This is a genomic window from Ekhidna sp., assembly GCF_039960695.1.
Lineage (GTDB): Bacteria > Bacteroidota > Bacteroidia > Cytophagales > Cyclobacteriaceae > Ekhidna.
Map to the genome: position 1 here is coordinate 1 of NZ_JBDVKP010000012.1, position 57,671 is coordinate 57,671.

At 39.5% G+C, this 57,671-nt stretch carries 41 protein-coding genes (1 of these 41 running past the window's edge); 15 read left to right on the forward strand and 26 right to left on the reverse strand.

What is annotated here, in order from left to right:
• Nucleotides 1–414: 414 nt before the first annotated feature.
• Genes ABJG98_RS07910 through ABJG98_RS07920 form a run of 3 tightly spaced genes read right to left on the reverse strand, consistent with a single transcriptional unit; the run spans nt 415 to nt 6,332 of the window.
• Entirely contained in the window at nt 415–2,178 is a 1,764-nt protein-coding gene (locus ABJG98_RS07910) for a hypothetical protein (protein WP_348278956.1), read from the reverse strand.
• A 4-nt stretch (nt 2,179–2,182) separates the two neighbouring features.
• Entirely contained in the window at nt 2,183–5,944 is a 3,762-nt protein-coding gene (locus tag ABJG98_RS07915) for a hypothetical protein (protein WP_348278957.1), read from the reverse strand.
• Nucleotide 5,945: 1 nt separating this feature from the next.
• Nucleotides 5,946–6,332, reverse strand: coding sequence for a recombinase family protein (locus tag ABJG98_RS07920; protein WP_348278958.1), 387 nt, complete (start codon nt 6,330–6,332; stop codon nt 5,946–5,948).
• Between the two features lie 79 nt (nt 6,333–6,411).
• On the opposite strand from ABJG98_RS07920, the gene ABJG98_RS07925 reads away from it, so the two are divergent.
• The 3 genes from ABJG98_RS07925 (at nt 6,412) to ABJG98_RS07935 (ending at nt 10,705) form a co-directional block, all read left to right on the forward strand.
• Nucleotides 6,412–7,533, forward strand: a complete 1,122-nt coding sequence (locus tag ABJG98_RS07925) for a hypothetical protein (RefSeq protein ID WP_348278959.1) — start codon at nt 6,412–6,414, stop codon at nt 7,531–7,533.
• Between the two features lie 173 nt (nt 7,534–7,706).
• Nucleotides 7,707–8,036, forward strand: a complete 330-nt coding sequence (locus ABJG98_RS07930) for a helix-turn-helix transcriptional regulator (RefSeq protein WP_348278960.1) — start codon at nt 7,707–7,709, stop codon at nt 8,034–8,036.
• Nucleotides 8,033–10,705, forward strand: coding sequence for an ABC transporter permease (locus ABJG98_RS07935; RefSeq protein ID WP_348278961.1), 2,673 nt, complete (start codon nt 8,033–8,035; stop codon nt 10,703–10,705). The genes ABJG98_RS07930 and ABJG98_RS07935 overlap by 4 nt, the downstream gene beginning before the upstream one ends.
• Nucleotides 10,706–10,869: 164 nt before the next feature.
• Here ABJG98_RS07935 and ABJG98_RS07940 read toward each other — a convergent pair whose 3' ends face one another.
• From ABJG98_RS07940 to ABJG98_RS07950, 3 genes are all read right to left on the reverse strand, one after another.
• On the reverse strand, nt 10,870–11,697 hold the full coding sequence (locus ABJG98_RS07940; RefSeq protein WP_348278962.1) for a M57 family metalloprotease: 828 nt from the start codon (nt 11,695–11,697) through the stop codon (nt 10,870–10,872).
• Nucleotides 11,698–11,936: 239 nt separating this feature from the next.
• The gene (locus ABJG98_RS07945) at nt 11,937–12,764 is read right to left on the reverse strand and encodes a DUF4382 domain-containing protein (protein ID WP_348278963.1); all 828 of its coding nucleotides are present in this window, start codon (nt 12,762–12,764) and stop codon (nt 11,937–11,939) included.
• 25 nt (nt 12,765–12,789) lie between these two features.
• Nucleotides 12,790–14,115, reverse strand: coding sequence for a DUF4382 domain-containing protein (locus ABJG98_RS07950; RefSeq protein WP_348278964.1), 1,326 nt, complete (start codon nt 14,113–14,115; stop codon nt 12,790–12,792).
• A gap of 260 nt (nt 14,116–14,375) precedes the next feature.
• On the opposite strand from ABJG98_RS07950, the gene ABJG98_RS07955 reads away from it, so the two are divergent.
• From ABJG98_RS07955 to ABJG98_RS07975, 5 genes are all read left to right on the forward strand, one after another.
• Nucleotides 14,376–14,897: an RNA polymerase sigma factor gene (locus tag ABJG98_RS07955; RefSeq protein WP_348278965.1), complete on the forward strand. Its 522-nt coding sequence runs from the start codon at nt 14,376–14,378 to the stop codon at nt 14,895–14,897.
• Between the two features lie 63 nt (nt 14,898–14,960).
• The gene (locus ABJG98_RS07960; RefSeq protein WP_348278966.1) at nt 14,961–15,863 is read left to right on the forward strand and encodes a FecR family protein; all 903 of its coding nucleotides are present in this window, start codon (nt 14,961–14,963) and stop codon (nt 15,861–15,863) included.
• Complete coding sequence (locus tag ABJG98_RS07965; protein WP_348278967.1) at nt 15,847–18,372, forward strand: TonB-dependent receptor plug domain-containing protein; 2,526 nt, start codon at nt 15,847–15,849, stop codon at nt 18,370–18,372. Before ABJG98_RS07960 ends, ABJG98_RS07965 begins: the two co-directional genes overlap by 17 nt.
• 401 nt (nt 18,373–18,773) lie before the next feature.
• Nucleotides 18,774–19,076, forward strand: a complete 303-nt coding sequence (locus tag ABJG98_RS07970) for a hypothetical protein (RefSeq protein WP_348278968.1) — start codon at nt 18,774–18,776, stop codon at nt 19,074–19,076.
• A gap of 24 nt (nt 19,077–19,100) precedes the next feature.
• A complete protein-coding gene (locus tag ABJG98_RS07975) occupies nt 19,101–19,418 on the forward strand; it encodes a hypothetical protein (RefSeq protein WP_348278969.1) in 318 nt (105 codons plus the stop codon).
• Nucleotides 19,419–19,472: 54 nt separating this feature from the next.
• Here ABJG98_RS07975 and ABJG98_RS07980 read toward each other — a convergent pair whose 3' ends face one another.
• From ABJG98_RS07980 to ABJG98_RS07995, 4 genes are read right to left on the reverse strand one after another with little or no spacing between them, the layout of a single operon-like run.
• Nucleotides 19,473–20,429: a mechanosensitive ion channel family protein gene (locus tag ABJG98_RS07980; protein WP_348278970.1), complete on the reverse strand. Its 957-nt coding sequence runs from the start codon at nt 20,427–20,429 to the stop codon at nt 19,473–19,475.
• 2 nt (nt 20,430–20,431) lie between these two features.
• Nucleotides 20,432–23,338 carry a hypothetical protein gene (locus tag ABJG98_RS07985; protein WP_348278971.1) on the reverse strand — a complete coding sequence of 969 codons (2,907 nt, stop codon included), beginning with the start codon at nt 23,336–23,338 and terminating at the stop codon, nt 20,432–20,434.
• A 47-nt stretch (nt 23,339–23,385) separates the two neighbouring features.
• The gene (locus tag ABJG98_RS07990) at nt 23,386–23,691 is read right to left on the reverse strand and encodes a hypothetical protein (protein WP_348278972.1); all 306 of its coding nucleotides are present in this window, start codon (nt 23,689–23,691) and stop codon (nt 23,386–23,388) included.
• A gap of 8 nt (nt 23,692–23,699) precedes the next feature.
• The gene (locus ABJG98_RS07995; protein ID WP_348278973.1) at nt 23,700–28,757 is read right to left on the reverse strand and encodes a hypothetical protein; all 5,058 of its coding nucleotides are present in this window, start codon (nt 28,755–28,757) and stop codon (nt 23,700–23,702) included.
• A gap of 126 nt (nt 28,758–28,883) precedes the next feature.
• Between ABJG98_RS07995 and ABJG98_RS08000 the strand changes: the two genes are divergently transcribed.
• Complete coding sequence (locus ABJG98_RS08000) at nt 28,884–30,152, forward strand: cation:proton antiporter (RefSeq protein WP_348278974.1); 1,269 nt, start codon at nt 28,884–28,886, stop codon at nt 30,150–30,152.
• A 31-nt stretch (nt 30,153–30,183) separates the two neighbouring features.
• Here ABJG98_RS08000 and mgtE read toward each other — a convergent pair whose 3' ends face one another.
• From mgtE to ABJG98_RS08015, 3 genes are all read right to left on the reverse strand, one after another.
• The gene (gene mgtE, locus ABJG98_RS08005; RefSeq protein WP_348278975.1) at nt 30,184–31,533 is read right to left on the reverse strand and encodes a magnesium transporter; all 1,350 of its coding nucleotides are present in this window, start codon (nt 31,531–31,533) and stop codon (nt 30,184–30,186) included.
• Between the two features lie 191 nt (nt 31,534–31,724).
• Nucleotides 31,725–32,306 carry a hypothetical protein gene (locus ABJG98_RS08010; RefSeq protein WP_348278976.1) on the reverse strand — a complete coding sequence of 194 codons (582 nt, stop codon included), beginning with the start codon at nt 32,304–32,306 and terminating at the stop codon, nt 31,725–31,727.
• A 250-nt stretch (nt 32,307–32,556) separates the two neighbouring features.
• Nucleotides 32,557–33,699 (reverse strand): BamA/TamA family outer membrane protein, encoded by a 1,143-nt coding sequence (locus ABJG98_RS08015; RefSeq protein WP_348278977.1) that lies wholly within the window; start codon nt 33,697–33,699, stop codon nt 32,557–32,559.
• Nucleotides 33,700–33,861: 162 nt separating this feature from the next.
• Between ABJG98_RS08015 and ABJG98_RS08020 the strand changes: the two genes are divergently transcribed.
• On the forward strand, nt 33,862–36,918 hold the full coding sequence (locus ABJG98_RS08020; RefSeq protein ID WP_348278978.1) for a CHAT domain-containing tetratricopeptide repeat protein: 3,057 nt from the start codon (nt 33,862–33,864) through the stop codon (nt 36,916–36,918).
• A 93-nt stretch (nt 36,919–37,011) separates the two neighbouring features.
• Here ABJG98_RS08020 and ABJG98_RS08025 read toward each other — a convergent pair whose 3' ends face one another.
• Entirely contained in the window at nt 37,012–37,542 is a 531-nt protein-coding gene (locus ABJG98_RS08025) for a DUF1353 domain-containing protein (RefSeq protein ID WP_348278979.1), read from the reverse strand.
• 116 nt (nt 37,543–37,658) lie between these two features.
• On the opposite strand from ABJG98_RS08025, the gene ABJG98_RS08030 reads away from it, so the two are divergent.
• From ABJG98_RS08030 to ABJG98_RS08045, 4 genes are all read left to right on the forward strand, one after another.
• On the forward strand, nt 37,659–38,420 hold the full coding sequence (locus tag ABJG98_RS08030) for an EcsC family protein (RefSeq protein WP_348278980.1): 762 nt from the start codon (nt 37,659–37,661) through the stop codon (nt 38,418–38,420).
• A 312-nt stretch (nt 38,421–38,732) separates the two neighbouring features.
• On the forward strand, nt 38,733–39,722 hold the full coding sequence (gene argF / locus ABJG98_RS08035) for an ornithine carbamoyltransferase (RefSeq protein WP_348278981.1): 990 nt from the start codon (nt 38,733–38,735) through the stop codon (nt 39,720–39,722).
• Nucleotides 39,719–40,999, forward strand: a complete 1,281-nt coding sequence (locus ABJG98_RS08040; RefSeq protein ID WP_348278982.1) for an argininosuccinate synthase — start codon at nt 39,719–39,721, stop codon at nt 40,997–40,999. Before argF ends, ABJG98_RS08040 begins: the two co-directional genes overlap by 4 nt.
• Nucleotides 40,996–42,324 (forward strand): lyase family protein, encoded by a 1,329-nt coding sequence (locus ABJG98_RS08045; protein WP_348278983.1) that lies wholly within the window; start codon nt 40,996–40,998, stop codon nt 42,322–42,324. Before ABJG98_RS08040 ends, ABJG98_RS08045 begins: the two co-directional genes overlap by 4 nt.
• Before the next feature lie 2 nt (nt 42,325–42,326).
• Here ABJG98_RS08045 and ABJG98_RS08050 read toward each other — a convergent pair whose 3' ends face one another.
• Nucleotides 42,327–42,941 carry an NTP transferase domain-containing protein gene (locus tag ABJG98_RS08050; RefSeq protein WP_348278984.1) on the reverse strand — a complete coding sequence of 205 codons (615 nt, stop codon included), beginning with the start codon at nt 42,939–42,941 and terminating at the stop codon, nt 42,327–42,329.
• Nucleotides 42,942–42,996: 55 nt separating this feature from the next.
• Here ABJG98_RS08050 and ABJG98_RS08055 point away from each other — a divergent pair, with 55 nt between their 5' ends.
• Nucleotides 42,997–45,237 (forward strand): FdhF/YdeP family oxidoreductase, encoded by a 2,241-nt coding sequence (locus ABJG98_RS08055; protein WP_348278985.1) that lies wholly within the window; start codon nt 42,997–42,999, stop codon nt 45,235–45,237.
• 8 nt (nt 45,238–45,245) lie between these two features.
• Here the strand turns inward: ABJG98_RS08055 and dsrP are convergent, their stop codons facing one another.
• From dsrP to ABJG98_RS08110, 11 genes are all read right to left on the reverse strand, one after another.
• Nucleotides 45,246–46,469, reverse strand: a complete 1,224-nt coding sequence (dsrP, locus tag ABJG98_RS08060) for a sulfate reduction electron transfer complex DsrMKJOP subunit DsrP (protein WP_348278986.1) — start codon at nt 46,467–46,469, stop codon at nt 45,246–45,248.
• Nucleotides 46,470–46,475: 6 nt separating this feature from the next.
• Nucleotides 46,476–47,486, reverse strand: a complete 1,011-nt coding sequence (gene dsrO, locus ABJG98_RS08065; protein ID WP_348278987.1) for a sulfate reduction electron transfer complex DsrMKJOP subunit DsrO — start codon at nt 47,484–47,486, stop codon at nt 46,476–46,478.
• Between the two features lie 2 nt (nt 47,487–47,488).
• Complete coding sequence (locus ABJG98_RS08070; protein WP_348278988.1) at nt 47,489–48,115, reverse strand: cytochrome c3 family protein; 627 nt, start codon at nt 48,113–48,115, stop codon at nt 47,489–47,491.
• On the reverse strand, nt 48,112–48,804 hold the full coding sequence (locus tag ABJG98_RS08075; protein WP_348278989.1) for a hypothetical protein: 693 nt from the start codon (nt 48,802–48,804) through the stop codon (nt 48,112–48,114). Before ABJG98_RS08075 ends, ABJG98_RS08070 begins: the two co-directional genes overlap by 4 nt.
• Nucleotides 48,801–51,143: a molybdopterin-dependent oxidoreductase gene (locus ABJG98_RS08080; RefSeq protein WP_348278990.1), complete on the reverse strand. Its 2,343-nt coding sequence runs from the start codon at nt 51,141–51,143 to the stop codon at nt 48,801–48,803. The genes ABJG98_RS08075 and ABJG98_RS08080 overlap by 4 nt, the downstream gene beginning before the upstream one ends.
• Nucleotides 51,136–51,360, reverse strand: coding sequence for a chaperone NapD (locus tag ABJG98_RS08085; RefSeq protein WP_348278991.1), 225 nt, complete (start codon nt 51,358–51,360; stop codon nt 51,136–51,138). The genes ABJG98_RS08080 and ABJG98_RS08085 overlap by 8 nt, the downstream gene beginning before the upstream one ends.
• A gap of 65 nt (nt 51,361–51,425) precedes the next feature.
• Complete coding sequence (locus ABJG98_RS08090) at nt 51,426–52,685, reverse strand: alginate export family protein (RefSeq protein WP_348278992.1); 1,260 nt, start codon at nt 52,683–52,685, stop codon at nt 51,426–51,428.
• A 420-nt stretch (nt 52,686–53,105) separates the two neighbouring features.
• Entirely contained in the window at nt 53,106–53,879 is a 774-nt protein-coding gene (locus ABJG98_RS08095) for a hypothetical protein (RefSeq protein WP_348278993.1), read from the reverse strand.
• A 94-nt stretch (nt 53,880–53,973) separates the two neighbouring features.
• Nucleotides 53,974–54,417: a hypothetical protein gene (locus ABJG98_RS08100; protein WP_348278994.1), complete on the reverse strand. Its 444-nt coding sequence runs from the start codon at nt 54,415–54,417 to the stop codon at nt 53,974–53,976.
• 203 nt (nt 54,418–54,620) lie between these two features.
• The gene (locus tag ABJG98_RS08105) at nt 54,621–57,113 is read right to left on the reverse strand and encodes a T9SS type A sorting domain-containing protein (RefSeq protein ID WP_348278995.1); all 2,493 of its coding nucleotides are present in this window, start codon (nt 57,111–57,113) and stop codon (nt 54,621–54,623) included.
• Between the two features lie 254 nt (nt 57,114–57,367).
• Nucleotides 57,368–57,671, reverse strand: partial view of a cadherin repeat domain-containing protein gene (locus ABJG98_RS08110; RefSeq protein ID WP_348278996.1) — the final stretch only. It continues 653 nt past the right edge of the window; 304 of the gene's 957 nt are visible here — the last part of the coding sequence; its start codon lies off the right edge, out of view; its stop codon occupies nt 57,368–57,370.

The window sequence follows — 57,671 nt, forward strand, 5'->3', positions numbered from 1 at the left end:
GACCAACCTTCCTTTAGTATCCAACTTACACTCATACTCGCTTGTAAAAAACGTCATACTGAGCCTTGAAAAATATAAACCACCGAGACAAATGTAATCAACTTTTCCTATTTTCCTCCACTTTCCCCCACTTTCATACACAGAACGTCAAAAAAGATGAATAATGTAGCTAAATCAATGATTTTAAGCCATTAGGAAATGAATTGAAAATCAGGAAGATATGGATATACCGACTGAATTATAAGATTTTAAAGAAAAAATTTAGAAAATGAAAGAAAAACGAAATATGGTGGGAGGTCGTGGGGGAATTGAAAGATTAATCTGTGAAATACATTTGTAGAGCACAATTTAAAATGTAGTGTATCACCGTTTAAATTGTCTTCTATCTAAAAATTAGCACACTTAAATAGTGTATTAGCGAAGCATTTTATGTGTATGAGTCCAATCCTTCGCTAGAAAAAATTCTTCATCAACAGTAATTACCATTTGAGAATTTAGGATTTGAAGTCGAGTAAGGACATCCTCATTCTTTTTGATGAATTCGTTAAAGAGTTGAATTATTTCTTCCTCTACTTTCGGGAAACTCCTAATAAAAGAGAGTACGAAATTTTGGGTGTCAAGAAGTAATTTGATTGTTCCTAAAAATAGTACTTGATGTTCTTGAATTGTGTTTACTATATCTTTTGCGTTTTTGTGTAGCTCATCTCTTGAAATAGAATACACATCAATTTCGCTTCCCAAATATGTCCTTAAAACATAACTGAAATACAATTTCGAATCTTTAATCGCAATATCGAAATCGACCTGAAGATTTTTAAAAAAGCCTTCAAAGTCAATATTTTTTATCAATGTAGAATAGACGAATTTATCAGCTTTATCTCTGATAAGGGATAGTTTCTTGAGCTGCTTAACCTTAATAAACAGGTAAATAAAATGAGATAGATTACCAATATGCTTGAATCTATCTAATCCTTCATTTATCATATTACTGATTTGAACCACAGGTGATTCTAGCTCTTTAAAATTCTCAATTACGTCTTGAAGATCGAGCACTAGGCCATTACATTTTAATCTAATGTTATCATCATATCCAGAATGTGAAAATTGATTCCTTTGTCTAGGTAGATAATATTCATAATAATCAAATGAATATGAACTACCTTCTATTAATGGCCTAACCGCATTGACTTTATCCGACAGAGAGGATTTCTGCCCAACTTCTGGCAAGCTAAGTTCTATCATTTCAGTAAAAATTCCCTCCACCTGCGGTAATGCCAATGCATAAAACCCATGCCATAATTTTTTAGCATAAAGGGTTCTGAGTTCTTTGAAAATTTTTGCTCGATTTTGCAATGGTAGATTGCGAATTTCTTGATGAAGATATCTTAACCGATTTGCTCCATCCACTTCTTTTAAAAGCATCCGATCAAACTTTCTGGCTTTAGGATTTGAAATATCGCTCTTAAAAGAAAATACGTTTGATTTATTCCGATAAGGATTGATTTTTCGCCAGTCCAATTTCTCTAAATCAAGTCTATAGGACCATCCACCAGTTAGGTTTATAATCAAATCCCTATATGGATAGTCTGAGTGATCCTTGAAAGAACTCATCAATTCATCCATTTTAGGATCATCATATTTAGATTTTGATTCTGAATTTATGATTGCTCTTTCCTCAACACCATTAACTAAATAGTCTAGAATAGTTTCCCTCAATGCCAAGACTCTTTGATAAAAGTCATGAATAGTTCTTTCATTATGGTTTCTTGGCCTATGATCTTTCTTTTTCAATCTTTTGATGAAATCTTCTTTCTCGTAATCTTTTAATAAGTCATTGATAATTTGAAGGTCTTTTTTAATCTCTAATTCTAGCTTTGCTTTCTCAATTATTGGAAGTACTCTCAAGTTCAAAACAATATTGACATAAATTTTTAGTGGATCTCTTGAGTTTATTAGTGATTCCAATCCGGGAGACAGCAATTCATAAAGTACTTTTCGAGCATAATTTGAAACAGACTCCTTGGTATCATTTAGCTTTCTGAAGTTTGTGAGCTTTAAACAGTGATAAACAAGATGATGCTCGTTAAATTCGAAATAAAGTTTTTGATCTAGATTTTCTCTAACGTAATTCGAGTACTCTTTCAATCCAATTGATTTAATATCGGCGAACTTTATCATATTTTCACTCAAAGCTTTGATCTCTCATTTTAGAGAATTCTTCTTCCCTTCTAATTGAATCCTTTATTGACTTTTTAAGTCTATCGTGATAGTCTAAAGCCCATTCTGATACCTGTTGATTTTGATGACCAATCAGTTTTGTAGCTAATCGTATTCTTTGTTGATAATCACTCCCACCACCAGAAATAGAGTTCTGCCTTTGTGAAGAGTACTCCAAAGCCTGTAATGTTTTACCTAAATCATAAGATTGATTTAATGACGAATATGCCAAAGGTGTCCATTCTATTTCACCATTTTTTTTATAATATCCTTTTCTCAAATAGAGCACTGCTGGAAACCTACTTTCTGAATCTGTTTTCACCCATTCTAGCAAATCTGATTCTTGGATTTCTTCAATTGGGTTTCTAGAGTAAGAAAAGCTTATTTGAGTTAGCTTTTCATCCTGTAATTCACCTCCTTCGTCAAGTAGAAACCCATTTAGAAATGAAGTCGGATTACACTTTGCTAAAGCAGTTAGATAATCAGTATTATCATATCTTGGATAGTAATGTGATTCTCTTTTTCTCTCTTTCCTTACAAGAGTTTCGATGATTTCTCCAGACTTCTGGTTTAGACATTTCTTTACTATTTCAGACAACATATGATCTTCAAGATGAATATCCTTATCGCTTTCTGGTAAGTCTAGAAGTGTTTTTATTCCGAGCAGTTTGATATTTTCACTTATATCTTGGACTGAATTAAGTCGCATATAGACTATCTCAAGTGCTACCTCATAACAATTCTTTAGTAATAATATCTGCTCTATTATTTTTTCAAAATTTTCATCTGATAACCCTTCATGGTTTCTTCCCCATGCAAGAAATTTAAACGAATCAACAGGAATTGATTTGTCATTTAACGCCTTTAATAATCTATGCAAAGACGCATCTTCAATTTTGGCACTACATTCTAATGCGACATAGAAGCGCTTTAATTTAGGAGATTTTAAGACATCTTCTAACCATTCATCAACATGGCTGTCTTTACTTTTAGATGCTTCATTAATAAATCCATTAAGTAAAATTGCTGATGTATGGTTGATGGGAAATTTAACTGCTAATGACTTTAGTGTTTCCCATAAATTAGTTTTAGACCTAGAACCTCGGTAAGTTCCCATGCCAAACTGGAATAAACCTCTCCCACTATTCAATTTGAGTTCCTGCTCTATTTCAATAATAATATCACCATCAACTGCAGCTTTTTCGCCTAAATCCTCTGCTTTTTCTAATAGAAGATTATGCTTATCGATTGCGCGACCTTTTCCTTTTAGGTCAAATAAATCAGCAAAATACAAATGCTGAGAGGACAACACATAGGCTCTTATTTCATCAATCAAAGATTTTGGACCGATTTCTTGCCTCACTTTCCTTAATGACCTCTTAAGCTCATCATCAAACTGATCTGCATGCAAGTCCAACACTCGATTTATAGCAACCCATCCTTCGAACCAAAATTTTTTCCCGTTATAGTTTCTTATTATTTCAGGTAATTCTTGATAAAGTCCCGAGTTAGTAAAAATTCCAGAAAGCTGTTCCCCAAGCAATTTTCCTAGCTTTGACTTAATATCATCTGATTTAGCATAATTCAAGATGTATTTCAAAAACAACGAATACCACCCTTTAATATCACCATGAGTTCTAGGGTAGTATCCATAGCCTCTTGGTCTACCTCCAAAATCATAGTCGCCTGCTCCTGTAAACGGTGGAGAACTTAAAGAAGCTTTAAGCATTTCTAATCCAAGTACAGATCTTTTTGCATCAATAGAATTAACTAAGGAGTCGATAACAGCAAGCCTCTTTTCAGGCCTTGCCATAGTTCCTGATAAAACTGGGTTAAAAAGACGAAGTAAATTTTCACGATCTGTTCGTTCGTATCGTCTAGGCCTATCGCTCAGAACCATCTCAACTAATAGGTTAACACATCTTTCAAATAGTGTTTCTTCATATGACAGCAATCTTAGTATTCGGAAATGATCATCAAAGTTCCTATTTGATGGATCAATAATTTTGGAAATTTCAGACTCCAAAAGTTGAAGGGTTTTTTCCTGATCAACTGGTGCAATATTTTGAAATATTTCATTCTCAAATGCATCAAGACTACTTAAATCTTTAAGCCAACTATCTAGCCAACCTCTAACTATAAGCTGAGCGGGTTCAAAATCATGCAAATAGCCCAACCTCTTGCTGAATGATTTCAATAATCTTTGATTTGGTTGACTTAGGAAAATCGAATTCACAAAATCAATCGGCAAGGAATTCAATGCCCTCTTCGCAAGTTTATTTGCTAATGCATGTGGAAGTATAGCTCTCCATTTATTACGAACCTGAACTAAATCCCTAGACTTAAGCTCTTCTATTTTCCCGTAAACAGTTAAAATATCCAAAGAACTAAGTTTAGAAATTAAGCCTAATTCAGATTCATTATTGGTTGACTCCCCGTCAAATGAATACACTAACGAGCACCCCTGGGCAACTTGTAAAAGCCTATCATCAAGAATGTTATTTCTTTGATGGAATAATCTTTGGAATAATTCTTCATCTTTTAGTTCCGAAATTGAATCGAACCTCTCAAAAGTATTAGCAAGGGCAAGTGCTAATCTTGCATTCCCTCCCGAAAATTGTGCGATTTGACGAGCAACCCCATGTTCAATATCATTATACCTATTTTCTAGTAACTTCTCGATCAGTTCTTCACTTGAGGGTTCAAGATTATAGACATCAGTTTCATCAGGTAAATCATCTTTAACGTCATACTCAATTGTCATGAGACTAAGCCTACTTTGCTCCCTCTTACATATCTGCGTTAACTTGTTGTGTAGTTCTGGTAAGCAATTATCAACAATTAAGAATGACCTAGATTTTTGAGATATCAAATACTCAGCCGTATTTACTGGTGAAGGAATCGGAGAAAGAGACATATCTGTATATATGACCTTTGACTTATCCAATGCTTTTGAACCAACTGAATCCTCAAAAAGCGCTTGAGCAAACCTAGTTTTTCCGACACCTGAAAGACCTGTAAGTCTTACACTTGCTTTTTCCTCTTGTAAATCTTCTCTTATTTTTTGAATGCCTTCTAGTGCACCAATACCTTCTGGGTCGTTTTTTCCATTCTTTAATTTTAAACGATCATCCAGTAAATACTTACCTTTATTAGCCATATATGACCACCTATCATAAGGCTTCCAACCGTTTAGATCATTTCCATTTCTATTCCTTACCCAAACAACGATTGATGGATGATTTCTGACCCAGGAAGCTAATCGAGATTGATCAAAAAAATCAAGTAACAAGTCCTTCGAGCCCTCTTCATCTTCAATCGCTTTTTTCATAGCTTTAATTCTACTACCCAAAGCAGATGGTGTCGTGTTATCAGTAGATGAAACTATTATATAGGAGCCTTTTTTCTTGATGGCCTCTACTATAACGGGCTTTAAATTCCCTTTCGAACGCATTTCATTCCCAATGGATGCTGGTGGCATTTTAGGTTTCTTTACTTGAAACACAGTAAATTTTGATGGGATATATTCAGATAATGGTCTTTCTTTAGTGTCAACAAGAACATCAGCCCCTCCATCAGGGGCATCTTGATTTCCACCCCAATGAATGCCACTAGTAGACAGATTGGAAAATCTGTACTCTGTTTCGCATAGTAAACCGACAAGTTTTTTTAGATCACCATCATTAAGTTTTGAAATGTCCTCACCTGTTATTTCAAATATTTCCAACTTATTCTATAATGTTTTCTCTCCTTAAATAATCGTATAGCGTTGACCTACTTATATTCAATGTAGAGGTTATTTCGTTTACAGACAATTTTTTACTATACAACGTTACAGCTGCAGCAGCTTTACTCTTATTATAAGATCCTTTTGGTCTCCCCCCTTTCTTGCCACGGGCCCTTGCAGCACTTAATCCATCTTTTGTTCGTTCACTCAATACCTGGACTTCCATGGCTTTAAGAATCGCTATGATCTGAAAAACAGCTTCACCCATCGCTGAAGTAGTATCGAACATTCCTTCCTGAAGACTTTTGAATTGAATTTTCTTTTCTTTAAAATCTGAGAATACAAGAATCTTCCGCCAGATCACCCAATCACCGTAGAATATTATCATTTGATAATAAATGTAAAAACCCGTAGTTCAGTATAGGCATTTTATCTATACCTTTATAGGTATAAATCGCCTGTTAGCCATGAAGCCTCTTTTTATCGCCTTAGCTTTCTTAGTTCTAACGCCAGCATACGCTAATGACGCCTACACGATCAAAGGAATCGTGAAAGACAAACAAACTGGAGAAGCTATTCCTTTTGCTCATGTTTTAGTCGGTGAGATCATTAACGTATCCAATATTGATGGAGAATTCATAATCAGTGCTGCCGACTTTGAAAAGGAAGGTGTCAAATTGAAAGTTTCATATATGGGATATAAAAACTACTTCGCTCCTCTTTCCAAGATAGATGCATACCATACTGTTTTTCTGGAGCCATCTGTGACTCAGCTTATGGATGTGGCGGTGTTTTCAGGCCCTTCTATTATGAATGAAGTTTTTGAGCGCTTCCACCTAAACTATGAAATGGAACGACAGCACATGGTGGGCTACTATCAGGAATCAATGTCTGACTGGGAAAAAACATATTATATAGCCGAGGGAATAATGGATATTTATACACCCAGTAACCTAGACAAAAATGCCTACCCTCTGGTGAATCCATTGCGTACCCGAAAGAAAGTATTTGAAAAGATAGATGTAATTGATGAAGTATTGGGTGGGAACGCTAGTGATATGGCCCAATCTTCTATCTGGAGAAAGCAGTCTTTTCTGAGCCCTAAGAATAGAAAAAATTATGAATACTATTATTCAGGAGCAACATCTATCGGCGGGCACGATGTATTGATCGTAGAGTTTGAACCACGCAACAACAAAGGCAACACTAACGGCAAACTTTATGTTGATGAAGACAGTTTTGCGTTAATAAAAATTGAATACGATCCAATTATTAATGATTTTTCGTTCTGGGAATCGGTTTCGTGGACAGAAGAATATGAGCAGCGAGATGGAACTTTCAAGCTGGTGAGTGTACTCTTCGCTGGCACTAGTACGAATCACACGTATAATTATCACGCCTTGCTTGTGATCAATGAATCAACACCGATCGATGAGCTGCCTTCTGACCTGGCAATGATGAATGTGTACGATTCATTTTTTGAAATGGCGCAAGAAGATTTCACTGATTCCTTCTGGACTGGATTCAACTTCATGAAGTTGGACAATGAGCTTGCTGAGCTGCTAGATTCTGATTCCTCGAGGTATTAGTAGTTTGCATCGCCTGAAGACCTGGCTACGTTTCAATATCAATTTTCATTTCACAAAATACAACTGGCGGGGTTCACTCCCACTAAAAAAAAATGTAACCATTTATTCGACATTTACGATTAATATATTAATTTCGGTTTTGTCGAATAAATAATTTAGAAATAAAAAGACGCATGAAAGGAACAAACCTTGGAGAACTTGAAGAGATCGTATTATTGGTGGTAGCTAACCTCTTTGACAATGCCTATGGCATCCTGATCAAACAGGAAATCGAAGAAAAGTGCAAGCGTACCATTACCATAAGTACCGTACACAATGTGCTCCAACGACTGAATGAAAAGGACTATCTGGAATCGAGGTACAGTGATCCTACACCTGAACGCGGTGGTAAGCGAAAACTGCTCTTTCGGGTAACTAAAGCTGGACAAGCAGCGCTCAAGACGTCACGCTCCATGCGGGAAAATTTATGGTCTGGAATTCCTAAAGTAGCATTTGACGGATGAAAACCGCTCCTCCAAAATTGATGACCTCCCTCCTCTCTAAATCCTGCAACGCTGAATTGTGGGAGTCCATTGAGGGTGATCTTGCGGAACTCTTTCTTTTAGACCTCAAGAAAAAAGGAAAGCGAAAAGCTCAAATCAATTACCTCTTCAATGCATTAGCATTTCTTCGATATCATAGACTTAGAAAAGGACAAAACTCAAAAACGCTCAATAACATGGCACTGATTCAAAACTATCTTAAGGTCTCGTTCCGAGATTTGAAACGCAACAAGACCTTCACAGGCATCAATCTTTTCGGGTTGGTCGCTGGGATGACCGTTTCATTACTCATGCTTCAATATGTGCTTTTCGAAACCAGTTTCGATGACTTCAATGAAGATGCTGATCGTATGTATCGGGTGATCAATGATCGTTATCAGAATGGTGAGCTTATCCAACGTGGAGCCATCACCTATCCTACGATTGGTCCTACTATGATCAAGGATCTTCCGGAAATTGAAGCTTATACCCGAATGGTGGTGAGTGGTGGAAATTTCATCAACTATGAGGAAGAAGTATACCGTACTGGTGACTATCTGATAGCGGATGAGTATTTTCCTTCTTTCTTTTCATACCAGTTTATCAAAGGAAATAAGAAGGAATGTCTGGATGCCGCCTTCAAAATGGTGCTTACGGAAAGGTTTGCTAAAAAGTTGGTTAAGAAAGGTGAAAACGTAACAGACCTAATCGGTAGACCTATCCATTTCAACTATGCCAAGCCTTTCATGATTACAGGAATCATGGAAAATCCTCCAAAAAATTCTCACCTGAAATTCGACTTTATCACATCTTATAAATCGTTTATTGCCATTGCAGGTGAAGGTGCTGACACCAGCTGGGAGTGGTCTGACTTTTATCACTACATCAAACTGAATGAGGGTGTGAATCCAGAATCGCTAGATAGCAAACTCGCAGATTTCAGTGCGCGATATTTCAAAGAAGGTGAAGTCTCTGGTAGCGTCGAGGAATTCTCGTTGCAGCCTCTAAAAGCTATTCATCTTAATGACACCTTAGAATATGAAGTGGCTGCGGTCACGAATGGCAACACCGTCTGGCTCATGCTTTACATTGCCATATTCATTGTATTGATTGCCTGGATCAATTACATTAACTTGAATACAAGCAGAGCGATCCAACGAGCCAAGGAGGTAGGAATAAGAAAATCGGTAGGTGCTCAAAAAAGTCAAATCATCCGACAATCTTTTATAGAAACACTCCTTTTGAATGTAATTGCACTCATTGTATCAATTGGTTTGGTTTTTATTCTACAACCTGCATTTAACGCGCTCACTGGCTTAGATTTAGACTTGTCCATCGTTATTTTTTCATCTATTGGAAGCATCCCTTTCCCAATCATACTTGTTGGGATCTTCTTCATTTCACTCGCTTTTGTCGCACTATATCCGGCACTTCTTGTCACACGATTTAGCACACAGGATGTATTGAAAGGGAGCTTTAAGCTGAAGGGAGAAATAGCCTGGCTGAGAAAAGGGATGGTTGTTTTCCAGTTTTCACTGGCGGTCATTCTCATTACAGCCACTATTGCGATAGCCAGACAGATTGAATTCATGGTCAATCAAGATCTGGGTGTAGATGTGGATAAAACCATGGTGGTTTATGGGCCGGTAATGACTGACTGGGATAGCACCTTTATAAATAAGATTGACCTATTTAAGAAAGATTTAAGCAACTTATCCGGAGTGGAAATAGCTACAATCTCCAACCATGTTCCAGGCTCCAATCTGGGGAGGATATTTCGAATTACCTCGGAAGCTGATCCAGAGATAAAAAATTTAACGGCCAATTATATAAGTGTTGACCATGAATTTTCAGAATTGTACAACATCGAACTCATTACCGGTAGAGATTTTGCCTTTAGTGATCACAATTTTAATGGTAACGTAATCAAGAATTTCATCATCAATGAATCCGCAGTTTCACTTTTAAAATTTGATTCTCCTGAAGACGCCATAGGTAGGTCGGTCAATTTTTACGGCAAAGACTGGACCATTGTTGGAGTAATCAAGGACTTTCATCAGGAATCAATGCATAGAAAAATTGCTCCGATATTCCTACTTCCATACTACAGTACTGGCAATAATTTCTCAGTCAAATTCTCTTCGATAGTTACTCCTGCATTGGTAGAAGCTGTGGAAAAAAGGTATAATCAATATTTCCCTGGTAATTACTTTGATTACTTCTTTTTAGAAGATGAAATTGGCGCGCTGTATGATGATGATGTCCGTGTAAGCAGGGTTGCAAATGTATTTGCTGCTCTTTCGATTATTATTGCCATTTTGGGATTGTATGGACTTGTCATGATAAGTCTGGTTCGTAAAACGAAAGAAATCGGAATTCGTAAGGTGCTGGGTGCCAGCCTCGGACAACTCCTAGTTTTACTAAGCAAAGAATTTCTATTACTGGTTTTCATCGCTGTAATTGTAGGCGCTCCCATTAGCTACTTTGTCCTGATGGAGTGGAAGGCTGGGTTTGCCTATTCAATCAACATTGGGGTTGGGCTCATTCTTTTTTCTTCTATTCTCTTGATTTTAATATCTGTCATCACCATTGGTTTTCAGACACGAAAGATCACGGCAAACAACCCCGTAGAATCATTAAGGTGGGAGTGAGATTTAGGAGTCGTTAGTAAATAGCATTTTTCATACTTTCGATATGTGAGCGTAGTTACAGATAGCTGATATGAATTTGAATGATACAAAGTTCTTTATAGAATAAAAAAAGACTGGCATGTAGCCAGTCTTCTTAGACACCCACTAATGTTAGTTAATAGTTTTTAGTATAAGTAATCTAGTGCCACTTTATCGTCGGAATTGAATGGACGGTCACCCCCGTCTGTGCATGAAAGCATCCACGATAGATCTGCTACGGAAGCTCCGGTAGGAGTTCCTGGAATATGGATTGCACCAACACCTCCATCACCTTCATTACCACCGCTTCCGCAAGAAATGCTTCGATCAAAATAATCTGTATGACGGAATCCGATACAGTGCCCCATTTCATGCGCAATAATTGTAGCAATCCCTTCTACAGACAAATTGTAAGAAGACTCCAGAATGCCACTCATTTTTATTTCACCGTAAGGGTCGCACCCACTTGTTGGAAAACCAGCAGACCCTAAGATTCCTCTTCTTTCCTCGCCTTTTTTAAGTCTTGTCATCCTAATATCTGCATTGTCAGTCGATATTCTTTCGAAAGTTAAACTTAGGTTTTCCGAGTTGTATCGAGCAATGGCAAGATCAAGTCCTGCGATCATTGCCGGGCTATATCCATTTCTCCCTCCTTCATCCGCATACATTGTAATCACGCGTGGGCCACATACAAGATTGTTTGTTCTATACTGCTCCACATTAGGAACAGAAGATCCTCTACTCATCGTGTTTAGATCATCATCTGTTAAATAAATATCACCTTCAACAAGGTAACCTTTATCAAAAATTATTGGAACTTGATTGTCTACATCAAATCCAAGAGCTGCAATTTGAGCAGCTACTTCAGCTGGTACTGAAAAGTCTTCGATTGTGGGTTCATTGCTTTGCTCAGAGCACGCTATAAATACGACTCCTGCTAAAACAAATGTCAATTTTTTAAAAATCTTCTTCATAATATTTAGGTTAATAGTGAATGTCTCTTATGAAACATGTGAACTCAAAAAGTTCCTACCACTATTTCAAACTTTTCGCTATCAATCATGCCTGACTTCTAAGAAATTCAATAGTATATTGAATGAAATTATGTAACTCTAGAATATTATTCTGTTCTAAAAATTATGACTTAAAAAAAGAAGGCAACATCAAAAATTTGATGCTGCCTTAACCTAATAGCTGAATTGAGAAGATTAAATTATTCAGCGTGCAATTGAAAATCATGCGTGGTTTGATTTCCAGCCACTACATCTATTTCTTCAGCTGAAGCATTCTGATACCCACCTGCTTCCAGGAGAATAACATACATACCAGCCTCTAACCCTGAAATAGCATACATCCCATCCTGATTCGTAAATGATGTGGTATTGAGGGTATCGGCAATAAAAACCGAAACCTGTGCACCTTCAACCGAGTCTGTGTCAGTATTAGTAACTGTACCTGTCAAAGTTCCGGTAGTTGTTTGATTTGTCGCTTTAATAACCGGTTTGAAGTTGAAGCCTGTGATATTATCCATAGCTCCTTTCGGGACAAAAGATTGTGCAACATCAAAATCAAGAAGTAAATCTGTTGAAAGACTACTTACCACATTTATGGATGGTTTTATGAAAATTTTAATTACCGTCGAAGGAACTTGTAGATCATAGGTTGACCCATCTTGGAGAACTGCACTTGCACTTGAAACATGAACTCTTACATGATCATAAGATCCTTCAGGAATATCTATGCTCGATAAATTCGCAGTAACGCCACTTGTTAACTCTAATAGATTTGCAGAAAAGTCATCCTCCATTATAGTAATAAATGAATCATCCTCTTCGCCTTCCTTTCTTATTTCAACTTTTGAGATCGTGACATTAGCTTCAGCCACCAGGTCCGTTGGAAATGGAGCATCAGTGAGTGCCACGTTTAAACGACCAGTGGGAAGATCATCTCCATTGTTGCAGCTAACTAAAGCTGAGGTAACAAAAAGTAATACAAAAAATGATCTTAGTAATTTGAATTCCATAGCTCGTTGAATGTTCATTTTATAGTTGTTTTTAGTTTTTACTTCATTCTTCGGTTAACTCAAAATCCTGAACGGCTTCCATGTTTTGAGTCAACTCAATTCCTTCTATCCATACACTGAAAAAACTTTCTATTTCTGCACTTACATCATATTGTCCCGGTTTCAGTCCCGGAATAACATATTCGCCATTTTGATCAGTAAATGAGGTAGTGTTCAGAGTATCTGCAGCATAAACTGAAATCTGAACTCCCTCCAACACTTGTCCATTTCCATTTTGTGTTACAGCACCTTTAAGCGTCCCTGTCTGGCTCAAGTCGGACAACTTTATTACGGGAACGAAAACAAAGCCAATAATTCCGGCCGGGCTATTAGGATTTCCCTGTGGAATGAATGACCTGCTTACATCAAAGTCAGCTAACAATTCAATAGAAGAATTCTCATTCACCTGAATCATTTGATCTCCTACAAGGCGAATGGTTCCGGATGGAACCATCAAATTGTAAATGGTACCATCATTCATTTCTACTGAGGCTTGTGTCACCTCCATTTTTATATATGCGTAATCGCCAACAGGTATGTCTACCTCTGCAAGATCAGTAGTTAAACCATTCGTAAAGTCCAGCAGATTAAATGATTGCTCCGTATCCGATAGTGTGATAAATGCAATGGAATCATTTTCATCACTTGTCTTGAGATCTATTTTGCCAATCGTAACATTTGCTTCTTTGACATATGAAAAAGGAAAAGGTGCATCTGTTAATTTTAAAGTGAGATTTTGCAGAAAGACATTATCACTGAAGTATTTGTAATCATTTTCGTCACAAGCATTCGAACTATTAGAGATAGCTGTCATCAGCTCATTGTTGTTATTGACAGAAAATGTCATTCCCTCTAAATCAACCAACTCAACAGGAAAATCAAATCCTAGTAGGTTATTTTCATCGGCTTGATTAATAAAAGTATAAAACTCCTGATCACTATTGATCTCTTCAGCTCCTATCTGCTGACTGAGACTATTGTATGTAGCTATTGATAGCGGGTAAGTAAAGTCGATGCATTCAATGTCCTCATCATCACCATTTTCAATACATTGAATGGCAAGATTATTTAATTCATCGTGAGAGTTAACCAGTATTTCAACGTATTCCGAGTTTTGAATGGTGACAGGGTAAACAAGTTCAAAATTACTTCTGGCGTATGGATTCTGCTCGTAAGCAAGTTGAACGGACTGGAGGTCCTCTTCTGATTCAACCACAATTTCCTCATTATTAACGCTTGCAGAAAATGGAGTCTTCAGCCTTAGGCAGCTTGCATTATCAAAATAATTATCAGATGAGCCATCTAATAGGGTTATTCTAGTCAGGTTCATTCCCAAATTAGAGTTACTCGTAAATGACTTTACATCATTCAAAGGTGTAATTTCCTCCGATGAATTTTGACACGATATGATTCCAGATGCAATCATTAAAATATATAACACATAACGATTTATATTTGCCGCTCTCATACACTTCCAAAGTCTACACTTATAAAACAGATATTGAATTAGAATTCCTACCATTCTTTTTTATTTGCCATAGAGTATAATTACAGTAATCTGATGACTAAACTAAGAGCTACGCGGTTAGTATGAGACCCACTAATGATGAAAATATTTGCAAAGAAGAAGTTTTCTTAAAGATTTTCGAGGAGCTATCTTCTGATCTGTATCAATTCCTGTACTATAAATTCGGATCTGCAAATTACCCTGAAGACCTGGTGCAAGAAGCTTTCGTGAAGCTTTGGTTAAACTGTAAAAATGTATCTCCAGAAAAGGCTAAATCCTTTCTTTTTACGATCGCCAATAATCAAATGCTCAATACACTTGATAAAAAGAAGACTATTCTTAATTATGAAAAAGGAAATAGGCCTAATAATTATACAGTTGAAAATCCTGAATTTATTTTAGAAGAAAAGGAATACCTGGATAAGCTACAGCATGCAATTGAATCTCTACCTGAAGATCAGCGAGTTACGTTTTTATTAAACCGGGTAGAGAAGAAAAAGCATAAAGAGATTGCCGAAATGCTTGGAATATCAAGAAAAACCGTTGAAAAAAGACTCTATAGTGCCTTAGCGACTATTAGAAAAAAGGTAGGAGAATTGAAATGAGTAATTTAACCATGGGTAGGAAATTTCGCTTTCTGATTGTTACATTAATAACATAGTGCTGGAATGAATAAGGACGAATTAATAAAAAAGTGGCTGGCTGATGAGCTTTCTAACGAAGAATTGAAAGCCTTCAAGGAGACAGACGATTTCAAAGAAATCGAAAAAATTGACAAACATCTTGGTCACTTTAAAGCATCGGATTATGATACAGATAATGAAAAATCCAAGCTAAAAAGTAGCGTAAATCAACAGCGTTCTACGTTCCTATCCCTCCCTTCTATTTTGAAAATAGCAGCCTCTGTAATTATTCTATCAGGAGTAGCTTTTTATTTTTTAACCCCCTCTGATAACATCAGAACTATTTCCTCATCGAATTTATCGGAATTTTATCTTCCTGATTCTTCTTACTTAAAATTAAATACAGGTTCAATCATTTCTTATTTGCCGGAAAAATGGAATCAAACAAGGTCAGTTAAGCTTGATGGCGAGGTGTATTTTAAAGTAAGGAGTGGTTCGACATTTTCTGTGGAAACCACTCACGGGGTTGTGAGCGTATTAGGAACGGCATTCAATGTCAAGTCCAGAGATGGATTTTTTGAAATCACATGCTATGAAGGTCAAGTCCGGCTTGAAAATACCTCAATTAATAGCGTCCTTAATAAGGGTGAGCTTGTTCAAATCATTGATAATAAGATTTCAGAGTCAACAATTGATGAGGCACAGCCTTCCTGGTTAAACGGTAAAAGTTCTTTTAAGAGCACGCCACTAAAGCTGGTTCTCAAGGAATTTGAGAGAGAATATATGATCAAAATTCAGGCACAAAACATTCCAAATGAAAAGTTATTTTCAGGGAGCTTTGTTCATGATGATCTCGATCTGGCACTAAAATCTATCGCAATCCCAATGAACCTTTCATACGAAATTGAGGAAGGTCAGGTAATATTGTCGGGTGATTCGAACCACTAGGATCTGTTTTCTATGTATAGCATTTTTTCTTCTGTTTTCAATCCAGGCGGATTGCCAGAAAACAGAGGGCCATCTGCTTGTCGACATAATTGACATCCTGGAACGACGCTTTTCTGTTTCTTTTTCCTATGCCGATGAAGATGTGGATACAACCAGGCTCACTTTACCTTCTCAAGTCCTCACCCTTGAAGAGTCTCTAAGCTATTTATCAGACAGATCGAACCTTGAATTCCACTTCCTAAATGAAGATTATATCACGATAACAACAAAGAAATCACGGACGCTGTGCGGGTATATCAAGGATTTGGAAAATGACGAGCCCTTAATTAATGCTACAGTACTGATTGAAGGTGAAATAATTTTAAGCGATAGTGATGGATTCTTTGAAGTTAAAAACCTTAGTCTGACTTCAACCTCTGAAGTAATCATTCGATATGTCGGATACCAACCGCTTAGGATATCAGATAGTGCGCTATACAGGCAGGATTGTCAGGTATATAGCATGGAACCTCAAACACCTATCCTAAAAGAGGTCATGGTAACCAACTATCCTGTTCCTGGAATCAACAAGCTAGCGGAGGGATCATTTGAAGTAAATACTTCTGAGCTCAATATTCTCCCGGGCCTTATACAACCAGACGTGCTATTAACCATACAATCACTTCCGGGTGTGCAAAGTGTCGATGAGTCGGTATCTCAGATCAACATTAGAGGCGGAAGCACTGACCAGACGCTCCTGTCCTGGAATGGGATCAGGCTGTATCAGTATGGCCATTTCTTCGGACTAATAACCGCAATCAATCCTTTTTTAACTAAAAGAGTAACCGTAATAAAAAATGGAACGCGTGCAGAAATGGGAGATGGTATTTCTGGCACAGTAAACATTCAGTCGGTAAACTCTTCCGATCAATTCGAGGGAGAAGCTGGGTTCAACATGCTTGATGCAGATTTCATCATCAAACAGCCTATTGCTTCAAACGCTCACCTCACATTTTCAGCCAGAAGATCCATAAATGATCTATTCACCTCTCCTACATATGACCAATATTTTGATCGGGCTTTTAGCAATACAGAGGTAGTTCAAAACAGCTCCGTCGATAGCTTAATTTCAAGAAATCAATCATTTCAATTTTATGATTGGAGTTTAACCTTCAACAGTAGCATAGGTAAAAAAAGCCAATTAGCGCTCAATCTTCTGAATATTTCAAATCAGCTTCATTATGAAGAAAATGAAATATTAAATGGCAAGGTAACTTCAAGAACTAGTAGCCTTAACAACAACAGTTTTCTTGTTGGCCTGCAATACGATCTTATAATCAATCCAAAGATGAAGTTGGTTTCAAACAGTTATGTTTCATCATACAATCTTGAGTCAATAAATGCTGCTATTCTTAACAATCAGCGCTTGCTGCAAGAGAATAATGTGCTTGATATTACAACTAGCTTCAAAGTTCTCCACTCAATTTCATCAAGGTTTGAAATGACCAATGGATATCAGTTCAGCGAGAAGGGAATGTCTACTTTGGAGGATATCAATAACCCACAATTCCAGAGGTTTAAGAAGGATGTCCTTCTCGCTCACGCAATTTTTAGTGAATCGACATACACTACACCATCTTACCATACCAATGTCAAATTAGGTGTTAGAGCAAACCGTTATCATGAAATTGATACGTATACTTTTGAGCCTAGAATAAGTGTCAACCACAAGCTCAATAATGATCTCTCCTTTGAGATTCTTGCCGAAACCAAGAGTCAATCGAGCACTCAGGTTGTTGATTTACAGAATGATTTTTTAGGGGTGGTGAAACGGCAATGGCGATTGGCCAACGATCAGGACATCCCTCTCATGCTTAGTAAACAGCTATCTACTGGTCTATTTTATAATATACTGGGTGGATTACTGAGTCTTGAGGCGTACTATAAAGTCGTCAAGGGTATTACTTCTCAAAGCCAGGAGTTCCAAAATCAATTTGAATTTTCTAGAGCCATTGGCAGTTACAAGGTGAAAGGACTTGAGCTGCTAGCCAAAAAAACATTTGGGTCATTAGATGCATGGTTGAGCTATCACTTTTCACATAACTCTTATCGGTTCGAAGACCTAAGCAGTAATGATTTTCCCAGTAACTACGAGATTAATCATTTCATCAATACCGGTTTATCGTATACGAAAAATAAGTTTGAATTCTCTACTGGAATATCCTGGAATAGTGGACGTCCATTTACACAACCTCAATCAAGCAACACAAGCATCAATGAAGACATTGGTTATGAGTTACCAAATGATTCAAACTTGCCTAATTATTTCAGGTTGGATTTTTCCTCAAAATATAATTTCACAATTAGAAAAATAAACAAAGCTCAGCTTGGTATCTCTATTTGGAATTTATCTAATCATGTAAATATTCTCAATTCATATTACCGATTAGCTGAAGATAATGAGATCAAAAGGTTTAATCGTCGAGGACTTGAAATCACACCAAACCTGTCATTTCGAGTTTGGTTTTAAGTCTATGATATTCCCGTATCTCTAGACTGACTCATTTATAGGATTTGTTGAAACTTCCTTCGTACTTGGTGATCTTAATCCTTATTCCTTAGCTGCATTTATCATTTTTTCCTCAATAAGTTTCTTTAAGATGATCTCCTTCATCTCACTTTTGAATTTGAATTCACCAATGTGAGCCAAAGGATTGGGGTGTAGTTAGAACAGAATTTTCAATACAATTAATAGGCAAGCGTAGTTACAAACTAGGCATAGGTGGCATATACCTGTACCATGACCGACTTCACATTTACAAAGCAATACTTCGAAAATGGTTTTCAGGAAGTCTCCAAATCTCCCTTTTCTCCACTTTTTCCTAAAAATTCAGTATCTTAATTTTAAAATAGTTAATAACCTAATCAGTTATGAAAAAATATAAGCTAACCTATTCCATTATTATAGTAATACTATCAGTTGGTTTTACTTCTTGCAATGGTGATATCCAGGAATGTTATGACGACTGGAAAATCTGTCAAGGTGAATGCCCGGAAGTCGATCAACAAGTATTTCACCGATGTGTAGCGGGATGTGGAAATATCCTGGCTCCAGACTATCAAGATTGCTATTCAGATTGTGTCACTGCTCACCTGGCCAAGGTTCGTTCGCGAGATAACTGCCTTAGTACCTGTGATGATCAAGTCGGAGCTTGCCTCGGCGTAGAAGACTAATTTTTAACCTAAACACAATATCCCATGAAATCGAATCAAACATTTATCCTATTTTTATTTCTAACCACCCTATTTCTTGGAACCTCATGCAATCAGGATTTTAAAGATTGCGTGGATGAATGGAATGTCTGCAAGCAAGATTGCCCGGAAGTAAATACTGAAGCTTGGCAAGAATGCCTTTCTGGCTGTAGCAATCTGCTACCTGATGATCCAACTGATAAGGATGCCATGGAAGCATTTAACAATTGCCTGAGAGCTTGCGGCAACCCTTATACAGAACGTCAGAATTGCCTAGATGCATGTGATGAAGGCTTGAGGTCTTGTCTGGGAGTGGAAGAGTAACAACATCATCCATCAAGTTTTCCACTGGAAAGCTTGATGGATATTCTAGATACTCTATTCTAACCCATCTTTCTCGGTATCCGCCGGTATTCTTATCATTTTTTCCTCAATAAGTTTCTTTAAGACAATCTCCGTCATCTCACTTTTGAATTTGAATTCATCGCGTATGTCAGCCACATAAGCCTTGATTTTCATCTTTAAAAGTGACTGTCGGTCTTTAAATTCATTGACGAAGATGACAACAATTGGCTTGTTCAAATAGATGTATTTGGAAACCGTAGCAGCCTGCATTCCAATGGATCTCGCCTGCGCAGTATCCACATCAATAGGTAAGTAGATCTCCGCTACCACCTGGCAATTGGATTCTCCGGCATTGGCATTGGCGACCGAATGATTCATGATCTCGCTATTTGGTATTGAAACCAGGTTATCATCAGGCGTAGTAACTCTGGTATACCTTAAACCGATTTCTACAACTTCTCCATAATATCCTCCAACTTCGATTTTATCCCCTACCATGAATGGGCGATCAAAAAGGATCATGATACCTCCAAAGATGTTTTTCAAAATATCTTGAGAAGCAAAACCAATGGCTACCCCAACTGACGCGGAAAAGGCTAAAATCGTAGCTGCTGGTGGGTGGAATATCCCTCCAATGATAATCACTACCATTCCTATCCAACTCAATATCTTAATGACCGGGATATAGCTTTTGATCGTAATACGATACCTGGTACTTTTCTCTGCAAAAACTTCCAAAATCCTGGTAGTGATTTTGATAAACAAGACGCCGACTATCAAGAAAATGATTGACCAAAAGACCTTGGAAAACGATATCAGATCTGAAATAGACGGAGGTCCATCAGCTATTATAGAATCGCCTGATGCTTTTGTCTGAGCCTTTACAACTAAGGAGTCTAGTGTTTGTGATAGCGCAGTAGTATCCTGAGCATAAGCTGATATGGATAGACCAAACAAACAAAGTAGGAGACCGATAAGAATTCTTTTCATAATTAATGAATCAAATTTTTTGCTTTAAGAACAGAAATTGCATTTCGGTACACAATCGGGTTTACCAAATAATTTGAATCTTCTCGCATAATAATTCCATCTTCCAACAGGGCAAGTAGATTTAATCGACTTGCAGACTCCGGGATATTAAGTATCAAAGACAATTGATATTCTGATAGTCCATCATGCAAAATAAGTGCATGAATTATGTAAATTTTTTCCATTGGCATCACGCTCAAAAAGTCCAACTTCGGTTTATTAAACTCTCCAATGGTAATCATACTTTGGCCTACCGCTTTAGTAGACAACAGCCAAAAAATCAAAGCCAGGCTTACATTACTTTTCGCAAAAGAATTGAGCTGTGAGAAGTATTCATTTTTCAAAAATTGTTGCTTTTCTTCATCGCTTAACTTTATGAATTTCTTATCCTTCAATAAGCTTTCATTGGCTTCAAAAGTGATGCTATATCCACTGATCCTATTTCGCTTCCAAACTATATTTACTATCTGCTCCTGCGACCATTCACCAAGCTCAAATGAGTAGCTAAAAAAATCATCAATATGGATGGCTTTCTTTAAATATTGCCAGGTATAGATGGTAGTGGTAGTAATCCAAAATACATTTTTATAGGTGCGAGTTATCAATTGAAAAAGCAACTGTAGCGCTGCAAATCCTCCTACTCTTCTCAAGTATAGGTTTTGTAGATCTTCAAAAACGATGATGCGTTTTGAGCCGCTATTTAGAAAATCAACTACGTGATCAAAATGTTCGAACGAATCGTTTTCAAAAACCTCTTTCATCATATTAATGAGGCCTTCTTCTGTAGCTATATTCTCTTTTGGAGTAATGCGGGTTAGCGGAAATGGATACTTGGATTTTGCAATGGCATAATTGAGAAATGTAGTCAATCCACCCCATTTTTCACCCAAGATTGCCGTTCCAGCAAATCGACCTTGATTCCAGCTATCAAATGCGGTATCTAGTTTTTTAATTTCCTCTTCCCTGCCTTCAAATAAGTCCAGATCTTCCAGCGGTTCTATTCGATAAAGTCTGCGATAGATGAGTGGCAGTCCGTCAATCACATGTTGAGATTCCATCAAAAAATCGGAAACCTCCCGTGAAAGTTCTGGCTTTCCTGCTGTCAGGATAAAACTGCTGCCTATTTTATCAAATAATGATTTTATCTTATTTAACCCTTTAGTACCTAATTCAAGCACCACTTTTTTCCGACTCAAGATTTTTTCACGCAGCTGTTGCTTTACCTCTTCAGCTTGTTTTGCTGCTTTGGCTTTGGTAATTCGTAACCTTAGTTCTACGACGTTTTCCTTGTACGTAAGATCCATGATGGCATCACAAAACTTATTCACGACTGCATCTAACTGCTCACTATTCTCGCTGATGGCCTTTTCCAATCGATTCTTCACTTCAATCATTCGAGAAGAAGCTCTAGCAAGTCCTTCTGTAGCAATTGAGATGGCATCCGTTTGATCTTTTCCTTCATCAATCGCTGCTATTGAAGAAGAGATACTAAAATTCACAATCTGGGGTAGATCTAAGGAATAACTGGTTGCCTCTTCCAAGGCACTAAACATACCCTTTTTAATGCCTTCAAAATCTTCTTTGAAGACTTCCAGTGTTTCAAATGAAATTAACTCATAGAGTGATACTTTCTTTAGTTCATCGTCATCGAGTGGTGAATCGAATGTTGATGTTTTTACTCTCACATGCTCGTCTGAGAGGTTTTCAACTGATTTATAAATGTTAGATTCTAGCTTATTAATTAAGTTGGAAATGTTCTGGCTAGTTAGCTTATCGCACAGCTTGGGAACATGTTCTTTGCCCAGTCGATTTTGAATCTCTTTTCCAATTGCTTTCAGTGTCTTTTGTGGGTCGTCAGGTTTTTTACCAAGCTTTATCTGTGCTTCCTGAATGGCAATTAAAATCGCTTCTATTTCAGGTTCAATCTGAGATCCAATCTTCTTTATTTGACCTGCTTTAAAGCCATCTAACTCAGCTAAAGTGACATTTTTTAAATGAAAAATATCCAGGTCTGAGCGCCATTCTTCAAATAATGAATAAATGGTATTGTTCCAGCGCTTTCTATTTTTCCCCCACCTTTCTTCTGAACGTAGGATGTTTTTCTGAACCGCCTCACTAGTAAACGCCCGACTGGAAAGCTCCATCGTATCTACAATTTGCTGATCAGCCAGATATAAGTCATACCTGGCTTCAAGCAATTCATCTACTTTCTTCTCAACAGTTTTATTTAAACTGGCTAACTCTCTTTTTATGTCTTTTAATATCTTATCAGAAATGTCAACTCCTTCTTCAGAAAGACTTTCTTCAGCAACCTTAATTTTCAAAAATTGAGCGCAGAAAGTTTCATAAAAAAGATCTGTAACATCTCTCAGGTCAAGTATCAATTGACTTTGAAAGTGGTAGCGAGTCAATTCTTTTAGAGGTATGGAGCGGTTCCAAAACCGCTTTTTAAACTTCTTGCTAAAAATTCTTGAAGTCAGATATCCTGTTCTTTTTCCCCATTTTCGGAATTTCAAGAACTTAGAATCATCGTTCATCGCGTAAAAGCGATCGCGAGATTGTTCTTTAACTTCAACCTCTTCAACTCCATCAAAAAGGGTATTTAAGCCTGCAATGAGTTCGTGGTAAAGGTCCGAAAATGAATGGCTCTCAGGCTCTTCCCAAATTTCATCCACAATCGCATGAAATTCGGCCGCATATTTTGCTATTTCCTTGTTGGAGGTGCTTGTCTTTTTAGAGGTCTGAAATGATTGAACATGTGAGACAATGCATTCAATATTTTTTATTTCACTGGCTATTTGAGAATCAATCGGTAGAAGAAAGTGCTCCTTCAATAATCCCTTTAAATGATCTTTAATTGTGGCTGCCATTCGAGTTTTTGCCCTCTTGTTAGTTATAGGAATTCATAAATAGAAATTTAGCTTGCTTGATTTAGTATTCTTTCCTGTAATTTCTTTCCGCTGTTTTTACTGAGAACGTAATATGAAATTTTGACGCTATTCTCTGATTCTTCAGAAAATTCGAAACATGGAGGACTCAACAAACACCAGGGATTATTAAGGATTATCTTTTTCGTTTTTTCTAAATCAAGATTTTGCTTTGCAAGATCCAGAGAAAACTCATAGCGATGATAAAACATTCTATTGGATACCTCCTCTTCCTTTTGATCATAAAAGAAATTGGGAACCAATAGCTTCCTTAGCTTCATTAAACTTCTCTTCATTAAGCTCATTACAGTACCTTCCTTTCTTTCAATGCGTCAAGAATAAATGGATGTAAAATTGGATCCAAGTTATAGATCCCGGATGATTTTTCTACAATAACACCGGAGCGAAGTAAAGCATGAATTTTTTCTGAAGTTTGCTCTTTACTCCAATCTGTGATACGTATGATTTTATCTTCTGTCAGCCTTTTATGCAAAATAAACTGAAGCAATAGCATAATCCAATCTTCGTCTAGTTCATCAAATACATCGAGTGCTGGTCTTACAGGCTTATTAACAACGACGAAATCTTTACTCGAAGCAGTTATGTTAGACAGCCAACCATTCAGCGTAACGCCTGGACTTCCCTTGCTATAGTTGAAGTAATCATTAAAAAGGGACGCTTTTTTCAATTCACTTATTTGGCCATGTTTTTCATTGTATCCAAAGGAGAGACCACTTGATTTGTGACGTTGCATTATTAATTGATTCAAATCTTCTGCATCAAAAGACTCCATACTTATCACCTCGATAAAATGCTCTTCAAGGCTAGTTAGCTGATTAATCAATTTAAATGCCTGCGGATTCATATTGACAATAAAAAGGATTTTACTGCCATACTTGTCCATCAGGAACTCTAACTTATGAATGACCGCTAATCCTTGCTCTGATCGTTCCCAGAAAAGTTCAAGGTCATTAATGATTAGGACACTATTTTCAGGCAAGCGCGATAACATTTGTTCTGCTTCACCTCTTTTTTGAGTGGCCTTCGACATTGACTGGTTAAACCCTTCAACGGTATGAGTCCCGGGAATCGGAGGAAACATGGTATAAACTGTGCTGCTCTTAAAGATGTTTTGGGCGAGGTATCTACAGAATGTTGTTTTACCCGAATTACGATCTCCCAGCAATAAAATTCCACCATGATAACCTGCTCTATGGCGTGTAACAGCTTTCTTGAAAGCTGACTCTTCCTTTGGCCTCTTCACCCAAAAGTCTTTATTGATATTTGATTTTCCATTAAAGAGCGTCACATAATACTGGGGCAAGTATTGGATTCCTCTTTTAGTTGGGCTTAGTGTTTCTTTTAAATCTAGTAATCGACTATTTATTGAATTAGCCTGTGATTCGTGATCCATTTTTTCAGCAAATAGTATGGTCTCACTTTTTGTGTACAATAATCGAATAAGTATGTTTTGAACAAAACGACTAATTGTATCTAAAATAGCGCCTGCTCCCGAAAGTACTTGCTTGCTTTGGTAGCTTCTTAACCCAACTGTGAAGTCTTCTGCGCTTTCTTGTATCCGAACAGTCTCAAGTGGTTCATACGCTTTTTCTAAAAGCTTTTCACTGGCTTCTTTAAACTCAGCTATGAGTCCTTCTATTTCGCTTCTTTCCTTTTCCAATTTGGATTTGCACATCACTAGTACCTCATCCTCAGTCAGCTCATTCGATTCTTTGTTTTCCAAATAAAATTGAGCCAAGTTGATTGCTTCCTGAGAAGAAAAGATTCCACGCTTTATTGTCTCCAGTAGTCCTTCAAATAGTTCTTCTATCGGTGACTCGTAACGAGACTTGAGATAATACTCTGCCATTCGAGAGACGGGTATATCTATAGGGTCAGATTCTGACATTGTTGTCAGATCCAAGATTGAATATATCTCAATATTGTCTGGCAATTCATCCGTCAACAATAACATCTTTGCTTGATGTTGCTCAAAAATTTCTTTAGTCTCGGTTTCGAAATCAAGCTCAAACTTTACCTTTTTCAAGTCGACTTCTTCTCCTTTTTCCAGTTTTGAAATGAGCCCTTCTACCTTTTTCAAATAGTTGATGCTTATACTCTGGCCCAAGTGATTCCACAGATCTACCAACAAGGTTTCCTGTCTGTTTTTGGTACTATTTACTGATAACTCGAGAGAGATCATGTTTATCAGTGTTTTAACATCATGGGAGAAGTTTTCAGCAAAATCCTGAAGCTCACTTTCAGCCTGTGCAAAAAGCTTCTTAGTCGAATTTCGCTTCTTTATCAATTGATTGATTTCGACCTTCTCCATATCCCGCCGCATTTGGGTCAAATTGTTGCGAAATTCGACTAAAAAACGACTATGATATAGGGTCTCCAATTTGGCATCACCTTCTTTCTGAAGCAGAATATCAGCCACTATGGCTTCAAGTTTTTCTTCGTTCCATTTTTTTTCTTCTGTCCATATTTTTCGCTCTATATCATTCAGTGCACTTATAATTGACGAAGTGGTTTGCCTAAGTCGCTTGTAAAAAGTATGCTCATCATCCAATAGTTTTTTGAAAATGCGATCAGCAAATACCATTCTGCTGTTTAACTGATAGAACCTGGCTATTTCGCGATACTTAATTTTTTGGGTAATTGGTTTTCCTACGATTGAATGCTTGATTCTTTTCCACCGCTTTAAAACTTTGGTTTTGAAGGTATCATTCTTTTTAATTTCAAAAGCCTGATCTACATACCTAACCTTCATTTTCTTCGGGAAGCGATGAAAATCTGCTAGCAGTTGTTGTGAATACCAATCTATGCCCAGCTGTAGTTTTTCTTTTTGAGCAATAAGCTCTGATTCAATCAATTCTCCAGATATGAAAGCATTGAGTTTGAAAAGGCTTTCATTTTTAAGCTTGTCGACCGCTTTTTTCCGTTTGAACAACTCCGGTATCTCTCTTATTTTATCGAGTTCCTTTTGAATTACCGCGCCACGATCTTTCAATTCAGAAAGCAGTTCCTGATGGTGTAGAAAAATGGGATGAAATGATTTTTCAAATAATTGATCGATCACCCGCCTGCCATTTTGATCGATCTTTTGAAGGTCAATAGTTATCTCTTCGTATTGCGATGCGTCTAATTCTGGAATGGCAAGGATCGAAATTTCGCTTTCTTCTTCCTGTTTTGCTTTTACTTTTGTGACTACCTCTAAATCTTCAAAATCTACTGAAGCATTGATTACTAGTGAGCTTCCTACGCTGCTAACTGTGTCGTTAATTTCATCAAAGTACTTTCCAAAATCTCTAAATCGATTGGCCGGTACACCGAGTACTGTTAAGTCTGACAAACTGGATTCGATTTCAATGATCTCTTTATCCGATTTTTTATCCACTTCATTATTAATGATTTTGATGTCTGCATCTAATCTATACCGCTCAAGAATTGCGAAGGTCTTTTTGTAGATGTTCTCAGTTTCTGCTTCGATAGGATTAATTATCAATACACGTACGTTTGCTCTATTCCAGTCTGGTGCATTGGTAATATGGCGGATGAGATTTATTGCAAATGCTAGATTTCGCCCTGAACCACTCCACCAAATATCTATCGATTGAAAATTTCCGTAGGCTCGATCATGATCATAGTTAAGAAAAAGGGTATTAAATTTTTCCTGACCAAAACTCTCGAGCAAATCTATAAATCGTTCTTTGTTTGTTGGGTTCTTACTCCATCCCATTAAAATGGTGTTGGGCTCTACTCCGGAAAACCCATAGACTCTGGCTATTTGATCCATTCCAGAATAAATATCACGGGTATGGAGTTTCTGCTTGAAAAAGCCTATTTCATCTTTTCCTTTTTCTAAATCCGACTGGCTTTTAGTCATGATTTTATCATCGCTTACCACTAACTCAAATGCAGACAATAGACCAAGCTTTCCTACTATTGCTTTCCCCATGTTTATCATATGTGTTCTATTGGCAGGATTTCCACTGAACATGATCACATTGGGTCTCCAGTTTCTTTTCTGAAGTTTTTCTCTCATTAGATTAGTGAGCCCGGTCTTTACCAAAGACGCCCAAACCCCACTCCAGGCATCGCCTGAATCGAGCGTTAGTTCTTTTCTTTTTAAGTAGAAATAGATCACCCCAAGGATGAGCGTTGCGCCCAGCATAGCCACAAAATCCAATTGAATCATTACGATTAAGCAAGCCACTGCACCGATCAAACTGACCCATCCGGATACTTTAAAATCGGGTCTATACTCGGTACTCGTCCACTTTTCAAATGCTGCACTGATATTTAAGAAACCGTATGTAGTAATGAAGAAAATCGAGACTATTCGAGCAATTACATCTAATTCTCCGATGAGAATTCCTGCTTCAGCTATCACAAATGCCAAGACAACTGCATTTCGAGGCTCATTGGTTGCTCCATATCCTTTGGCAAAGATTCGTGGGCTGATTTTGTCAACAGAAATAGCCTGAAGAATGCGAGGGGCACCTAGAATACTTCCTAATGCTGATGATAAGGTGGCACCCCAAATCCCTGCCAAGACCAACTCAGGTATCCATGAAACATTTAAGAGAATTTGAGGATCGGTTATTAAGGCGTTTCTCTCGATAGAAACAGCGAAAAAAATAGCCAATACAACATAAATGATAAATCCTACTGCTATTGCTGCTATGGTTCCCTTAGGTATAGATTTTTTTGGATTTTCTAGATCTCCAGACATTGACACACCCGCGCTAAACCCTGTTACCGCTGGAAAAAATATACCGAAAAGAACCATCAGCGATACAGCAGATGAGGAACTTGCCAATAATGGTGCCTCTGGCACAAAATCATGATTACCAAAAAAGATGGATATAATGGAAAGAGCGATTGCTCCTAAAATGAAAAATTGAGCTTTTATAGCTAGCGAAGTGCTAATAAAAGTAATGGTAGTCAATATCAACAATGCAGCTGAACCTACAAATCGAATGTTTTTAATGGATGCCTCATAACCCATGAACGGAAGAAAACTCTCAGAAAAACCGATGAGATACAAACTGATGCTAAAGGATAAGCCAACAAACAATGCGAGTCCTAGTGTCCCGCCAATCGGCAGTCCCAGACTCCTTGAAATAATATAATAAGGACCTCCGGCTTCTACCTTTTTATCTGTTGCCATGGAGGAAATGCTCAACCCGGTAGTGATCGAGATTATATGCGCCACAATGATTATTCCCAAGGTCAACCACAAGCCGGCTTCTCCAACTATCATGGGAAGTCTCATGTACAGGATAACTCCTAAAATGGTTAAAATGGATGGGATAAAAACTCCACCGAAAGTTCCGAACTTTTTGATTTTTGCCATCAAAGAATGTTTAATAAAAGGATAACTTAGTCAACTGTTAAGACAAGATAATCTGAATAGGTCACATTGATTTATAAAAAAAGTGACCTTTTAACTGATGCTTAGTCTCAAGAATAAAGAAAATGCATGGAGTACTTAAATGCTTATACAGAAACAATTGCTATCTCCTTAATTATCATCATTTCTTATTTTTTCAATTTCGTTTCTGAAAAATCTAAAATTCCCAGTGTTCTTTTACTCATTGGATTAGGTGTGGCCTTTCAAAAGCTTCTCAATGCTTTAGGTATTGATTTGACCACCTATATCATGGAGGCTCTGGAACTGCTGGGGATTGTTGGCTTGATTATGATTGTTTTGGAAGCAGCGTTGGATCTGAAACTGCAAAAAGATAAAAAACCTCTGCTAATTAAATCCTTTGTCATTGCTCTGGTTGCTCTCGTAGGCACAGCACTTGGTGTCGCTTATGTGCTTCACGTCTTTATTTTTGATGACTTCTTAAAGGCATTGATCTATGCCATTCCACTATCCATTTTGAGCAGCGCTATTATTATACCTAGTGTTACCTCACTCATGGAAAAAAAGCGTGAATTCATGATCTATGAAAGTACGTTTTCAGACATCCTGGGGATTATGTTTTTCTACTTCGTCATAGGTGGTGCCAAGGCTGAAAATACAGGTGAAATTGTCATGGATGTATCAAGCAGCATCTTATTGACGATTATTTTATCTCTGCTTATCAGCTATTTTATGGTGTTCTTACTTCAGAAATTGGAGTCTAAAGTGAAACTCTTCTTTTTGATTGCAATCCTTATTTTACTCTACTCCACAGGCAAACTATTTCATCTTTCATCGCTCTTGATCATTATGGTGTTTGGCTTGGTGCTCAATAATAACCAGCTTTTCTTTAGAGGTAAGCTAAAAAAATTCGCGGATCCAGAAGCGTTGAAACACATTACTGAAGATTTCCATGTAGTGACCATGGAAACTGCCTTTGTGGTACGAACGTTCTTTTTTGTGATTTTCGGGATGACATTAGATTTCTCAGGTATAGGAAATCTTCCATCCATTTATATGGCATTAGCTGTCTTAGCCATTACTTATGTGTTTCGGTTCATTCTTTTGAAAATTATTGTAAAACGGAACATTACTCCTCAACTATGGATTGCACCAAGAGGGTTGATTACTGTACTCTTATTTTTCTCAATTCCAGCCCACTTTATGGATGATCGATTTAATCCTTCAATCTTGCTCATTGTAATCCTTGCAACAAGCATAATTATGACAACAGGCTTAATTGCTAAAAAAGAAGATATTGAAGAAAAGGATGAGTTGAAGTTTGATGAGTGGAAGGAGCTGGATGATCAGGTGGAAGAGATGAAAAAAGCAGCGGACTAAAATTTCAATTTTATATCACCTATACCTAGCATCATAGGTTGCTTAGCATCATTCCTGCAAAAGTCAGCGCGAGAAAAAAGCCAAACATATCGGTGACAGTAGTGAGTATTGGTCCAGAAGCAAGAGCCGGATCTACATTCATTTTTTTGAGAAATAAAGGAATCGTTCCACCAAGTGAGACAGCTACGACGGTATTAATCATTAATGCTCCGCCAACTACCAAGCCTAAGTAGGCATTGCCTTGCCATAGATATGCTGCGACACCAATCAGAAGTCCCAGAACAGCTCCGTTGATAAGTCCTACAGATACTTCCTGCAGCCACACTCTGGCCATCTCAAATGGCCGAACCACCCCAAGTGAAAGTTCTCTTAAACTCACAGCAACTGCCTGATTTCCGGAACATCCGCTCATATCTGATATGATTGGGAGGAAAACTGCCAGCGCAATAACCGCAGATAAGGTATCCTGATAGATTGCAATAATACTTGCCGCTGCAATATTCAAGAGAATATTGACACTCAACCAGGAAAGCCTTCTTCTTGCTCTCAACAAGATTGGCATCGTCCGAAGCTCTTCTCCCCCAATAATACCTTGAGTTTCGAGATGCTCGGTATTCATCTGTTCACTTTGTGCTTCTCTGATATCCTCTCGCAAGACTACTCCTATCAGTGCCTGATCATCATCTACAACTGGCACGCCATAATAATTATGGACATCAAAGAATTTAATTAAATCTTCCAATGAAGCTTGATCATTTACCACTAGTGCATTTGTGATTGCAATTTCATTAAGTGAAGTTTTAGGGTTTGAAAGTAACAAGTCTCTCATACTCAGAACACCTCCAAATTTTCCACCAGAAACCATGTAGATGTACTGTAGATGATATTTTTTGTATTGCAATGCATTTTGGCGAAGATTATCTACCAGGCTTTCTACAGTTTCAGATTCCTCAAAAGCCAGAAACTCGGTAACCATCAAACCACCAGCTGTCTCTGGATCATAGCGTATAAGGTTTCGAAGATTTTTGACATCCGAATCATCCATTTCTTCCAGAATGGCTTCAGCATCTTCTCCCTTCATTTCCAGAAGAAAATCTGCCTGATCATCACTCGTCATTTCTGATAGAATTGCAGCCGCACTTTCTGGCTCAATGTCCTTGATGGATCTCAACGCCTGTACCCATGGAATATCTTCAATCAGCTCTGCAGCATCTTCAGGAGTCAAGAGGGTGAGCATCTTGGCTCGTTCATCTTCTGTCAAATGACCTACAGCTCCTATTAAATCTGACGATTCCTGAGATTCAAGAAATAGTTTTACTTCATCCGCCTCATTATTTTTTATCTGATCTCTCAGGCTTTCCCATGGACGCTCCTCTTGCATTTGATGTGGTGTTTATCGTAAAATTTTTTATTGAATAGACTAAGATATAGCGCCTTTATTTCTAACGAGACGCAAACTCAGCCATTTTATGACCTCACTTCTGAAAAGAAATGGAAGAGCCAACAATTCTGCTAAACTGCTAAAAGTGTAGATGACAGATAAAAATGAACAGCTTTAAATAATCTTATTCATTACTTACGCCTATCCAGTTCTTTCCCCAATTTCAAAATTCGCTTATCAACCGATTCAATGCTACCGAAAAGCTCTTCTGATTTCTTAGTGGTAAGAAACCTTTTAGAGATTGTGCCACTTTTTTTGAATTCATGATAAATACTATCGCCAAGAATTGAACAGAGCTCATCTTTCTCTTTTGTCAATTGCTTTATTTCTTGTTCTCCCTTGTACCGTTCTACATAGTTTTCAACAACTCCAGAAGCTTGCTCAAATTTTTCAGCTCCTTTGCCGTAGAGATCTTCTGCCTTGTCCTTCACCTCTTCCAAAAGGTCGGATGAAATATCAGCTAATGCTTTTGCGCCTTCACTTACATTTTCTTTAAATTCTTTAAAGAACGTACTGAATCTAGAACTTTTTATAGGTTCTGCCTTTTCAGAACTGGTGCTTTTGGGAGCTGTCTTTTTCGCAACTGGTTTTTTACTCACCGTCATTTTAGCTGGCGGTTCTTTCTTACTTGCTGCTTTTGCGGTAGGTCTTTTAGTTGCCTTTTTTTCTGCTGATTTTTTAGCCGTCGGTTTATCTGTTTCTTTTTTAGCCATCTTATTTTAGTTTAGTTTCCTAGGATAATAACACATGGATGAATAGAATTATTCCATTCATTTTCTTAATCTTTTCATTCAATTCATTCGACCAATCTCAGATGAGCTACGTAATTATAGCATCAAAGATTTAGACTTGATTTACCCTGAAAAGTCACAAAGGCATTAGTTGAAATTAAACTGGACTGGAAATTCCATGGCCACACTTGTTTCAATTGTTCTTCGGATTCATCATTTTTATAGAGCATTCCTAAAACGCCTCTCCGATAAAAAAATAATAACCCAATCCGTCTTCAGAGACTGCCACATCAAACCGGGTGAAGATGTCTTTGCTCTTGAAGATCAGGAACCTGACGCCAGTACCGCCGGCTACTTTCAGCTTGCTTACATCCAGTTTGGGTGCTCCCTCGCTGACTGTGCCGAGAGCTACAAAGGCTGCTGCGCCTAATCGTTTGCTAAATGGAAAAGGTAGAAACCTATATTCTGTTTGTGCAGCCAGCAGCGTTTGATCACGATATCTGCCGAGGTAATACCCTCGCATGAGCGACTCTCCTCCCATCAATGAAAGTTGGCTGAAAGGTGCGTCTCCCTGAATCTCAGAAAAATAGAGCTGGGTAGCGAGTACCTGAGTATCATTAGTAGGTAGGTAGTATCGTGCGTCAAAAAAATATGAGGTGAACTCAAAGTCACTTCCCCAACCGTCATCATATCGCAGGAAGCCCATCTCGCCAAAAAAGCCTTCTCTTACGTTGAGCACATTGTGTCTATTGTCATAAACCACACCCAGACCTAGTCCAAGGTTGCTAAACTTCCGGATTCCTGCAGGAGCTTGAAATGGTTCATTGGTGATTTGAGTCAACCCTACATTAGAAAGGCGGTGAAAGTCCGTTTCAAATCCGAGGTATAAGCTTCCATGAATCTTTCGCAATACTCGCTCGCGGATACTGATACTTCCCGCATCAATTTGTGCCAGCTCTTCTCCGCTTATGTCTATACCTGTGCCAAAGTAGAGCAAAGGGAATTGCTGCAACCGAACCCTGCCGAGAAAGAACCATTTGCTCTTGTCGCTATAGAGGGCATGATCCATCCACAAGCCATATTGTTTCTCAAGTGTTATGAATGTAAATGCGGTGACCTCACTCAGGCGATTCTTGATGTCCTGATTGGCGTAGTACACGTACACGGCACTTACCCCAAACTCCCATTTTGTTTCCGGCGCAAAGGCAATGGTAGGATAAGCAATAAACTTGGGACGCTCTATTGAAGTAGTGTCGTTGAATACCGAGTTCCAAGCTCGTTTGACCAATCCATCATTTTGGGCTTTTAGCGATGGAGTAAGTCCAACACCTAGGAGAATAAGAACGGTGGTTCGGAAACGACGAGCAAGTTTCATTTGATTAAATCAACGGCAAATATGGAGGTTATTGTTATTAACTCAAGCTTGCTAGTTACTTGAAAAATAGATTTTAAATATCCAACAAAATCACATTCACTTCCAACAAATCAATCTCTTGAATAATCGTTACCTTTAATAAGGTAATCCATAGCTATTGAAATGAAATTACAACTCACCCATCTATTCATAGCTGTTGTATTAAGCCTAACCTGCACATTTGGTCAATCCACTAATAAATCTGCAGCTGAAGCTAATTACAAGAGCGGAATACGGCTAATAAACGATGGTAAATACGATAGCTCAAACTTGTTTCTGCTCAAGGCCGTACCCGCCTTCGACGAGCTTGGAGATACCGTCAACTATCTCAATTGTCTCAATAATATTGGATACAACTACACTGAACTAAATGATTTCACCTCCGCCAGAAACTACCTGTACAAGGCGTTGCAACTTGGAATGGCGTACGGAGATGGTGAGAATGAGCAGGTGAGTATCAGCTTTAATTCCCTGGGAGTGCTTTATGAAGTTATCGGAAAATATGACTCAGCTATTTTTTTTAAGAGGAAGAATCTTGAGAAAAACACTTCTCTTTTTGGTGCGGAGAGTGATCAGGTAGCAACAAGCTATGGCAATATCTCACTCACCTACCTGCTGATGGGAAATTTTAAGGATGCGATGATCAACCAGGTCAAGTCAAAAAATAGCCGGGAAAAAATCGACAAAGATCACCCGGATCTCATCTATAACTATTTCAATTTAGGAGTGATACATAACAAAGCAGGCCAATATGACTCTGCCTTATTTTATAAAGAAAAAGCACTTGAGATTGACCTTAGAGACTTTGGTGATCAGCATGTATATGTTGCTGAAGACTATGCAAATCTTGCAGCCACACACCTCAGGCAAGGCAATTATGAAAAATCGTTTGAGTATACTCAACGATCACTTGATGTCAGAAAAGCTCTTTATGGGCCAGTTCATATCTCTGTTGGAAATTCGCTCAACAATATGGCTACTACTCATTCCAAAATGGGAGATTTGGAGAACGCCATAGCGGTCAAAGTAGAGGCCTTGGAAATCTTCAAAGAACTGTTGGGAGATCACGCCTACACTGCCGACGCACTTCAGGACTTAGCATCGTATCATTTTGAAAAAGAAGAAGTCTCGCACGCATTTGAATACCTAACTCAAGCACTCAAAATGGGAGAACGTATTTATGACTCCACAACTGTAAATGCGGCAAACCAATTCAAGGTTGCCGCAACTTTGTACACTGAGGCTAATGATTTGAAAAAAGCCGAGGAATTAGTTTTAAGTGCGCTAAAAATCTATTTAGCCGAATTTGATAGTACAAACCTCCACGTAGCCCAATGTTTCGACATTCTGGCGTCCATACGGTTGAAAGAGAAAAAGTATAAGGAAGCGCTAAACCTCTATCATCAATCAATCCTTGCTAACCATTTATCATTCACCAATCAGGATATGTATAGCTGTCCGCCTGATGCTGCTGCTGCTTCAGGTCTTCAATTAATACATACTGTGTTTGAAAAAGCGAAGGTATTAGAACTGCTATATGAAGACACGAAGGATCTTGTCTATTTGGAGCACATAGAAATGCACCTGAATGCATGCAGCCAAATGATTGGTGAGGTGAGAAAATACATTACCGGGGAGAACGACAAATTAATACTGAGCGCTGACGCAAGAAATGTATATGTCATGGGCGTAGAGATAATGATGAAGTTGGCGGAGATCCATGGAGGTGACTATCTTGACAAGGCCTATCAGTTTTGCCAAAAATCAAAGGCAGCTGTCATGCAAGAAGCTTTCTCAGAAACGAAAGCAAAGGAATTTTCTGGAATCCCAATTGCGCTACTGGAACAGGAAAATACACTTAAAGGAAATATCGCTCTGAAAAAGCACGACCTGTCTTTGATTCAACAACGTGTTCCAAAAGACGACCCTCAAGTTGTCAGCCTTAGAAAAGAATTATTAGCAGCTCAAAGGGAATATGAATCGTACATCGATAGCATTGGAAAATCAAATCCATCCTATCACAACCTAAAATACGAGGCTTCTCAGGTGACCATAGGTGAGCTGCAAGATCAATACCTAACAAAAAATTCGGCGATCATTGAGTACTTTCTCACAGAAAATCAGATTCATATCTTTTATTTAAGCCAAGAGAACTTCAAGGTCGCAACTTCTGCCAGGTCAGGGTTGGATAGAAATATTCGTGGACTTAGAAATGCCGTAATCTTCAAAGCTCGTGATCTTGAGAGTAAATTTTTAGACCGACTTTATGAGCAGCTATGGAAGCCCGTTCAATCAATGATCGATGAGGAAAATATCGAAGAAGTGCTGGTTGTCACTGACGGAATATTGGGATATATGCCATTTGAGATTCTAAAATCATCTGGCGAAAAGTCAAAGTATCTAATTGAATACTATTCTATGAAGTACGCCAGTTCAACAAGTTTAATGTTCAGTCAATTTCAGTCTGAGAAGAAGTATGGCGATCGTGACTATGTTGCATTTGCGCCTGTCTTTTCGGATGAATCAGAGACTAACTTTTTAGTAAATACTACGGAGCGTTTTTATCAGCCAAGTGAAGGGAAAAGTCAAAATTTTGTAAGAGATGGAAAGATTACCCCGATCCCTGGCACGAGGGATGAAGTTGAGCAAATTCAAGTTTTGCATCAGAAAAGAAACCTCTTTGCTAAGTCCTTTTTGTTTAAGGATGCCAGAGAAGAAAATTTGAAAGATCCGGATCTCGGAAGATACAAGTACATACACCTGGCTACGCATGGTTTTGTCAATGATGAGACACCAGAGCTTTCAGGGCTTGTGCTTAGCCAAATTGCTGACTCTGAGCAAGATGGTATTTTGTACGTAGGTGAAATTTACAACCTGAGCTGGAACGCGGACCTGGTGTCACTTTCTGCCTGTGAAACAGGTCTTGGAAAAGTCGTAAAAGGTGAAGGCATCATTGGGTTGACACGTGCGTTTATGTATGCAGGAGCTGAAAATGTGCTGGTTTCATTATGGAAAGTCTCAGATGCCAGCACTTCTCAATTAATGATTGATTTCTATAATCAACTACTAACGAATAGCTCCAAGTCTGAAGCATTGAGACGCGCTAAACTGAACCTGATAAAGAGTAAGCAATATTCGGCTCCATACTATTGGGCACCTTTTGTGCTCATTGGCAATTGAGATACGATTTCTAGTACTTACTGCAAGTTGTACTCGGAGCGATTGCTATGACTTCACATAAATAGTGCTTCAATAAGCATTTAATGAAAACGTTTATTTATACTTCCAGCCGGAATAGATCCAACCAAAAAGCCTAACTCCCAGCCAATACATACCAACCCAAATCCATTTAGCTTCCTTTAGCTGATTGTAAAAGATCCGATCTGCTTCTTTTCTTGTAACTGGAACACATCGCTTGTATTGATAAAGTATGTCATGAATCATGGAAGCGTAGTAGGTTCTTGGCTTAAACTTATCTTTTCTTGGGAGTTGGTAAGTATGTTCATGAAGCTGTCCATCGAAGTTTCCCCAAGTAATCTGCAAAAAGTTGAATTTGGGCGTACATCCATCCCAGGCGTAGCCTCGATGATTATCTTGCGATCCATGCACAGTTATGGTACCATCAGGATCAATTTTAAGCCATTTTCCTACAAATTTTCTACCTAGCAATACGTCCGTTTGGTACTTGAAATCATCGTGATGTACGAATTTCCAAAGTTTCTTAGCTCCTGGTTTCAAGCATCCGCCTTCATTTTCCGGCGTATTCTTCCAATCCGTGTTAATTTCTTCAAACTCTCTTTCCATCTGTGATAAGGTTAGTTAGTATAGAAGATAGCGGTATTTGATCGAGAACACAAAAATCAAGAACATGGAAATGAAGGAATCATATACTGCAATAACTCGTATATTTCTTATTCCATATGACCACACAAGATTCAAACTCCATCTACCATCAACTTATCGCAACTGAATTGCTTCAATGGCAAACAGCCATGCGGCGAAAACCTAACTTCTGGAATCGCACAACTAAAAAAGTGCAAAAAAAAGTCAATAGCATCATCCCTGAGAAAGTACATAAGGCAATCACCAAGGCAATCAAGGAGATTACGCGCGCAGTGATCTTTGGGTCGGGATTTACCACTCGCACGCGAAGGGAGGTAAAAACACTCGAAGAAATAGAAATCAAAGTAAAAGAACGCATCAACTTCTACTCCTCCTCTGCAGCTGTGGAAGGAGCAGCTACCGGATTTGGTGGTTTCTTGCTGAGTCTCGCCGACTTTCCATTGTGGTTGACCTTGAAGATGAAAATGCTGTTTGAAATCGCTTCGCGTTACGGATATGATACAAAAGACTATAAGGAACGTGTGTATATCCTTTACATCTTCCAACTCACTTTTTCCAGTCAGCAACTACGAAACGAGGTTTTTGAAAAGATGGAAAACTGGGAAATCACTAAAGAAAAATTACCCAACGATTTCAATGCGTTTGATTGGCGTACGTTCCAACTGGAGTATCGGGATTACATTGATTTGGCTAAACTCCTACAACTGATTCCGGGTATTGGTGCTATTGCAGGTGCCCTTGTGAATCATAAGCTAACGAATAAATTAGGCAAGACCGCTGTGAATGCTTATCGAATGCGAGATGAGCGATTCCGTGAAGTGAAAATGTTGAACCCATAATTGTGGGGTTTTGGCTTGAAGTTGCTCAACTTTTTACCATATGCTAAAACCATAATTACTCTCATTTCAATTTTTTTCTCTAGTCTTGCATTTCAGAAATGAAAAGCACGTACAACAATATCATTAACATAAGGCGCAGCTATAGGCGCGACAGGCAGTCTTAAGCCTGACTTCAATCTGTTGTACACGGTAGACAATACCGTGTCTTTTTTCAATTCACATTTATTATTTCCTGAAATGAGTACAATGCTCAACTAATTCATTATTCTAATGATCAGTTGTTCATGAGATTCATTTCAAAATCTCAAACACATGAAACACTTCCTGGAGGTTGGCAACCTTTCAATTGCCGAGATTGAGCATGTACTCGAATTGAGTACATACCTCAATAAATCACATGAAGAAACTCTTCTTCAAACCAATGTTCTATTCTGCTTCGAGAAACCCTCACTAAGGACTAAAGTAGGTACAGAAGTAGCAATCAATCAGCTAGGTGGAAGGGTAATCCACATCGACCCCAATGCATTTCTTGGTGGTAAGATCATGCATGCTAAACCCATTCCAGGTTTGGATGAAAGAGAATCGCTGAAGGATACAGTAATGAACGTATCGAAATGGTGCGATGCAATCTTCACACGTGTATTTTCCCATGAGACACTTTTGACGTTGTGCAATCATTCTGAAATTCCAGTGATCAATGCGCTTTCAGACGAGCATCATCCCATGCAAGCATTGGCTGACTTCAGAACGATTCAACAGAAGTATAATCACGAGAGAGTTCCAATCACCTTTATTGGCGATGCAAATAATGTCGCACGTTCATTAATCGAGATGGGCATTCGATTGGGCTATCCGATGGGATTCGCGGGACCAGCAAACTATTCATGGACAACCTCCATGTTGGATCATTTTGATCAGCTCAGTAAAACATATAAAGGCTCATTTATGCTTTTTGAAAATGCCCAAGCTGCCGCAATGGCAAGTGTAGTAGTTTATGCAGATACTTTCATTTCCATGGGAGAAGAAGATCAGCACGATCAAAAGCTTCAACATTTTCATGGCTATCAGGTCAATGAAAAGCTGATGCAACTCTGTCCTCAAGATGCTTCATTTATGCATTGCTTACCTGCACATCGTGGGGTCGAAGTGACTAATCAGGTGTTGGATGCTGAAAACTCCCTGATCTATCAACAAGCAGAAAACAGAATGATTGTCTCGAAAGGACTCTTCACTTTTTTACTCACGGAGCAGGAAACTGATCCACAACTAACATTTAAAACACGCTATCAATTCAATCAATGAAAACACAACATCAATTTTCAAAAACCGCATCGCACGAGGCTGTGAAAGGTGAGTTTAATACATGTCTCTTACTCTATTCAGGAGGTTTGGACACCAGCGTAATGCTGAAATGGATACAGGAACAATACGAATGTGAAGTGATTGCACTCACGATTGATCTGGGACAAACAGCTGACAATCTGGATGAGATCAGAGAGAAGGCGCTCATCCTTGGTGCCAAGGAAGCAATCGTTTATGATGCAAAGGATGAATTTGCCCAACTATGCTTTGAGGCAGTTCAGTCAAACGCAGACTATCAAGGTGGTTATGCGCTGGGATGTCCACTCGGTCGAGTGGCTATTTCACAAATTGCAGTACAGGTAGCTGAGCAGTATCAATGTGAGGTCGTGGCGCACGGATGCACGGGTAAGGGGAATGATCAGGTTCGCTTTGAGGGATATATGACCACCTTAAATCCTGAGATTAAGATCATTGCTCCAGTACGCGAATGGTCGATGGGACGAGACGAAGAAATCGAATATGCTGAAAAGCATAAAATTCCGGTCATTCAAAAACAAGAAACCCCCTACTCTTATGACGAAAACATGTGGGCCAATACCGGAGAAGGTGGCGAGATTGAAGACCCTCATTTGATACCCCCTTTAGAGAAAATCCTAAAATGGTGCAATACACCTAAGGACGCGCCCGATGAAGAACTGGAACTCATCATTGGCTATGAAAATGGCGTACCGAAAACAATCAATCATATGGAGTTGCATCCTGCAGCTTTAATTCAATACCTGAATAAGGTTGGTGGTGAGCATGCCGTTGGTTATTTCCACCTGATCGAAGATCGAATCGTGGGGCTGAAAGTGCGAGGAGTATATGAAAATCCAGCAGCGCATATTCTAATTCAAGCGCATAAAGGACTCGAACAATTGGTTTCAACACGTGAGGAAAATGAACTCAAACATTTCATGGACTGCAAGTGGGCTTACCTCTGCTATGGGGCGAAATACTTTGAACCAGCAATGGATAATATTCGTGCATTTATAGCCAAGCAAAATGAGAAAGTGACTGGCTCGGTAACAATACGATTGTATAAAGGCAATTGTGAGGTGGTGGCGTTGGATTCTCCCAACTCACTATTCGATCATACCCTGGCTACCTTCAATAGTTCGGACAGCTTTAACCAACAAGCCTCTCCAGGATTCATTGAACTGTGGAATCTTCCACAGAAGTCAGCGTATCAGGTAAAGAAGAAAAACGAAGTAGCAGCCTTAAACCTGATGTCATGAGTAAGCTTTGGGGATTAGAGGAAAAAAGCAAAACTGCAGCGTGGGTGGAGAAATTTACTGTAGGAAACGACTACCGACTGGATATGAAGTTGGTTCCTTATGACGTGAAAGCATCAAGGGTTCACGCCACGGGACTTCATCAAATGGGCGTGCTAACCGATAATGAGTTGACCTCAATTGATCATTGTTTATCAAATTTATTGACAGATTATAATGATGGAACCTTCTCAATTGATCCACACCAAGAAGATTGCCACACGGCTATTGAGGAGTATTTAACCAAACATCTTGGTTCGGTAGGAAAGAAAATCCATACAGGAAGGTCGCGCAATGATCAGGTCCTCACAGCCATGAGACTCTTTGAAATTGATCGGATAGACGCTGTACTTGAATATTCACTGAATGTAGCGCAGAAGTTTGTCTCTTTTGCGAAGCGGCATGAGTTTGTACCCATGCCTGGATATACACATTCTCAGCCAGCTATGCTTTCTTCCGTTGGAATGTGGTCAGGCTCATTTGCTGAAATGCTCAATAGCTCCATTAATTTATTACTCTCCGTTCAGGAAATGATCGATTATTGTCCTTTGGGAACAGCGGCAGGCTTTGGCATAAATCTTCCATTAAATCGGAAGGAAGTATCTGATCGCCTTGGATTCAAAGCACCGATTACGATAGCGATGACGGCACAGCATACGCGGGGAAAATGGGAATCGACAATTGCGCATGGGTTGTGCTCAATCACCGGGACCTTGGCTCAGTTTGCCAATGACTTGATTATATACAGCTCTTTGGATTATCAGTTTTTTGCCGTGCATGATGAATTGACGACTGGATCATCGATTATGCCACAGAAGAAGAATCTGGATGTTGCGGAGATCGTCCGTGCAAAGCATGCACAAATCACCAGCAAGCAATTGATGCTGAGTCAGCTGACTACAAATCTAAGCTCAGGCTACCACAGAGATCTGCAGCTCACCAAGGAGGCCATCATCCATGCATTTGAAATATGCCTGGACATGTTGGATGCGACATTACACCTTATTGGAGGTATTGAGGTGAACGAAGAAAAGATGCTCGAAAAAATCTATCCAGAGATGTTTGCTGCTGACAAAGCCAATGAAATAGCGCTAAGCGGAATGCCATTCAGAGATGCTTATCAGCATGTTAAATCCAATTTAGATGAGTTGACGATCGAGGATATTCATAAAAAATTGAAGGCATCGACTCACCTTGGCTCTACGGGAAATTTAGGTTTGGAAGTAATAGAGCGAAATATCAATCATACCACCACATATCTAAGTATGAGGGAATATAAGGGCGACTAGCATTACTTTTTAGGTTTTGGGAAGGCATCTTTGTCTTCCCTTTCCATTTTTTTTCTTGCCCATTCCAAATCAATCTCATCATTTACATTAAATAGCTCAGCCTCATCCTCGGCTGTCACCAACTTGACCTTATTGTCCAATAAAAATTTACTTGGATATACAATCTCGCCACTTTCGAAATGCTGCTTCAATTTAGCCAGACCGTCCCGCTCCCAAATAGCCAATAGTGGCTCAGGAAGTTTATTCTTTGTACTCATCATAGCTGTAGCCAGTGAACTCTTGTCTCTGTGCTTAATCAATCGTGAAATGGTACCTTGGTTTACAAATGGCATATCCACAGCCAACGCTAACCAAGCCTTGTCGGGAAAAGCTGCATGCGCGCTAAGCAACCCATTCAATGGTCCGGCTACATCAAAAGCATCATGAATTATATTCTTAGTAAATCCTACCGCCTGTCCATCCCTCGCTGATACATAAATATTTGGAATGATGCGGTGAATCATTTCAAAGGCATGTTCCGCGTGTGGTTTTTCAAAATATTGAATGAGTAACTTATCGGTACCCATCCGTGAGCTTTTTCCACCAACCAATAGCAAGGCATTCAATTCTTTCTCCATCTATTTTATAAATGTAGGTATTCGGTTAATTACAGAGATTCTTATCTTTAAGTATATGTCTGATCATCATCATTTGCGAATCACTCAGCCACCCAGGGTTTCCGTTGGGCCAAAATCCATCACCAATGCGAGTCGCATGATTTTCAAAGCCATGCCACCCTGGAAGGCTCTAAAGCTACTGGGAAAATTGAATCAGAAGAAAGGTATTGACTGTCCGGGATGCGCATGGCCCGATCCCGACAAGCGATCTAAGCTAGGAGAGTTTTGCGAGAATGGCGTCAAAGCAATTGCAGAGGAAGCGCAACACAAATTAGCGGGTGAGGCATTCTTCAAGCAGCACACAATCGCATCACTCAGAAAAAAAAGTGATCACTGGCTGGGACAGCAAGGCAGGCTGGCACAACCCATGATTAAAAGGGAAGGAAGTGCCCGATACGAGCCCCTTGAATGGAAAGACGCCTATGAAACGATCGGTCATCACCTCAACTCATTGGATCATCCGGATGAGGCAGTTTTTTATACCTCTGGTCGAACCAGCAATGAGGCCGCATTTCTTTACCAGCTTTTTGTTAGAAAATTGGGAACCAACAACCTTCCTGACTGCTCCAACATGTGTCATGAATCAAGTGGTGTGGGGTTAACCGAAACACTTGGGATCGGCAAAGGATCGGTACAACTACAAGACTTTGAGCACGCAGAAGTAATCTTGATATTTGGACAAAATCCAGGTACCAATCATCCGCGAATGCTGAGTTCACTGGAGAAAGCCAAGCGCAACGGAGCAAAGATAATAGTCATCAATCCGCTCAAAGAAGTAGCACTGATGAAATTTAAAAACCCACAAAAAATAAGTGGGTGGATCAGCAAAGGGACAAATATTGCAGACTTATACCTTCAAGTTAAGATCAATCAGGATGTCGCTTTAATCAAAGCGTGGCTTAAGCTTTTGATACTGGATGACAACAGCCTTGATCAGGAGTTCATTACCGATAAAACTTCTGGGTTTGAAGTACTGAAAGCAGACCTGGCTAACTACACGCTGGACGAATTGATCCAACAGACTGGATTAAGTAAAGAAGATATCTTGCTAAGTGCGCACTGGCTGTCTGCCAACAATAAGATCATTGCCTGCTGGGCCATGGGTCTGACACAACATGTAAATGCTGTGGACAATATCCGTGAGATAGTAAACCTATTGCTGCTCAAAGGGAGCATTGGCAAGCAAGGTGCTGGCACCTGCCCTGTTCGCGGACATAGCAATGTGCAAGGCGATCGAAGCATGGGCATATGGGAGCGGCCAACGAAGGCATGGACAGATAAGCTCAAAGAAGTATTTAACTTTGATCCACCAGAATCTCCGGGCTATAACGTGGTGGAAACTATCGAAGCGATGAATGAGGGCAAAGTTCGCTTCTTCATGGCTTTGGGTGGTAATTTTTTACCCGCTGCACCAGACACCATGTATACCCAACAAGGTATTCAAAAGTGTGAGTTGACGGTTCATATCAGCACCAAGCTGAATCGTACGCACCTGGCACCTGGTAAAATATCTCTGATCCTCCCCTGTCTTGGTCGAACAGACAAACACATCCAAAATGGCAAAGAGCAAGTAGTTACTGTAGAAAATTCCATGGGTGTAGTGCACGGCTCTCATGGTAGCCTCACTCCCCCTTCTCCGCACCTCAAAAGTGAACCAGAGATTGTGGCATCTATCGCTGCCGCCACCTTGGGGAATGAAGACATCAAGTGGTCGGGGCTTACGGAGGATTATGACAATATCCGTGATTTAATTGCACAGGCCGTGAAAGGATTTGAAGATTATAATGAACGCCTGAAAAGAGACAGTGGCTTCGAACTTCCGAATGGCGCACGTGTCGGCGAGTTTAACACTCCTTCCAAAAAGGCAGTCTTTACTGTCAACCGATTAGCTGAATCCATTCCTAAGGGACATAACTATATAATGATGACTATTAGAAGTCACGATCAGTTCAATACGACAGTTTATGGCATGGATGATCGCTACCGAGGTATTTTCGGAGGACGAAATGTCGTGTTTATGAATCAGGAAGACATGCAGACTGAAGGACTGTCTCAAGGTGATACTGTTGAGTTATCCAACAATTATAAAGTGGCTAGAAAGGTCTCGGGGTTTACCGTGGTATCATACGATATTCCACACGGATGCCTGGCAACCTACTTTCCAGAAGCTAATCCATTGGTACCATTGCACCTATACGCTAGAGGAAGTCATACGCCGGCTTCTAAATCGGTGGGAGTGAATGTGAGGAAGGTTTAAGCACTTATCTACTCGCTTTTCTTATACCTCATCTCCCCCATTTCAATGGAAATAGCAGACTTAGCCAGAATCGTAAAGATAAATGCGCCCATTGCCCAGATACCAATAGTTACTCCTATCTCTATCCAAGTAGGCACGTACTCTACGATATCTCCCCATGAGCCAGGAATAAATCCAGGAATGATAAGTCCCATGCCTTTTTCTATCCATATACCTATAAAAAGGAAGACGCAAGCCACTGTAAGCCAACGATAACTTTTTAATATCAAATGCATGGTAAGAATTGCTGTTGCTGCTACATTTAAGATCAATGAAGCATATGTCCAGGGAACCAAACCCGTTTTTCCGTGCAATCCAAAAAATAGATATACGGCACTCAAACTATGATGCGTTTGCGCATAAAATTCTTTAAACAATTCGGAGATCAGCATGATAAGATTTACCTGTGCGGCCACAGTTACAACTACTGCTAATTTTGCAAAGGACTTATCAGCGATTTTATAATCAGTATATCTGTTGATCACTTCCAGAATAATGATGATGAGCGCAGGCCCTGCTGCGAAGGCAGAAGCTAAAAATCTTGGCCCAAGCAATGAGCTATTCCAGAATGGTCTTGCCGGAAGTCCCGCGTATAGAAAGGCGGTTACCATGTGAATACCTACGGCCCAAAAAACGGAAATCATGGCACCTGGAATATAAAATTTCTTATTTGGCTCTCTATTTTGATACCTGGACATCAGGATATAAAGAGGAATGGTAATGTTGATAAATAAATACCCATTGAGAACAATCACATCCCATGCAAGCATGGATTGAGGGAAATTGAATAGGCCGATCCCGGGGATCAAATGCCAAGCTCTTCCAGGTCCTCCGAGATCTACAGTCACAAAGGCGAGGCACATAATAAGTGCTGCAACGGCCAAGCCTTCTCCTATCAATACGGCCTTAGAAAAATCAACATCTTTGAGTACATAGGTTGGCATTACCAGCATTACTGCCGCAGCAGCTACCCCCACCAAAAAGGTGAAGTTGGAGATGTACAATCCCCAGCTAACATTGTCATGCATGCCGGTAACTACCAGCCCTTCAGTCAACTGCTGATAATAGCAATACGCACCGAGTAACATAAAGAATGTGAGCACACCCATCCATACATGGTAGGATCGCGAACCCTGCATCGCATTGGAAATGCTGTCCTTGGCCAATGAACGGAATATCTTTAATTGGTTCATAATTGCTTAATCCATGAAATACCAAAACTTAGGTTCTGTCCCCAAATCCTCTTTGAGCCTAAAAACCTTTTTATTTTCAAGCACCCATCTGATTTCACTGTTTGGATCCAGGATGTTTCCAAAGATCCTTGCACCAGTAGGGCATGCTTCAACGCAAGCAGGATTTTTCCCATTTCTAGATCGTTGAATGCAGAAGGTGCATTTTTCCATTACTCCATTCTTTCTCAAGCGATTGCCCAAATAGTGCTGATCTTTATTCACCTCTTCTTCCGGGACCTGAGGCTGTTGCCAGTTAAATCTTCTGCCATCGTATGGACAAGCTGCCATACAATATCTGCAACCAATACACCAGTCATAATCGATGACAACAATTCCATCTTCTTCTTTCCATGTGGCCTTAACCGGGCAAACATCTACACATGGAGGATTTTCACAATGAAAGCATTGGGTGCCCATATAGAAGTGCCCTTCGGCTGGCACTTCATGATAATAATCATCCTTCGCCAGTTCAAAATTTATTTGACCGTTTTTATGCTCATGAATACGGATGTATTGCATCTCTGTGCTCCTGTCTTGATTGTTTTCCTCTACACACGCATTTACACAATCCATGTATCCCTGACATTTGGATATATTGAATGCGTATCCATACAAAACATTGTCAGTTGCTCCTTTGGAGGATACGCTAATCTTTTTCCCTGTATTCATTTCGTACAAGCGTTCGAGTCGCGTAACCGTATCATTACGCTCTTTGTCCGTCATCACCCGATAGTTTTCCTTGAAGAATTCATCCCACTTAAGACCGTTTTTTTCTTTCAGATCATCATCACCCACCACACTACAGGATGTAGAAGCCATTCCTGCGCCAGTCAAAAGTCCAAGTGTCAGTTTCTTTAGCGCTCCTCTTCTGCTGGTCTTTGCATCACCAGTTTGACTAAACCCTGTATCATTAATTGGGGCCGGTTCTTGATTACCCCCACAGCTACAGTTATGTCCGCATGAATTATTCTCTTTCATTGTTAGTGATTTTGAGTTTTAATTTTTTCCGTATTTAACCTTGAAGGCCAACGTTTCTCAAATGCAGGTTTATGTGCATTGTGACAGCCAACACATGTTTGCGATATGCGCGGAGGAAGCCATCCCCTTAGTCGTTTGCCGTGGGCACCTCCTTCCCAGTCTTTAAACTGTGTAGAATGACATTGGGCGCACTGCTGATATGATTGATCAAAACTGATACTTGTCTTAGTGAGTGAAGTAAGCACGTCTGGCTTGTCCATGTTGTGACAAGTCATGCAATTCATGGATACAGGGTGAGCATGAGCCAATTGAATATTCAAATGTGCACTAACTCCGTTATTTAGTTTTTTCAGTTCCTCCACTGATTTGGTATGACAGTTGGAACAGGGGAATTTGGTCATCTGCTGAATCCTCGATGGAATCAAAAACTGAGAATCTCTCGCTTGAATTTTCGTCAGTACCGTGGCAATTTCAAGGTCTTCGAGACGCTCAAAGCTGTCAAAGTCATAAGCGATGGTGTTTTGATGTTTAGCGATCAAATCCAAATTAGATTCTTTGTGTCCACCAGAGCAATTCCACAAGGTTATGCTCACAAGAGCCACGGCTATTGAGAATGCTACTTTTCTCATTCCATCCCTCCTTCCTCTTCGGTTGACTTTCGCTCCCATGTGATCTGTCGATTATTGGTAGGTGCATGACATTGCAGGCAATTCACTCGTTCGGGATGATTTACCCTAATTTCTTTAGCTGCAGAAGGTGCCCCATGACACGAAAGACAGCTACCTCTTACTTGAAAATCATGAGGGATTGGTGGTGGACTTCCATCCAACACACCCGACCCTATGTGCTTAGGTGCAGATCTCTTAAAATCACTAGCTACGAACAGATTGTTTGTTTTCTTAGGTACGTGGCACTGATTACAGTTCAAGAAATCCGGATGCGGAGTGATTGGAGCAAATGCCTTAAATCGATCCACATATCCACCATTGGAATGACACTGCAAACAACTCTTCCCACCAATTCCCTTTTCGTTTAAAAGTGGGTGTGGGATCCTTGGAGGAGCACCGTCATACGCTCTATTCTTATAATAATCTGCAAGCGTTTTTTCACTTCCAATGGATTCTAACTCTTTGAATTCATACGCAAGATCCTGAAGACTAAAAACTTCACTCTCCAGCATTGTTGTTGGCACTACATCAGCTACATCAGCTGTAACGACCGATGCGCTTACATTAGACTGTCGAATACTTAAATCGAATATCACAATCGCCGAAATCATGAGTAGGATACCAAAGAAGATAATCGCTTTTCCCTTCATATTTTCTCAATTCGTACGGCACATTTTTTGTAGTCCGGTTGTTTGGAAATAGGACAATAAGCGTCCAGTGTAAGCTCGTTGATCAGGTACGATTCATCAAAGAAGGGAACGAAGACATGCCCGGAGACAGGCTTTCCACGTTGATCTACTGATGCATCCATCACGATTTCTCCTCTTCGTGATATGAGCTTCACTTGATCTCCATTACGGATATCGAGTCTTTTCGCATCTTCAGGATTTAGTTCTACATAGCTTTTTGGAACTGCCTGATGCAGAATTGGTACTCTTCGGGTCATAGAACCCGTGTGCCAATGTTCCAACACCCGGCCTGTGCAGAGCCAGAATGGATAATCTGAATCCGGTATCTCTGGTGCTGGCTCATATGGACGTGCCCATATCCACGCTTTGCCGTCAGGCTTACCATAAAAATCAAATGTATCTCCTTTGCATGCCGGGTCGTACTTGCCATGATAGCGCCACTTCGTTTCTTTACCCTCTACATACGGCCACTGTGCGCCAGCTTGTGACTTTAGAACCTCATAAGGAGCCATTCCATGCTTTTTACCTACATGAAAACGACTGTATTCCTTCCATATCTCTTCAATGTGAGTGGATTCATCCCATGGAAATTGCTCTTTAAACCCCAACCTTCTTGCTACTTCTATCAGCTGCCAGGTATCACTCATCGCTTCGCCTGGTGGTTGTAGCAATTGATTAAAATGCTGTGTTCTACGCTCAGAGTTTCCATACATACCCTCACGCTCAATCCACATAGCAGAAGGAAGCACTACATCTGCAATATCTGTGGTAGGTGTAGGATACACATCGGAAACCACAATGAAGCGATCATCCTTCTTTGCTCCATTTCTATATCGGTTAAGATGCGGCATGGTCACCATAGGATTAGTCACCTGAATCCACATGAAACGAATGTCTCCACGATCCAGAGCTCTAAACATGGATACGGTGTGATGTGTCGGCTTGGAAGGAATGTTTTCTACCGGCACTTTCCATATCTCGGCGGCCATCTCCCGATCTTTTTCATTCATCACCACGCCATGCGGAAGTTTGTGTGTAAGTGTCCCCACTTCTCTAACTGTGCCACATGCACTAGGCTGGCCTGTCAAGGAAAACGGGCTATTCCCTGGTGTAGAAATTTTGCCTGTAAGTAGGTGAATGTTGTAAATGAGGTTATTGATCCAGGTTCCTCGAGTATGCTGATTGGGGCCCATACACCAAAGCGACATTACCTTGTTGTTTGGATTTCCGTAAAGTGAAGCAAGGTACTTGATGTCTTTGGCCGAAACTCCACTATAGGCTGCTACCTTTTCAGGTGAATAGTCTTCAAGAAAGGTTTCATAAGTCTCAAAGTCAATACTCTTCGCCTCGTCATTAAATTGGAAGTTCTCTTCCAGTCCATAGCCAATATTGGTCTTTCCTTCTTTTAAGACGCAGTGCTTTTCAACAAAACTTGTATTCACCCAGCGATTTTTCACTATTTCATAACAGATCGCATTGGCAATAGCCAAATCTGTCTGCGGATTGAAGAGAATGGATTTGTCCGCCGCATGAGAAGTGCGTGTCGTTCGTGTGGCTAAATCAATAATCTTAACTGAGCGCTTCAGCCGGTTGTCAAGAATTCTGGAAAACAACACCGGATGCATCTCAGCCATATTGTTTCCCCATAACACGAAGACGTCTGCATGATCGATATCCTCATAGCAGCCCATCGGCTCGTCGAGTCCAAATGATGAGAGAAAGCCGGTCACTGCACTTGCCATACATAATCTAGCATTTGCCTCCACGTTATTTGTTCCTATTGCCCCTTTAAAAAGCTTGGACGCTACATAGCCATCAGGAATCGTCCACTGACCTGATCCATAAATTGACACCGAATCTTTTCCACTTTCCGCAATAGTATTTCTCAGTTTAGAAGCCACAAGGTCAAGTGCTTCTTCCATGGTAGATTCCACCAGTTTTCCATTTTTTCGAATTAATGGTTTAGTTAGGCGGTCATTGCCATACAGAGCAAGTATTGAGTGATAGCCTTTCACGCAGCATAAGCCTTTGTTAACAGAGCTATTAGGATCGCCTTTGACTGCCACCGCTTTGCCATCAGAGATTCCAACCTTTAGGCCACAACCTACCCCACAAAAACGACATGGTGTCTTGGTCCATTTCACATCAATGGCTCCCAGCTTTTCAATCATGCGTTCTTGCTCTTCAGCGAATACGATTCCCGGGAACATGACAGCAGCAGTAGCTATTGCTGATGCACGAGCAGCCATTCTTAAAAACTGTCGTCTGCTTAGATCTTTATCTTCTATTTGTTCATTCATATCCGGACACAAGTGAAATGTGTTTGATGTTTTTATTGGACTCTATTTGTGAGATAAGCAGCTTATCCTCGCTTTCTGTTTCTACGTCTGTGACCAGAACAAGTACCTCTTTATTTTCTGCCGGATGAACTTCACATCCTTCCATTTTTGCTATATCATCCATTAGAGATTGCTTTTGATCTAACTGAGGGATAATTATGTAGCTTTTAATTGGCATCGGGTTTCTATTTGTTATTCAAGTTGTAAATCATTTTATATATATGAAATGACTTTTATCATGTGCTACTCTGAGCGATCTATTTCAAAGAAGGTGGGCTTGATAGTAAGCATGACCCAGGCCCAATTATTATTGGCACCGGCATCTCCTCCTTTTAGTATTTCCATGGACGAGGAGCCAAACATTTGCGAATAGCCCCAATGAATCAATACATCGTCATATAGCTTTCTGGATACTACAAGGTCGATTTCCGAGCCCAGATATTTATCAGCTGCACCTCCGGAATCAGGGTCTAACTGATCCGCATGCGAATTGAAATAATGCATTGCTATCGTCGATTGCCATTTGGCAATTGGAGTTTTCCACTCTACAAAAAGGTCTCGGAGACCCACGCTCCCATTGTGATTTCCCACATAGAAATAGTCCATCAGCCCGTTGAATTTGTGATTGGTGCCATAGAAGGGGTTGAATGAGTTGTTCTCTGTAGTGCTACTGAGTTCATCATTTCCTGAGAGCACCTCATATCCTATCATTAGGCTGGACTTTCCGGTCTTGTAGGTGAGGTCAACCTGAAACTGATAGGTAGAAAGGTCGTTTCCAACACCATCTTTCCCCGTCTGAAAATAGAAAGTAGCGGCAGGTTGCAGCTTACCTTTTATGTAATCGATATTGCCACCGAGCGTCTGACTGAAATAAGTTTCGCCAGCTGTGGGTGTGCCGGATTGTAGGCCATTGTTTAGTATGAGCATTGAGGCAGTGATAGAAGTCCACTTCTTCTTCATCCATAGGAATTGAAGTGTTTTGTAGCTTTTTGGCACACTATAAAAATTGGTTGTAGACTGTACACCGTCTTGATTGTAGGCTGCAGCCAGCTGTAAAGTGAAATTGTCCTTGCCAGTTTCGAACAGTAGTGCATCATGGCTTCTTGCTTGCTGGGCCCATGCTACATTGCCAAATATTCTTGAGTCATCCAGAATGATTTCCTGCCTTCCTACCTTTAGACTTGAATTTTCGCTGAGTTTTAACTTGCCCCACGCTTCATGAATGGCGGTCAGATTTCCGCCATTATTCACCAGCTGACTTTGACTGCCCCAGGTGCGTACATCTTGTAGGACGATCTTTATTGCGTATTGATCCTTCCAATACTCAGCATTTAATCGGGTGCGCTGCTCAATGAAGAAAGCAGGATCTTGATCTTGCTCAACCAATGCCTGAAATCCATGGCGATACTCGGTCCGTGGGCGTATTTCAGCAGATAATTTGAATTGGCCCTTGCCTGCGAAAGAAGAAGCAATCAGCAGGGTTAGTAGAATAGACTTGTTCATGGCATCAAATTTTGCCAAGACCAGCCAATTAGCTTATGATGTTATCCATCAGGGGAACTGATAAAAATCATATGCGCTCAACTGTATAAGTCGAGTTCAATTAGAATTCTAATAAATATTGTGTGTAAATGTGGATCTTACCCTGCTAAGAGTGTGATGGCAAGTATCGTCAAATACACCACCAACAAGATTTTTTTAGTCTTCATTATTATCCATTAATTAGTCCTTAAAGACTATTAACGAATTTCCGTGCCAAGGTTGCGTTTTTTAGATAGAAGGTGAAAAAATAAACACAGGTAGATACTGAAACAAAGTCTAACTTACTTTCAGGGACTGTACCTTGCCCACCTTAAATTTATTTCATGATCTATTCTATCGATCGGTAAAAGGTATGTCAAGTAATCGAATGTGTATACATAATTATTTTGAGCTTATATACAACGCAATACTTCGCCCTGATGAAGAACTGATCTCAACCCTATCACCAAACTCTAGATTAAAATCTCCACAGCCAAAATTGGAGTTGTTTACATTCCAAAATGGTCCAATTGCCTGAAGGCACATACTCCCAGTATCACAATGCTTAGTCAAGTAATTGTTGGCTGTTTGAGGTAATCTCGGATAACTCTCATCTTTATTAAATATTGAGAAAGGTCTTAGATGGTCGGGTACATTCAGTGATAAAATCGTAAGTTCTCCATCTCTATATGCACCTATGTAAAACCTTCGGTCGCTACCAAGAACTTTTATTTCAAGTTGTTCTTTTGCGATAAGTTTAATCTCCGCCCGTCCTTCTTTTCGACATATGGCGCTTAAGCTTGCAATAGATTCTGCTCCCAAACAAAGTTGTACCTCAGAAAAACATGTCTTGGTTTTTCGTATGTATGTGAGTGTTTCAATAAAAGTATTAGCATCCGTTGTAAATTTTCCTGAATACCCTTTTTCTATTTTGCCAAATTGAATTTCCGTAATCTTCGTTAGAATTTTCTCATAACCTGCATAGTTTAGAGAGAGTTCTGTTTCCGTATTCACTGACCAAATTCCAGACTTTATGGAGGTTACAATATAGCTGAGCCCCTTAGAAATACTATATGTACCATACACAGCTTTTGATATTCCTCCTAAAGACAAACTAGAGGTCAATATTAATGTGCCAACGTAAGCAGCAGATTTATAGGATGTGAGATACTTCATTCTGGCAAGGAAACGATTAATCTATATCTTCTTTTTAGAAGTCAATTTTAAAGAATTCTATAGTTGTTTGTAACTACTTCAATTTAGGTTAGCCTCAATTCATGTCATACTCTGCACATCCGTTACCTACCTGGTAGCAGATGAAAAAATCCGCTTTGATGGTGCATTTGTTGTTATCATCACACCTGCGATCATTGTGAGGACCATCAGCCATAAGCTCAAGTGAGTTGTCTTTACCCATCATTATGATGCTGTTGAGTACAGGACTTATCAACTTCCCGTCTTTGGCGTAGTATGTGCCAGCATTGTTTACTACCTGCATGGCAAGATCATCCAATAGAAAGGTGGCCTCATCTGTATTGCCACTTGTTAAGCTCTTTTCAATATCAGACACCATATCTGTAAGCAACGCACTAAAAGACTCGTCTTCGATATTTAGCCCTTGAATGGAGCTATACAGGTTGTCAATGTTTTCATCCTTACCGGAGTTGCATGCATACACTACCAGCAGGGTCAGTATTAGGATCATCTTTTTCATAGCCACGTGGTTTAGTTGTCTATTAATTTACAACTTTTTCCGCTCTAAACCTCTCTAAAAGCACATTAGTTTGGTCTTGGTTTAAGGCTATTAACTTCGCTATGAGTAGTTTTTCCCCATCTTATATGTCGATAATAGAAAAGGCGTAGCATATGCTACGCCTAGTTTTTTGAATGTCAACTCATCATTAAATTCTAAGCCAGCTACTGTTTAATCAATCGAATTGTCTGACTAATATTTTCATCAAACCAAATATTGAGGAAATAGATCCCATTTGGTAGGTTGGATAAATCCACGGTCAATTGAGATTGATTATTTATTAGGTATCCATCCATCATTTTGCCTTGACCATCGTACAATCGTACATTCTGATGATCGATCACCTCCCTATTAATCGTAAATACTCCTTCCGAAGGATTAGGTGTTGCATAAATACCTGCTGCAATGGCCGAAACGTCTACTAAACGTGTCTCCGAGTATGAAAACTGTCCATCAAAATCAGTCTGCTTCAGTCGATAGTAGGATACACCGTGAAGTGGATTTCTATCAATGGCTTCATAGTTTAGTACCCCGTTGCTATTACCACTTCCGTCAACGGTTAAAACAGGGCTCCAGTCCCCATCTGTACTGAAGCGTTCCACAGTAAAAAAGTCGTTATTTATTTCAGTGGCAGTAGACCAATCCAGTCTTACCACATTACCTAAAGCTCTGGCTTCAAAAGAAGTGAGCTCTACCGGAAGCGGGACAGTAGCATCTGTATTTCCAATGGAAAATCGGTCACCATCTTGAAAATCAATATTGGAAAATGTGGCCACATCATTGGAAACAGATCCTTCAATTGGCGTGACATCATTGTCGGCAAATCCATCTCCATCTCGATCAATCATGAGTCTTAAATTACTACCTAAAGGCGAGCCAATGGATGAGAAATCTACAGAGATGGAGATCGTACCCACATCCCCAGTTTCAGAAAGTCTCCAAATCCGTTCAAGTCGTTCCTCTATAATCGTTCCATCTACATCTGAACTGTTTGTATTTACAATATTAGCATTATCATGGCCCCACATAAGGTATTCACTATCATCCAGATCTGAAGGATCCCACATTCTCACCACTCCAGAACCACGCGCATCAGTATGGTTTCTTCCGTCTGCTGCCTGACCAATTCCTGCTGCCTCATAGTCAAAATCGCCATTGGCATTATCATCCATATCATAAATATCATTGGCCGATAATGCAATGTCATATTTAGCTGCTAAATAGTTCGTAGCTATGATTCGTTGTGCAGCATTGACTTCTGCGTCGAACATAGCAATTTCTGCGATATTTCCTGTTAGCAAAAAGCCAGTCCCTGTCGATGGTGCTGTATTTCTTCGTGCACCTATCAATACATCAGCAGTTGCTTCTGTGGTAGCTCCTACTCCTTGTGCGGTAAAATTGGCGCTTTCATCCGTCCAGGAATCTTTTTGGGTTGCATTGTTGGTGCTGGATGAGACAAACCAGTCATTGGTTGCAGTGATTGACCCTACTGTAGAATTGCCCCCAATAAAAGCAGTGAACCTGGATGTCCCAGCATTGTCATCTATTGTATACTGATAATGTCTATTGGCGGATGATGCTTTCGAGAAAAAAGTACCTTGTGGTGTTGCTCCTGAAACATTATAGACAATAAAGAACGACCAACTATCTATTCCTGGCGTAAGATTTAATGCAGCCACATTACCAAGATTAAGAAAATCTCCGCCATCAAAACTGATGGATGGGAACCCATTCACATCGTTTGTGTTGAATGTAGGCTCTTCAGCGGAAACTCCACTTGAAGATGCTGTTAAGCTGTTGCCTGATACGTCTCCCCAGCTTGCTACCGCAGCGCCATCGCTTAAACTCAAATCATCTGCTCTCAACCAGAGTTGATTATTGCTGGCATCTCCAACTCCTCCCGGGCCGGTATTGCCTGTGATAAATGTTCCTGAAGGTGGTCCACTAGAAAAGCCGCCACAATTAGACGTACAAGTGACCGAAAATGATGAACAGATTTGTGCCGCTGTTGCTGAATTCAAAAATTGAACAGTGGGATTACCACCTCCATTGCCGGTGTCTACAGATCCATTTCCACACAATGTTGCATCTGTGTGATCAATGTAAAGGTCATCTCCCGAGGTAGTGGTGTTATCTATAATTGTACGACTATTACCAGATAGAATAAAATCATCTCCTACAGTGAAGGTAGCTGTCGCAGCAATATTTAATGAACCAAGGATAATGAGGTCATCATTCCCTCCGGTGCTAAAGCTACCGCCGGCTTCTACAGAAAAGACGTCTGCTGTCATTACCCTAACACTTGAGGTGAGTATTCCTCCGTTTGAAACTATGATGTCCCCTTCATGATAAAATGCGTTGTTACCTGATCCTGCAAAAGTCCCCACGTTGGCTAAGCCTAGCGCGTCGGCAGTTGTCTGGTTTCCATTATCATTGGTATTGTCAATTGTGATTGTGTGACCATTGCGAATGACTACATTGTCCGTTCCTCCGGGCGCACTTGCGGAAGCTCCAGAAGAGCCATCAGAGGTTAATGTCCATGACGCGGCGGTTTCCCAATTACCTGTTGCAAATGAGTAATAGGTCGTTTGGGCATTCAATTTGTTGGTTGCAGCCAGCACAGCTACAATCAGCAATATTCTTAAAGCGGATTTCATTTGGCGGGTTTAAATGATTAATCTGTTAACTCGTGGTACTTAAAGATAACTAAAAAGCTGGTAATAAGGGCATTAAGTAGTTTTAAGTGGCTCATACCTCATGCCCGGAAGCTGCCAATAAGTTTAGTTATAACTACGCTAGCTTCAGTGTTGTTAATATTAAAACTAGGGTAGCATGTGCTACGCCTAGTCTTTGAATGCCTAAACATTGCTTATATCTGAGACCCAATAAAGATAAATTCGCGAATACTATCTTAATCCCACTGTTTCAGTGTCGAGCTTATTCCCTGATGCAGATATACGGCACCGGAATTACTGTTGTCCAGATTGTCTACATCACCATTGGCCCAGCGATAAATGGTTCCTGTGATGCTTTTCTGCCCTACGCTAAGTGAGGCGTACATGGAAAGGTATCCTTCAGATGTTAGCGGGCTATTCGCACCCTTAAGCACGAAGTAGTTATACTCATCATTATGCTCCGGCAACCTGCTACCTATTGACATATGTGGTCCTCCGGAATCTCCTTCTGAAATTTTTACTGAACTACTTACCACATTG

Bases quoted from the DNA above. Each gene is read 5' to 3' on its own strand.
- ABJG98_RS08045 (WP_348278983.1), top strand. From the start codon at position 40,996: ATGAGTAAGCTTTGGGGATTAGAGGAAAAAAGCAAAACTGCAGCGTGG.
- ABJG98_RS07990 (WP_348278972.1), bottom strand. From the start codon at position 23,691: ATGAAGAGAAGTTTAATGAAGCTAAGGAAGCTATTGGTTCCCAATTTC.
- ABJG98_RS08025 (WP_348278979.1), bottom strand. From the start codon at position 37,542: ATGGAAAGAGAGTTTGAAGAAATTAACACGGATTGGAAGAATACGCCG.
- ABJG98_RS07930 (WP_348278960.1), top strand. From the start codon at position 7,707: ATGAAAGGAACAAACCTTGGAGAACTTGAAGAGATCGTATTATTGGTG.
- ABJG98_RS07910 (WP_348278956.1), bottom strand. From the start codon at position 2,178: ATGATAAAGTTCGCCGATATTAAATCAATTGGATTGAAAGAGTACTCG.
- ABJG98_RS07925 (WP_348278959.1), top strand. From the start codon at position 6,412: ATGAAGCCTCTTTTTATCGCCTTAGCTTTCTTAGTTCTAACGCCAGCA.
- ABJG98_RS07975 (WP_348278969.1), top strand. From the start codon at position 19,101: ATGAAATCGAATCAAACATTTATCCTATTTTTATTTCTAACCACCCTA.
- ABJG98_RS08090 (WP_348278992.1), bottom strand. From the start codon at position 52,685: ATGAACAAGTCTATTCTACTAACCCTGCTGATTGCTTCTTCTTTCGCA.
- ABJG98_RS08100 (WP_348278994.1), bottom strand. From the start codon at position 54,417: ATGAAAAAGATGATCCTAATACTGACCCTGCTGGTAGTGTATGCATGC.
- ABJG98_RS08070 (WP_348278988.1), bottom strand. From the start codon at position 48,115: ATGAGAAAAGTAGCATTCTCAATAGCCGTGGCTCTTGTGAGCATAACC.
- dsrO (WP_348278987.1), bottom strand. From the start codon at position 47,486: ATGAAAGAGAATAATTCATGCGGACATAACTGTAGCTGTGGGGGTAAT.
- ABJG98_RS08010 (WP_348278976.1), bottom strand. From the start codon at position 32,306: ATGGCTAAAAAAGAAACAGATAAACCGACGGCTAAAAAATCAGCAGAA.
- ABJG98_RS08085 (WP_348278991.1), bottom strand. From the start codon at position 51,360: ATGCCAATTAAAAGCTACATAATTATCCCTCAGTTAGATCAAAAGCAA.
- ABJG98_RS07945 (WP_348278963.1), bottom strand. From the start codon at position 12,764: ATGAACATTCAACGAGCTATGGAATTCAAATTACTAAGATCATTTTTT.
- ABJG98_RS08020 (WP_348278978.1), top strand. From the start codon at position 33,862: ATGAAATTACAACTCACCCATCTATTCATAGCTGTTGTATTAAGCCTA.
- ABJG98_RS08000 (WP_348278974.1), top strand. From the start codon at position 28,884: ATGGAGTACTTAAATGCTTATACAGAAACAATTGCTATCTCCTTAATT.
- ABJG98_RS08055 (WP_348278985.1), top strand. From the start codon at position 42,997: ATGTCTGATCATCATCATTTGCGAATCACTCAGCCACCCAGGGTTTCC.
- ABJG98_RS07950 (WP_348278964.1), bottom strand. From the start codon at position 14,115: ATGAACCTGACTAGAATAACCCTATTAGATGGCTCATCTGATAATTAT.
- dsrP (WP_348278986.1), bottom strand. From the start codon at position 46,469: ATGAACCAATTAAAGATATTCCGTTCATTGGCCAAGGACAGCATTTCC.
- ABJG98_RS08040 (WP_348278982.1), top strand. From the start codon at position 39,719: ATGAAAACACAACATCAATTTTCAAAAACCGCATCGCACGAGGCTGTG.
- ABJG98_RS07960 (WP_348278966.1), top strand. From the start codon at position 14,961: ATGAATAAGGACGAATTAATAAAAAAGTGGCTGGCTGATGAGCTTTCT.
- argF (WP_348278981.1), top strand. From the start codon at position 38,733: ATGAAACACTTCCTGGAGGTTGGCAACCTTTCAATTGCCGAGATTGAG.
- ABJG98_RS07995 (WP_348278973.1), bottom strand. From the start codon at position 28,757: ATGGCAAAAATCAAAAAGTTCGGAACTTTCGGTGGAGTTTTTATCCCA.
- ABJG98_RS07970 (WP_348278968.1), top strand. From the start codon at position 18,774: ATGAAAAAATATAAGCTAACCTATTCCATTATTATAGTAATACTATCA.
- ABJG98_RS08095 (WP_348278993.1), bottom strand. From the start codon at position 53,879: ATGAAGTATCTCACATCCTATAAATCTGCTGCTTACGTTGGCACATTA.
- mgtE (WP_348278975.1), bottom strand. From the start codon at position 31,533: ATGCAAGAGGAGCGTCCATGGGAAAGCCTGAGAGATCAGATAAAAAAT.
- ABJG98_RS08075 (WP_348278989.1), bottom strand. From the start codon at position 48,804: ATGAAGGGAAAAGCGATTATCTTCTTTGGTATCCTACTCATGATTTCG.
- ABJG98_RS08105 (WP_348278995.1), bottom strand. From the start codon at position 57,113: ATGAAATCCGCTTTAAGAATATTGCTGATTGTAGCTGTGCTGGCTGCA.
- ABJG98_RS07985 (WP_348278971.1), bottom strand. From the start codon at position 23,338: ATGGCAGCCACAATTAAAGATCATTTAAAGGGATTATTGAAGGAGCAC.
- ABJG98_RS08015 (WP_348278977.1), bottom strand. From the start codon at position 33,699: ATGAAACTTGCTCGTCGTTTCCGAACCACCGTTCTTATTCTCCTAGGT.
- ABJG98_RS08050 (WP_348278984.1), bottom strand. From the start codon at position 42,941: ATGGAGAAAGAATTGAATGCCTTGCTATTGGTTGGTGGAAAAAGCTCA.
- ABJG98_RS08030 (WP_348278980.1), top strand. From the start codon at position 37,659: ATGACCACACAAGATTCAAACTCCATCTACCATCAACTTATCGCAACT.
- ABJG98_RS07935 (WP_348278961.1), top strand. From the start codon at position 8,033: ATGAAAACCGCTCCTCCAAAATTGATGACCTCCCTCCTCTCTAAATCC.
- ABJG98_RS07980 (WP_348278970.1), bottom strand. From the start codon at position 20,429: ATGAAAAGAATTCTTATCGGTCTCCTACTTTGTTTGTTTGGTCTATCC.
- ABJG98_RS07920 (WP_348278958.1), bottom strand. From the start codon at position 6,332: ATGATAATATTCTACGGTGATTGGGTGATCTGGCGGAAGATTCTTGTA.
- ABJG98_RS08080 (WP_348278990.1), bottom strand. From the start codon at position 51,143: ATGAATGAACAAATAGAAGATAAAGATCTAAGCAGACGACAGTTTTTA.
- ABJG98_RS07940 (WP_348278962.1), bottom strand. From the start codon at position 11,697: ATGAAGAAGATTTTTAAAAAATTGACATTTGTTTTAGCAGGAGTCGTA.
- ABJG98_RS07955 (WP_348278965.1), top strand. From the start codon at position 14,376: ATGAGACCCACTAATGATGAAAATATTTGCAAAGAAGAAGTTTTCTTA.